This window comes from Nocardioides sp. Bht2, from assembly GCF_047308515.1.
Taxonomy (GTDB): Bacteria; Actinomycetota; Actinomycetes; order Propionibacteriales; family Nocardioidaceae; genus Nocardioides.
Genome location: NZ_JBLBWI010000001.1, coordinates 619,470 through 675,073, shown reverse-complemented (window position 1 = coordinate 675,073; position 55,604 = coordinate 619,470). Strand labels below are relative to the sequence as shown.

The window sequence follows — 55,604 nt, the reverse complement described above, 5'->3', positions numbered from 1 at the left end:
CTCGACCAGCCAGACCAGGGCGAAGGTCCAGACCAAGAACTGCGGCACCACCAACAGCACCGCGACCTGGTGGACCCGGCTCAGGTAGCTGTCACCCCGGTAGGGGTTGGCCGTCTCTGCGGCCGCAGCGGCGTTCCTCGGCGGGTCGATCACCACAGCGCCCACCAGTACCAGTGCGATCGCGGACGCGATCACCGGAACGGTCAGCGCCCAGGCGACACCCCAGTGCTGAGCGGTCACCGCCAAGGAGATCGCGGCCAGGCCGACGCCGAGTGGCTGCGAGGTCTGCCGGATCCCCATCGCCAGGCCACGTCGGTCCGGTGGGAACCAGCCGACGGCGACCCGACCACTGGCGGCCGATGTGCTGGCGGCGCAGGCGCCGGCAGCGAAGAGGGCGGCGGCCAGGGCGAGGGGTCGGTCGGGTGCGATGAATCGCGCGGCGACTGCAGCGCCGCCGGCCGCGGCGGTGGTGGCTAGGCCGGCGATCAGCACGAAGCGCTCGCCGCGGCGGTCGGTCAGCACGCCCCAGAGCATCAGCGCCACCATCACCCCGAGCGTCGGCGCGGCAGCTACTGAGGCTGCTGTCGTCAGGCTCATGCCTTCGTTGCGGAGTGCGGGGATCAGGAAGGGGGCGCCGTGGATCGTGAAGGCGGAGGTGGTCTGTGCGACGGTGCCCGCCATCAGGATCGACCAGCGGCGCGCGGGGGTGGGTCCACTGCCGGTCATGCTGACAGTGAATCACGAGTGTCATATTTCGAGACGGTTCGTCTCGTTATTTGGTCAGTCCTCGTGGAAGATCTCGTCCGCGCGCTCGATCTCCTTGGAGAGTGCGGCGACCGCCTCCGGCTTGCCGTGGAACCGTCGGAACGAGTAGACGATCAGCGCGATCGCGACGATTCCGGAGACGATCTGCGTGGTCCCGGTGGCGATTCCGCCGGGCAGCCACCAGGTCTCGGAGAACCACCACCAACTCGGCATGTCGGGCCGCACGATCCAGACCACGCCGCAGGCCATCAGGATCAGTGCGCCCGTGGTGGACATGATGATCCGGGGCCAGGTCTCCACGCCCTCGGCGGCGCCGCGTAGGGCGCGGAACTTGATCGGGTCGAGGCGCCGCTCGGCCCACTCGTACTGCTGCGACAGGATCGCCAGACCACCGAAGAGCATCAACAGACCCGGCCCCGGCAGGACCAGGGCGGCGATTCCGGCCAACACCAGAAGCCACCCGAGGATCTCCAGTGCAATGCGCTTGGTTGCGGCGATCATGCCCTTACTCTCGCAGACCGTTCCAGGCCGGCTACGGGTATCCGGGCAGGATGGAGGTATGAGCCCACGCAGCTTCCGTCAGGTCGATGTCTTCGCGCCCGCACCGCTGAGCGGAAACCCGGTCGCGGTCGTCCATGACGCCGACGGTCTCAGCGACGACCAGATGGCCGCCTTCGCGCGCTGGACGAACCTGTCCGAGACCACCTTCCTGTTGGCACCGACGGTGGCCGAGGCCGACTATCGCCTGCGGATCTTCACGCCCGGCGGCGAGCTTCCGTTCGCCGGACACCCGACGCTGGGCAGCGCCCATGCCTGGTTGGAGAACGGCGGTGTTCCGGCGACCGAGGGTGTTGTCGTCCAGGAGTGTGGGATCGGCCTGGTGGAGGTGCGCCACCAGGGCGAGGGGTTGGCGTTCGCCGCACCCGAACTACTGCGCTCCGGTCCGGTGGACGACGCCGTCCTGGCCGAGGTGTGCGCGGCGCTCGGCCTGGTCGCCGATCAGGTGGTCAGTGCCAACTGGGTCGACAACGGGCCGGGCTGGATCGGTCTCCGGCTGCGCAGCGCTGACGACGTGTTGGGGGTGCTCCCAGACGCCGCCGCGCTCGGCGACCACAAGGTCGGCATGATCGGGCCGCATCCCGCTGGTGGCCCGGCCGACTTCGAGGTGCGGGCGCTCTACCCGGACCTGGGTTCGTTCGAGGACCCGGTGACCGGAAGCCTCAATGCCGGCTTCGCTGTCTGGCTCACGCGCAGTGGCGAGCTCCCCGCGAGCTATCTCGTTCGCCAGGGCACCGTGCTGGGGCGCGATGGCCGGGTGCAGGTGAGTACCGATGCTGACGGCGTGATCTGGGTCGGCGGTGCGTGCCGAACCCTGATCGTCGGCGACGTCTCGCTCGACTAGTGACGCCGAGCCTCAGCTCTCCTTGCGGCTGTAGAAGTTCCGGCGCAACGCGGAACCGACCGCGGCGATGAAGACCAGGTTGAATGCCATGTGCGCCGAGACCACTGCGCGCGCTGCTTGGCCGGTCGGATGCACATCGCCGTATCCGGTTGTCGTTGTGGTGGTCAGGGTGAAGTAGAGCGCATCCAGTCGGGTCTCCAGACCGGTGAACTGCCCGGCCGAGTTGTTCGCCACCGCGAAGTAGATGAACGAGAACGCGATCAGCACGATCTCCAACAGGAGAACAAGGTTGAGGATGCTGAGCTTCGCTTCGGAGTCGCTGCGAGCAACCTCGCGAAAGAGGACCAGGGCGACGAGGGTGACCGCGACGATGGTCAGCACGAGGTTGGCGACCAGCCGGGGCAGGCTCTGGCCGGTGTGGACCGGCATTGCGAAGAAGACCACCAACGCAGCGATCAAGTTGAAACCGGCGGCAAGCCACGAGTGTCGGACGGTGATTCTGTCGTTCGCCATAGCGGATTCTGACACGCGTCGAACGAGCATGGAGAGGACTGCCGCAGGGCGTCCGGCGGGACGGCGTCGCCGCCGGTCAGCGCTCAGCCTCGTAGCCAGGCCAACACGGCGGAGACCCTGCGATCGCTGTCGTGCGCGAGGTCCAGCTTCGCGAAGATGTTGCCGACGTGCTTGCGGACCGCCGCCTCGCTGACCACCAGCGCCTCGGCGATCGAGGAGTTGGTGCGGCCTTCGGCCATCAGCGAGAGCACCTCGCGTTCCCGGTCGGTGAGGGAGCCGAGCGGGCCCGCGTCGCGACGCCGGGTGAGCAGTTGTCGCACCACGTCCGGGTCCACCACCAGGCCGCCGTCAGCGACCCGGTGCAGCGAGTCGAGGAACTCGCGGACATGGCCGACCCGTTCCTTCAGTAGGTAGCCCGTTCCGCCGGGACCGTCGGCTTCCAACAGGGCGTCCAGGTAGGCGTCCGCCACATACTGACTGAGGACCAGGATCGCGACCCCGGGATGCTCGGCGCGGATCGCTGCCGCCGCGCGTAGGCCTTCGTCGGAGTGGCCGGGTGGCATCCGGACGTCGGTGATCACCACATCGGGCAGGTCGTGGCGGACATAGGCGAGCAGCGCTTCGGCCGTGTCGACGGCGGCGAGCACGGTATGTCCGGCGCGCTCCACGATGCCGACCAGGCCTTCGCGTAGCAGCGCGAAGTCCTCGGCGACGACGATCCGCAACGGTCTGCTCAGGGCGTCGGCCACGGGCATCGCATCCTTACCGTCGTCGGCCCGCCGGTCGGGCTGTCGATCTCCAGGGTGCCACCGAGCGCGTCGAGCCGGTGCTGCAACCCGACCAATCCGCTGCCCTGGTTGGGATCTGCGCCGCCGACGCCGTCGTCCTGTACGACCAGGGTGAGCCACTCGCCCTCGGTGGCGCCGGTGATCTGCACCAGCTCGGCCTCGGCATGCCGGGCCACGTTGGTGAGGGCCTCGCTGACCACGAAGTAGGCGGCGGCCTCGGCACCGGCCGCGGCTCGTGGTGCCTCGATGTGAACGGTCGCCGGCTGTGGTGCCCGATCGGCGATCTCGCGGACAGCGGCCTCCAGTCCGAGATCGATCAGGACACGGGGATGGATGCCGCGGATGGTGGCCCGCAACTCGGCCAGCGCCTCGCGGACCTGGTCCTGGGCCCGCGCCAAGGCGTCCATACCGGGGCCATCGCCGATGTCGAGCTCGGCCTGCCCCAACGTCATGGAGAGCGCCACCAGGCGCTGTTGCACGCCGTCATGGAGATCGCGCTCGATCCGTTTGCGCTCCACCTCGAAGGCGTCGACCAGTTCGAGGCGCGAGGCGCGGAGTTCGCCGACCCGGCGGGCGAGCTCGGCATCGGGGGTGGTCAGCAACAGCCTGGTCAGCGAGGCCTGCGCGGCGGCCAACGCGGTCAGCAGATAGCCGCCGACGATCCAGATCACCGGGACCGCGATCGCCGCGAACGGCAACGCCTCCAGCGTGCTGTCGAGCTGCCACGGCCCTAGCACGACCACCGAGTCGAAGTGGGCGATCACCGGGGAGAGCGCCGAGGCGACGAGCAGGACCGCGAAGTTGGCCGCCAGGACCAGGTCCAGCAGCCAGCCGGCGCTGGCCAGCATCACCGTGAAACCGACCTCGCGGGCGGTGGGGCGGTAGCTCGCGCGGTTACGCCACCAGCTCATCGGGCCCCGGGGCAGGCCGCGCGGATCGGGCGGGACCGGCTGTCCCGGTTGCAGGAGCGGTAGACGTCGGCGCTCGCAATGCGCGACAGCAACGGCGATCAGGGGCAGGGCGAAGAGCAGTGGGATGCCGAGCAGCACCGGCGCTGTCAGCATGCCGACGATCACCAGGGTGAGGGAGCCGACCAGCGCCACCAGGCCGAGCAGACTGCTGCCCACGAGGTACCACCACGAGCGCAGCGCCCAGGTGCTGCGCGCCAGCTGCAGGGGGCCACGGCGTAGGGCGCGCCAGGCGTCGTCGGGTTCCACGCGGTCAAGAGTAGGCAGGAACTGACGGGTGCGGGGTAGCGCACGCGCTACCTTCGGCCGGGCGTCTGAGCCAGCGCGCGGGGCCGGGATCCGCGGTTGGCTCGAACCATGACGATCAACGATCAAGCACCGGTGGTGCTTCATGAGGTGGCGCGGCGCCACGGCAGCGGCGAGGGCAGGGTTGATGCCTTGCGCGGCGTGAGCCACACCTTCGGAGCCGGCACCTTCACGGCGGTGATGGGGCCTTCCGGTTCGGGCAAGTCGACGCTGTTGCAGTGTGCCGCCGGTCTGGAGGCGCCCGACGGAGGCCAGGTCTGGTTGGCCGGTCACCAGTTGGCGGCCCTGGACGAGAAACAGCGCACGATGCTCCGCCGCGACCAGGTCGGTTTCGTCTTCCAGGCCTACAACCTGCTGCCCGGGTTGAGCGTCGCCGACAACGTGGCGTTGCCCTTGCGGCTGGCCGGACGCCGTCCGCGCGGGTCGGAGGTACGGGGTGCGTTGGCACGGGTCGGGCTCGGCGACCACGCGCGTCGTCGTCCCGGCGAGCTCTCGGGTGGTCAGCAGCAGCGGGTGGCGTTGGCGCGCGCGATGCTGACCCGACCGCGGGTCCTCTTCGCCGACGAGCCCACCGGGGCGCTGGACCGCGGCACCGGACGGATGGTGCTGGATCTGCTGCGGCGTACCGTCGACGAGGACGGCGTCACGGTGGTGATGGTGACCCACGACCCGACCGCAGCCTCCTACGCCGACCAGGTGCTCTTCTTGGCCGACGGCCAGTTGGTCGGGATGCTGCCGCGTTCCGATGCGGACCGGATCTCCGCTGCGATGAACCAGCTGGAGCCGGCATGATCCGCGTTGCGGCGCAGACCGCGCGCCATGATCGCGGGCGGCACCTGGGCAGTGTGGCCGCGATCGGTCTGGGGGTCTGGCTGATCGGTCTGGTGGTGATGCTGATCGCTTCGACGGAGGTCTACCTGGCGAAGCTCGGCCCCGGCGACGAGGAGATCCGCACGGCATTGACCGACACCAACTCGTTGCTGGGAGTGATGGCGGGGTTCGCCGGCTTCATGGCGATCTTCGTGGTCTCCAGTACCAGCAGCTTCGTGGTCGCGGCGAGGGCACGTGAGCTCGGTCTGCTCCGTCTGGTCGGAGCGACCCCGCGGCAGGTCCGCCGGATGATCCGGCTGGAGACCCTGGTGGTGGCGACCGCAGCGTCCTTGCTGGGTTGCGGATTGGCGATCCTCAGCTTCCCGGCGGCGAGTTGGTTGATGGTGGAAAAGGGCTTGGCCCCGGGAGGTCTGCCGACGCCGTCCCTGGCCTGGCCGTTCCTTGTCGCCGCGCCGATCGGGATCGTCGTGGCCTTCCTGGGGGCACGGGGTGCGGCGCGTCGCGCGGCCCGGACGACGCCCGGCGCCGCCCTGCGCGAGGCCGACGAGATCGGTCGCGGTGTCGGCGTGGTGCGGATCGTGATGGGCGCGCTCTTCCTCGCGGGTGGAGTCGCGATGCTGGCCTTCATCCGGGCGGGGAACCCTGTCCTGGCACTGATGTTGGCGATCTTCGTGCCCGAGGTGATGGTGATCGGTCTGGTCTGCCTGGGCCCGGTCCTGCTGCCGCTGCTGGTCCGGGCGCTGACCATGCTGTTCCGGCATCGCCCGCTCGTTGCGGTGGCGCGGGAGAACGTGGCGGTACGGGCACGTCGGACCACGTCATTGGCTGCGCCGGTGCTGGCACTGTCGGCGATCGCGGGTTCGGTGGTGCTGGCCCTCTCCTTCGCTGCGGACTGGGAGGAGGGGGTGACCCGGCAGCGGCTCGCTGCGCCGCTGGTGGTGACCACCTCGAACGCGGACCAGGTGGCGCGTCTCGGCGAGGTCGACGGGTTGATCCGTGATCCGCGACAGTTGATCGGCGCCCGGGTGGGCGACCGCGATGAGGCCTACGAGACCGAGTTGGACGTGATCGACCTGCAGGTTTCGACGGCGCTGCGCGGGATCGAGGTGCGTCGTGGGGAGTTGGACCGCCTTTCCAGCAAGGAGATCGCGGTCAGCCGGTCGACGGCCTGGGACAACGGGCTCAAGGTGGGCAGCAAGGTGCCGGTGGAGTTCGGCGACGGCGACCGCGTCCGGATGCGGGTGGTCGCGATCTACGAGGACGCCGCCAATCTGATCGGCGAGTTCGCGGTCGGGCCGGCCGTGGGGCGGGCGCACGACGCCCAGTACACCGGGACCTGGTTCATCGACTCCATCGAACCGGTCGCGCAGATCCGGCAGAGCTGGTCGGACCGGGCCGGCGCGTTGCAGGTACGCGACGACTGGATCGCGGCACAGGACGACGCGATGCGTTCGCAGAATGCGGTCGGATTGTGGGCGGTGCTCGGTCCCACCGGGGTCTACTCGGCGCTGGCGATCGCGAACACGCTGCTGCTCGGCAGCGTGCAGCGGCGCCGCGAGTTCGCGGCATTGCGACTGGTCGGGGCGACGGCGGACCAGGTCCGCCGTCTCGTGGTGCTGGAGGCGTTGATCGTCTCCGGAGCGGCGCTGTTGTTGGGGGCGCTTATCACCGGGGTCACCGGTTGGCTCCTCCGGGCGCCGATGACCGAGGGCCTCGACGAGGTGGCGTTGACGGTGCCGTGGGGTGCCTTCGCGGGGATCGCCGGCGTCTGTGCAGGCGTGGCGGTGGTCGCCGCGGTGGCGGGATCAGGCCGTTTGGACGCCGTCCGCACGAAGTGACTTGCGTTGATTAAGGCACTAATGTTTACTAAACCACTATATAAGCAGAACCTATCGGTGGTTCAGGCGGCAGAAGGGCTCGGAAAGTGCGCAAGTTGCTGGTTCTCGGATTCGTGGGGCTGTTGGCCCAGCTGATCGACGGCTCCCTCGGCATGGCCTATGGCGTCACCTCCTCGACCCTGCTGCTGGCCGCCGGCATCGCGCCCGCCGCCGCATCGGCCGCCGTCCACTTCTCCGAGATCGGCACCTCGCTGGTCTCCGGCATCTCGCACGCCAAGTTCGGCAACGTCGACTGGCGGACCGTCGGCATCCTCGCCGTCCCCGGCTTCGTCGGCGCTTTCGCCGGAGCCACCTTCCTGGTCAACATCGACGGCGACTCCGCGAAGCCGTGGGTGGCGCTGATCCTGCTGGCCCTCGGCGGTTATGTGATCTGGCGGTTCTTGATCCTGGGTGGGCGGCGTCCGCAGTTCAAGGGCCGCCCGACCGCTCGGTTCCTGGCGCCGATGGGCCTCTTCGGTGGCGCGCTCGACGCGATCGGTGGCGGCGGCTGGGGCCCGGTCGGGACCACCACTCTGCTTTCGTCGGGGCGCCTTGAGCCGCGCAAGGTGATCGGCTCGATCGACACCTCGGAGTTCGTCGTGGCGGTCGGTGGTTCGCTCGGCTTCCTGCTGGCGCTGGGCTCGTCGGGGATCGACTGGGCGATCGTCGTCGCGCTGCTCGGTGGTGGTGTGATCGCCGCCCCGATCGCCGCCTACCTGGTTCGGATCCTGCCCGCTCGGGTGCTCGGCGTCGCGGCCGGTGGTCTGATCGTGGTGACCAACGCCCGTACCCTGCTGCTCGCCCTCGGCGCCTCGGAGGCGGCGACCTGGTGGAGCGTCGGTGGCCTCTTCCTCGCCTGGGTCGCCGGCATCTACTGGGCCGTCCGCCAGGAGATCACCTCCCGCCGCAACGAAGCCGCCGAGATCGTGGACGACGTGGACGACGTCGACGGCCAGCTCACCCCCGCCTGACCCGAACCGTCAGGCAACCGCGCCGAACCGTCAGGCAACCGCGCCGAACCGTCATCTCCTCGCCTGGAGTTGACGGTTCGGTGCATCTGCCTGACGGCTCGGCGCGTATTGGTGACGGTTCGGGGGTCTCGGATCTGAGACAGAAGCGGGGGCGGTGGCTCTGGTCGGGGCGTGATGCGCGGCGCAGGCTGGGGGTATGAGTGAGCATCTTTCTTCTGCGGGGGCTGAGACCGTCGTTGTCGGGACCGGGCCGGTCTCGTTGGCGGAGCTGGTCGCGGTGGCTCGCGACGGAGCAGCGGTCCGGCTGAGCGACGAGGCGTTGAGTGCGATCGCGCGCGCTCGCGCGGTGGTCGAGGAGCTGGCCCAGGGGGAGACGCCCGCCTACGGGATCTCGACCGGGTTCGGGGCCCTGGCGACCCGGCACATCGCGCCCGAGATGCGGACCAGATTGCAGCAGTCGCTGGTGCGGTCGCACGCCGCGGGCTCCGGCCCTGAGGTGGAGACCGAGGTGGTTCGCGGCCTGATGCTGCTACGGCTCTCGACGCTCGCCACCGGGCATACCGGCATCCGCGACCGGACGGCGCAGCTGATGGCGGCTCTGCTCAGCGCCCGGATCACCCCGATCGTGCACGAGTACGGGTCGCTGGGCTGCTCGGGTGACCTCGCCCCGCTGGCGCACTGCGCCCTGGCGCTGCTCGGCGAGGGCGAGGTCCGCGACGCCGACGGGCGGCGTCAACCCGCCGCGGAGGCTCTGGCTTCGGCAGGCCTGACGCCGGTCGAGCTGGCAGCCAAGGAGGGGCTGGCCCTGATCAACGGCACGGACGGCATGCTGGCGATGCTGGTCCTCGCGATCCACGACCTGCGCCGACTGCTCCAGGTCGCGGACATCACGGCCGCGATGTCGGTCGAGGCCCAGCTCGGCACCGACCGGGTCTTCGCCGCCGAGCTGCAAGCGCTGCGACCGCACCCGGGTCAGGCCGCGAGTGCCGCGAACCTGGTCCGGCTCCTCGCCGACTCGGGCGTCGTCGCCTCGCACCGCGGCCCGGACTGCAACCGGGTCCAGGACGCCTACTCCCTGCGCTGCTCGCCGCAGGTGCACGGCGCCGCCCGCGACACCGTCGCCCATGCCCTCGCCGTCGCCGAACGCGAGCTGGCCAGCGCCATCGACAACCCCGTCGTCCTTCCCGACGCCGGCCGGGTCGAGTCGAACGGCAACTTCCACGGAGCGCCGGTCGCCTACGTCCTGGACTTCCTCGCGATCGCGATCGCCGATGTCGCCTCGATCGCCGAGCGCCGCACCGACCGTTTCCTGGACGTCGCCCGCAACCACGGTCTGCCGCCTTTCCTGGCCGACGACCCCGGAGTCGACTCCGGCCTGATGATCGCGCAGTACACGCAGGCCTCGATCGTCAGCGAGCTCAAGCGGCTCGCCGTGCCCGCATCGGTCGACTCCATCCCGTCCAGTGCCATGCAGGAGGACCACGTCTCGATGGGGTGGTCCGCGGGCCGCAAGTTGCGTCGTGCCGTCGATGGGTTGAGCCGGGTGCTGAGCATCGAGCTGCTGGCCGCCGCGCGGGCGCTGCAGTTGCGAGCGCCCTTGATCCCGTCGCCTGCCTCAGCCGCGGTGGTGGATCTCCTCGGCACGGTGGACGCCGGCCGCCCCGGGCCGGACCGGCATCTCTCGCCGGAGATCGACCGGGTGCACCACCAGGTTCAGAGCGGCGCGGTCCTGCGCGCCGTCGTCGATGCGATCGGAGAGCTGCAATGACGAACCCCCGCCTACCCATCCATGCCGCGCACGGCACCGCGTTGACCGCGCGCTCCTGGCAGACCGAGGCGGCGCTGCGGATGCTGCGCAACAACCTCGACCCCCAGGTGGCCGAACGGCCCGAGGAGTTGGTCGTCTACGGCGGCACCGGGAAGGCGGCGCGGAACTGGGAGGCCTACGACGCACTGGTCGCGGAGCTCACCGAGTTGGCCGACGACGAGACGTTGTTGGTGCAGTCCGGCAAGCCGATCGGGGTGCTCCGCACCCATGAGTGGGCGCCGCGGGTGCTGATCGCGAACTCCAACCTGGTGGGGGATTGGGCGAACTGGGAGGAGTTCCGCCGCCTCGAGCAGGCCGGGCTCACCATGTACGGCCAGATGACTGCCGGCTCGTGGATCTACATCGGCACCCAGGGCATTCTGCAGGGCACGTTCGAGACCTTCGCTGCGGTGGCGGACAAGATCTCGACAAGCTCGATCACCGACGGGGGCGGCTCGAGTACCGACGGGCACGGCACGATCACCGGGGGCCGCGGATCGATCACCGACGGGCACGGCTCGATCACCGACGCGCACGGCACGTTGGCCGGGACCATCACGCTCACCGCCGGACTGGGTGGGATGGGCGGCGCGCAACCACTGGCGGTGACCATGAACGGCGGTGTGGTGATCTGTATCGAGGTCGACCAGAGCCGGATCGAACGCCGGATCGCGCACCGGTACCTCGACGTCCAGGCGACCTCGCTCGACCATGCGCTGGAGTTGGCGGTGGCGGCGCGTGACGAACGGCGTCCGCTCTCGATCGGGGTGCTCGGCAACGCTGCCGAGCTGCTGCCCCGGTTGCTCGCACAGGAGGCGCCGATCGACATCGTCACCGACCAGACCTCAGCCCACGACCCGCTCTCCTATCTGCCGGTCGGGATCGAGTTCGCGGATTGGCGGGCCAGCGCGGCGCGGGACCCGGAGTGGTTCACCGAGCAGGCGCGTGCCTCGATGGCGGCGCATGTCGAGGCGATGGTGGGCTTCGCCGACCGGGGTGCCGAGGTCTTCGACTACGGCAACTCGATCCGCGACGAGGCCCGCAAGGGCGGCTACCAGCGGGCCTTCGACTTCCCGGGCTTCGTGCCGGCCTACATCCGTCCGCTCTTCTGCGAGGGGAAGGGGCCGTTCCGTTGGGCCGCGCTCTCCGGCGACCCGGCCGACATCGCCGCGACCGATGCCGCGGTGCTGGAACTCTTCCCCGAGAACGAACGGCTCCGCACCTGGATCACGATGGCGCAGGAGCGGGTCGAGTTCCAGGGCCTGCCGGCCCGGATCTGCTGGCTCGGCCTCGGCGAACGGCACCTGGCCGGGCTGAAGTTCAACGAGATGGTCCGCGACGGCGTACTCAAGGCTCCGATCGTGATCGGGCGCGACCACCTGGACTGTGGTTCGGTGGCGTCCCCCTATCGGGAGACCGAGTCGATGGCCGATGGATCGGACGCGATCGCCGACTGGCCGCTGCTGAACGCTCTGGTGAACACGGCGTCCGGGGCGAGTTGGGTCTCCATCCACCACGGCGGCGGGGTCGGCATGGGTCGATCGATCCATGCCGGTCAGGTCTGTGTCGCCGACGGCACCGAGTTGGCGGCCCAGAAGCTGGAGCGGGTGCTCACCAACGACCCGGCGATGGGCGTGCTCCGGCACCGCGACGCGGGGTACCGGCGCGCGGTGGAGGTCGGCACCGCCTTCGGGCTCAGGCCTGAGGTGGAGCAGGGCTGAGCTCGGCCTCCAACTCCTCGCGGACCACGAAGCCGTCGCGCGGTGCCAACGCCAACGCGACGGCGGCCAGGAGCGCGGCACCGGCGCAGACCGCCCACACCGTGAGGTAGCCCGAGAGCGGTGCGGTGGCCTCGTCGCTGCCCTCGATGCCCGGGCCGGCCAGAGCGATCGCGAAGATCGCCGAGGCGATGGCGCCGCCGACCGTCTTGGTGGCGTTGGTCATTCCGGTGGCGAAGCCGGTCCGTTGCGGTGGCGCGGCGGCTGCCGCTGCGGCCGGTAGCGCGGCGACCAGAGCACCCGACCCGACGCCGGCGATCGCCATGTTGATCAGGGCCTGGGCGGTCGTCTCGTGGAACGGCAGCCAGAGTGCGTATCCGGCCGCGACCAGGAGGCAGGCGAGCATCAGGGCGTTCCGGACGCCGAGCCATCGGGTGGTCAGCGGCAGCGTGAAGGCGCCGATCGCCAGCGTGATCACGTAGACGCCGATCAGGGTGCTGACGAACGCCGCCTCGGCGCCCAGGCCGTAGCCCCGGGCGTCGGGGTCGGCCTGCGCGAACGTGGACAGCGGGATCTGGCCACCCAGGACCGGGACGCCGAAGAGGAAGGCGGTCACCTGGATCGGCCACTGGCCCGGGTTCGCCAGCAGCCGGACGTCGACCAGCGGCTCGCGCTGTCGCAGCGAGTACCGGGTGAACGGCCACAGGCTGAGCAGGCCGAGGACGACCAGGGCCCAGGCCATGACGCTGTCCATGCCCTGAACGCGGACCACGACCAGACCGGCCATCACCAGGACCAGAGCCGTGGTGATCAGGGCGAAACCGGTCCAGTCGATGCCCCCACTGGAGTCACCGGGCGCGGACTCGATCCCTGCCCAGATCAGGAAGAAGACCGCGGTCACCACGATCGCGGGCAGTGCCAGGACCAGGTTCATGTCCCAGCTGTCGACGATCAGTCCGCTGGTCAGCGCGCCGACGATCACCGCGAGTTCAAGCACCCCGACCAGGACCGCCGCGCCCCGTCGGGTCAGGAGTTGCTGGCGTCCGGTGTTCCGGGTCCGGCGATGGATGATCGCGATCTCCAACGGAAGCCAGACCACGTAGGCGCCTTGGATCGCCCACCCGATCAGGAAGGTGGTGAAGTTCGGGGAGAGGACCAGTACCCAGGAGCCGATGGCGGTGGCCGCGGTTGCCAACAGCAGCACGGGTTTGTGCCCGATCAGGTCGCCGAGCCGGGCCAGGATCGGCACACAGAGGGCGCTCACGATGAGTTGCGCGGCCTCGAACCAGTTGACGTCGCCCTCGTGGATCGAGAGGTGCTTGGCGATCTGCGGATAGATCGGCGTGTAGTAGCCCTGCAGGATGCCGCTCGCCACCTCGACCGCGGCGAGGAAGCCGACGATCGCGGCGAGGCTGCGCACCCCCTGCTGGGTTGCCGATCGGGGCGTGGTCGGCGCGCTCATGCCGGGAGGCCTTCGAGTAGACGCCGGTACCAGTCGATGCCGTCGAGGAAGGCGTCCACCCCGAGATGCTCGTCGTAGGAGTGGATCGACTCGCGCTGCTCCTTGGTCATCCGGAACGGAGCGAACCGGTAGACCCGGTCGCAGATCTCGGTGAAGAACCGGGAGTCGGTCGCGGCCATCATCACGTAGGGCGCAGGGACGGCGTCGGGGAAGAGTCGGCTGATCGTCGACTCGATCAACGCGAAGGCGTCGTCCCGCGGTGAGATCGGTGAGGGCTCGTTCCGTTCCAGGACGTCGATGCGGATCTCGTCGTCCGCGATCACCTTACGGATATGGGCGATCGCCTCGTCGACGGTGTCGCCGACCATCACCCGGATGTTGACGCCCGCCTTCGCTCTGGCCGCGATCACGTTGAGCGCCGGAGACCCGGAGAGCGTGGTGACCGCGAAGGTGGTGCGGACCAGCGCGGCGGCCTCGGGGCCTGCTGCGATCAGCGCCCGGGCGAAGAGTGGCCCCATTCGGGTGGCTTGGCTGATGAGCGGTCGGAGTGGAGCGGGAACCCCGGCCCCGATCCGGCGGAAGAGCTCCACGGTGGGTTCTGGGAGGTGGGGCGCCATAGGGGCTGCGTCCAGCCGGGTGATCGCCCGGGCGATCCGTGCCGTCGGACCGTTGCGGGCCGGCGTGCTGGCGTGGCCGCCGCGGCCCTCGGCGTGCAGTTCCAGCGAGGTCACGCCCTTCTCGCTGACGCCGACGACGCCGATCGGTGCGCTCACCCCGGGGAACGCCTGGTGCGCGATGGCGCCGCCTTCGTCGAGCACGAACCACGGGGAAACGCCGCGCTCGCGCAGCGCCGCGACAGCGAGTGGTGCGGAGTCGCCCGACACCTCCTCGTCGGCGCCGAAGGAGAGCCAGACGTCCTGGGCCGGAGTGACGCCGTCGGCCAGCATCCGTTCGACAGCCTCACAGATCGCGACCAGCGAGCCCTTGTCGTCCAGGGTGCCGCGGCCCCAGATCGCGCCGTCGGCGATCTCGGCGCTGAACGGCGGGTACTGCCACTCGCCCTCCACCGGCACCACATCGATGTGCGCCATCAGCACCACCGGGTGGGTGGCGGCGGCCCCGGGCCAGCGGTACAACACGGCGTGGTCGTGGATCTCGATGCGCTCCAGGTGCTGGTGCAGGAGCGGGAATGAGGCGGCCAGCTCGGCGTGGAAGTCGTCGAACGCGCGACGGTCGATCGCGCCCGGGTCACGGTAGGAGACCGTGGGAATCCGGACCAGTCGTTGCAGCTTGCTCACCGCATCGGTGTGGGAAGACCCTGACATGGATCGACCCTACTGCCGTGCGGTCAGAATTCGGGGCTGCTCCGGCGCTTCGACATGCCCAGACCGACCGCCACCCGGGCCAGGAGCACGGTGGCCGCCACCGCGGCTGAGATCAGGATCGTCTGTTCCAGACTCGAGGTCACCACGTCCCAGACGGTGACGGCGATCTCGTCGGAGTTGTCGGCGACCACCTGCCTGCCGACCGCGACCGCCGCCCAGAGCACGGTGAGGGCGAGCAGCGAACCGATCGCCAGACCGCCCAGGGTGGCCAGTCGCCGCCGGGCGGTGACCAGGGTGATGATCGCCAGCAGGCCCCAGGCCACCGGAAGCCAGAAACCGGCGACGCCCAGAGCCCGCCACGCGGTCTGGGCCTGTTCCAGCTCCTCGGTTCCGGCGACCTCGACGGTCAGGTCGCGATTACTGAGGTCGAGTCGCTGGTTGACCCCTTCGCGCAGCAGTGCTGCCGTGACCGAGTCGGCCAGCGGCGCGAGGTCGATCCGCATCCGGTCGCCGGCCACGATCCGGTCGCCGTCCATGATCCGCACCAGTTCCTGATGGGCGATCTTGTTGGCGCTCTTCCAGACCGGCGGGAACTGGCTGCTGCCGACGACCTCGGCCACGGCACGGCGGACGCCGGTACGGACCTCGGGACGCTGCGCCGCGGGTGATCCGATCGCCAGCAGGGTGGCTGCGGTCAACCGGGTCGCGGCGGCCGTCGTCACCGTCGGATCGTCGGCCAACGGCGCGACGGTCTCGACGTAACGGTCGGTGTCGGTGACCACCGCGCTGAACCAGGCGCTGGTCAACGCCACCGGCAGGAGGAGGCAGGTGAGCACGGAGAGCAGCCAGGTCGCGGGACGAGGAATCACAAGGAAAACCTAGGCGACGGGGTTTAGCCGGGCCAAGGCCCGGGGATGAGGACGGGGCATGCCTTGTTGGCCGGTGGCATCTCGGGCGTCACCGGCCAGGCACGGCATGATCAGGGCATGGAGTTTCGTGACGTTGTGCGCCGTCGTCGGATGGTCCGGGCCTATGACCCGCGGCCGGTGGAGCCCCCCGTGGTCGATCGGATGCTGGAGCACGCGGTGCGTTCACCCAGCGCCGGGTTCAGCCAGGGGTGGGCCTTCCTGCGTCTCGACACTCCCGAGGACGTCGCCCGGTTCTGGCGCTCCACCTCCCCGAACCCAGAGGCCAGCAACCCGTGGCTCGACGGCATGCGGACCGCGCCGGTGGTGATCGTGCCGCTCTCGCACAAGGACGCCTACCTCGACCGCTACGCAGAGCCGGACAAGGGTTGGACGGACCGTGATGAGGCGCGCTGGCCGGTCCCGTACTGGCACTGTGACACCGCGATGGCGTCGTTGCTGATCCTGCTGACGGCGGTCGACGAGGGCGTCGGCGCCTGCTTCTTCGGGGTTCCCCCGACCCGCCACGACGCGTTCCGCGAGGAGTTCGGGGTGCCGGCCGGCTACACCCCGGTCGGTGCGATCACGGTGGGCTATCTCCCGGAGCGCGACGGCGTGGTGGGGTCGTCGGTGCGGCGGTCGCGGCGCGGCGTGGACCAGGTCGTCCATCGTGGAAACTTCGGCGGCTGACCAGAGGCATCGCGTATAGATCGCGTTAAGTCTCGTATCTGAGACTTGAACGACGGGGCTCCCCGTTGACCGCGAGCCCGGCCCCAGAGTGGACTGTGCTGCATGGGGTGGGAACAGATGTGGCGAGACCTCGCACCGGTCGGCCTGGCCGCCGTCGGCGGTGGCTACCGCCGCGAGGGGTTCGGTACCGCCGAACGTGAGTTGCAGGCCTGGTTCCTGGAGGAGGCGCGCAACCGCGGCCTGGAGATCGAGCAGGACGCGATCGGTAACACCGTGGCGTGGTGGCGTCCCGACGGCGCCACCGGCCGCGGCGTACTGACCGGCTCACACCTCGACTCGGTCCCCGACGGCGGTGCCTTCGACGGACCACTCGGCGTCGTCTCCGCCTTTGCCGCCCTCGACCTGATCCGGGAGAACGGGACCCTCCCGGCGCGCCCACTGGGGATCGCGGTCTTCGTCGAGGAGGAGGGGTCCCGCTTCGGGCTCCCGTGCCTCGGCTCGAGATGGGCGGTCGGTGCGCTGGACGAGGGTGCCGCCACCGTGCTGCGGGACCGAGCCGGGACCGGACTCGTCGACGTCCTCGACCAGCACGGACTGGGTTTGGCGCCCTCCACCCTGCTCGACGACGTCGCCGTCTTCGTCGAGCTCCATGTCGAGCAGGGGCGGGAGCTGGCGCTCCTCGACGCGCCGGTCGGCGTCGCCAGCGGGATCTGGCCGCATGGCCGCTACCGCTTCGACTTCACCGGGCAGGCCAACCACGCCGGAACCACGGCGATGGACGAACGCCACGATCCGATGCTCACCTTCGCGATGACCGCCCTCGCCGCCAACAAGCAGGCCCGGCTCGGTGGCCAACGGGCGACCTTCGGCCGGGTCGAGCTCGAACCGGGCAGCACCAACGCCGTGCCGCGCCAGGTGCGGGCCTGGCTCGATGCCCGGGCCGCGACCGAGGAGGCTCTCGCCGACCTGGTCGACGCGGTGCTTCGTCAGGGCCGTGAGCGCGCCGCCCGCGACGGCACCGTGCTGGAGCTGACCACCGAGTCGCACAGCGGGCTGGTGCAGTTCGACCCCGACCTGGTCCAGCGGGTCGCCGCACGTCCCACCGGACGGCTCCCCGTGCTGGCCACCCAGGCCGGGCACGACGCGGGGGTGCTGGCGAGCGTGGGGATCGCGACCGCGATGCTCTTCGTGCGGAACCCGACCGGGATCTCGCACGCCCCCGAGGAATTCGCTGAGACCGCCGACGCGCTGGTCGGCGTCGAGACCTTGGCGCAGACGTTGCTGGCGATGGCGGGGACCCACCGATGAGACTGCTGCTGCAACACGCGGTGGTGGCTGGCGAGACCCTCGACGGCGTCCTGGTGGAGATCACCGACGGCCGGTTCACCGCGGTGACCGCGGGAGCTGAAGATCCGAACGTCGAGACCGTGCCGGGGCTGGCGTTGCCCGGCTTCGCGAACGCGCACAGCCACGCCTTCCATCGTGCACTGCGCGGACGGACCCAACGCACCGGCACCTTCTGGAGTTGGCGCAACGAGATGTACCGCCTTGCGGAGCGGCTCGACCCGGACCGGCTCCACGAACTCGCGGTGGCGACCTACACCGAGATGCTCTGCGCCGGGATCACCACGGTCGGCGAGTTCCACTACCTCCACCACGGCCCCGGCGGCGTCCGCTACGACGACCCGAACGCGATGGGACAAGCCTTGATCGAGGCCGCTGCCGTGGTCGGGATCAGGATCACCCTGCTCGACACCTGCTATCTCACCGCGGGCATCGGTCGGCCCGCCGAAGGAGTACAGCTCCGCTTCAGCGACGGCGACGCGGAGAGCTGGGCGCAGCGGCTGGGCCGACTGCGCAGCACCGACACCGCGCGGATCGGGGCCGCCCTGCACTCGGTGCGCGCCGTGCCGCGCGACCAGATGGGCACCGTGGTCCGGGCCGCGCGCGGGATGCCGCTCCATGTGCACCTGAGCGAACAGGTCGCCGAGAACGACGAGGCGTTGGTGGCTTGGGGATTGACGCCTACCGAGGTCCTGGCGTCGGCCGGTGCCCTCGGCCCGCAGAGCACCTTGGTGCACGGCACCCACCTGACCAGCGATGACGTCGGCATGCTGGGGCGCGCGGACACGTTCGTCTGTTTCTGTCCCACCACCGAGCGGGACCTCGGCGACGGGATCGGCCCGGGCCGGGAGTTGGCGGCCGCTGGCGTGCGGATGGCGCTCGGTACCGACAGCCACGCGGTGATCGATATGTTCGAGGAGATGCGTGGACTGGAGATGAACGAACGGCTCGCCACCCAGCGGCGCGGCCTCTGGCGGCCCGCCGAACTGCTGGCCGCCGCGACCGCCCACTCCCAAGCCAGTCTGGGGTTCGACGACGCCGGAGAGATCGCCGTCGGGGCGAGGGCGGACCTGGTCATCATCGACCCGGCCTCTCCGCGAACCGCTGGCTCCGGGAAGGATCTCGCCGGTGGGGTCTTCGCCGCCACCGGTGCTGATGTGGCTGCCGTGATGGTCGACGGTCGATGGCACGACATCCCTGCTGTACGCGACGGCCTGGGCGCTCGCCTGGACGGCGCGATCGAGAGGGCGTGGGCGTGAACTCCGTTATTTTCCAGGGGATCGGTGAACTCACCACCTGGGACCAGGACCTCCCACAGCGCAACGCCGCCGCCCTGTTGGTCGTCGACGGCCGGGTCGCCTGGCACGGACCGGCCCGCGAGGCCCCTGCCGCCGATGCCGCCGTCGACCTCGGCGGAGCCGCGGTGATCCCTGGTTTCTGCGACTCCCACTCCCACCTCGTCTTCGCCGGTGACCGATCCGCCGAGTTCGCGGCCCGGATGAGCGGAGAGCCTTACCAGGCAGGGGGGATCCGGTCCACGGTCGCGGCGACCCGGGCCGCGAGTGACGAGCAGCTGGCGGCGAACCTGGCGCGGCTGGTCGGCGAGATGCAGAGCCAGGGCACCACCACGCTGGAGGTGAAGAGTGGCTACGGGTTGAGCGTCGTGGACGAGGCCCGTTCGCTGGCGATCGCCCGTCAGATCACCGACGAGACCACCTTCCTCGGTGCGCACGTGGTGCCGGACGGGATCAGCGCCGACGACTACGTGGACCTGGTCACCGGCCCGATGCTGACCGCCGCGGCTCCGCATGCCCGGTGGATCGACGTCTTCTGCGAGCACGGCGCGTTCGACGTCGACCAGGCGCGCACGGTGCTGGCGGCGGGCCACCGGGCCGGGCTCGCGGGTCGGCTGCACGCCAACCAGCTCGGCCCCGGCCCCGGCGTCCGGTTGGCCTGTGAATTGGGCCTGGCCGCCGTCGACCACTGCACCTACCTGACGCCGCCCGACATCGACGCGCTCGCCGGTTCGGGCACGATCGCCACCCTGCTGCCCGGCGTAGAGTTCTCCACCCGGTCGCCGTGGCCTGAGGCCCGCGGCCTCCTCGACGCCGGCGTCCGGGTCGCGCTGGCGACCGACTGCAACCCTGGGTCCAGCTTCACCTCCTCGATGCCGTTCTGCGTGGCGCTCGCGGTCCGCGAGATGCGGATGACTCCGATCGAGGCACTGCGGGCCGCCACGGAGACCGGCGCGCAGGCCCTACGTCGCGACGACGTGGGCCACCTCAGAGTCGGCGCGCGAGCCGATTTCGCGGTCCTCGCGGCGCCGTCCGCGATCCACCTGGCCTACCGGCCCGGGGTGCCGTTGGTGGCCCAGACCTGGCGCCGCGGCCGGCCGGTATGAGCGCGGTCACCCTCATCTGAGGCACCTGAACGGCCTACCTAAGGCACTCTCCTCATGTGTGGCCCTACCTCAGGGAGGCACAGTCGTCTCATCGACTAGTTCAGACGAGTTCAGATGGGAGAGACACCATGAGTCACAACGATTACCTGGCCCGCGCAGAGGTTGCCTACCGCGCCGAGCGTGTCCGCAACACGTGGGGCATCTCGCGTCGCAAGCGGAACGAAGAGAACTACGCGCGGCCCGTCAGCCGCCCGCTGCCGCTCGAAGGCGAGAACTGAGCCTCGCCGCTGCGCGGCCTTCTGGGCCTCCTGGTGCGACTACCGGCATCATGGAGACCGTGGCAGCTGCTGGCTCTCAACAGACCCTGGTCGGACGTGATCGCGAGCTCGATGAACTGAGCTCGATGTTAGCGATCACTTCGCCGGGGTCTGCTGCGCGTCGGGACTTCCACATCACGCTGCTGGCCGGTGACGCCGGGGTGGGCAAGACCCGGCTGTTGACCGAGCTGCGTGACCGGGCCTTCGCCCAAGGGTGGCAGGTGGCGGCCGGCCACTGCCTCGACTTCGGCGACAGTGCCCTCCCGTACCTTCCTTTCTCCGAGATCCTCGGTCGGCTGGCCAGCTCCTCGCCCGAGGTGGTTGAGCGGATCGGCGCACTGCACCCCGGACTGGCCCGCCTGCAGCCCGGACGCCGGGTGCTCAGCGACGACGCCGACGAGCGGACCGCCGTCGACCGGGCCGAACTCTTCGAGGCGTTGCACGCGCTCTTCGCGGCAGCCGCCGCCGAGCGTCCGCTGCTGGTGGTGATCGAGGACGCGCACTGGGCCGACTCCTCCACCCTGGACCTGATCAGCTTCTTCTGCTCGCGCCCCTTCGACGAGCCGGTCGCGATGGTGGTCAGCTATCGCGGCGAGGATCTGCACCGCCGGCACCCGCTGCGGGCCAAGGTCGCGGCCTGGACCCGGATCGCGGGGGTCGGCCGGATGCAGCTCAACCCGCTCGACGACGCTGCCGTGCGGCAGATGGCGTTGGAGCTCCACCCCGAACCGATCACCGAACTCGATCTGGCCGGCATCGTGGACCGCGCCGAGGGCAACGCCTTCTTCGTGGAGGAGTTGGTCGGCGCCGCCAAGGCCGGGGCCGGGGCCGGTGTCCCCGACGACCTGGCCGACCTGCTGTTGGTCCGCTTGGACCGCCTCGACGACCAGGCCCGCCAGGTGGTTCGGGTGATGTCGGCGGCCGGACGCCGGGTCTCGCACGAGTTGCTGGCCGCAGCGAGTGGGCTCGACGACGTGGCGCTGGAGCAGGGTCTGCGCGCAGCCGTCGAGTCCCATGTCGTGGTTGCTGCCGGGCGGCACGGGTACGCGTTCCGTCATGCGCTCTTGGCCGAAGCTGTCTACGACGACCTGCTGCCCGGCGAACGGGTGCGGCTGCATGCCGCCTACGCCGAGGCGCTGAGCAGCGGCGCGGCGCCAGGTACCGCAGCCGAGCTGGCCCGTCACGCTCGGGCCGCACTCGACCTGGGCACCGCGTTGAAGGCGAGCATCCGGGCCGGTGACGAGGCGATGGCGGTGGGCGGCCCGGACGAGGCGGCGCACCACTTCGAACATGCGTTGGAGATCGCCGCCGACCCGAACCACCGCGGTGACGTCGACGTCTCGGGACTGGTTCTCAAGACTGCCGATGCCCTGGTCGACAGTGGGAACGCGACCCGCGCGCAACAACTGCTGGACCGGCACATCAAACAGCTCGACGGCGACGTCGACCCGGTGGTCGCCGCCCAGCTTCACCTCCAGCTCGCCTACTCCGCGTTGCTCAACGACAACGACACCGACTGGCAGGCGCACCTGCGCACCGGACAGGCGCTGATCCCCAACGACGGTTCGCGCGAACGCGCGAAGCTACTCGCTCTGACGGCGCGGATCCTCTCCTTCCGGATGCCGACCGAGGCGCGTGAAGTGGCCACCGAGGCGCTCGCCCTGGCCGAGACGAACAACCTGCCGAAGACGGTCTCCGACGCGACCACGACTCTGGTCGGGTTGGACCGCGAGGTGCCGATGGACCAGTTGGCCGCAGCGCTGGAGGCGAGCGCGTCGAGGGCATTCGCCTCCGGAGCGTTGGGGGCCGAGCTGCGGGCGCTCTTCCTGCTCGGTCGCGGTTACCAGGATCGGGGCCTCTTCGAGGAGGCCGAAGAGACGTTCGGTCGCGCCAGCCAACGCGCCGGCGTCCACGGCATCCCGTGGGCGCCCTACGCCTTCGACGCCCGGCTGCAGCACGCCCAGGTGGCCTACCTCGCCGGGCGGTGGGACCGCGTCCTCGAACTGACCGACATGGGCGGGCAGGCCCCGCCACTGGTGCCTGAGGCTCTGCTGGTGAGCTGGCAGGCGGCGGTCCTCTCGGCGCGCGGCGTCCCACAGCGCGCCCGGCTCAAGGGGCTGCACTGGCTGTGGCAGCAGGAGGGGATGATCGCGATCGCGGCAGCGCCGGTCGAGATCACCGAGGCCGGACTGGCCGGGAAGCCCGACGAGGCGCTGGCGCTGGAGCGGAAGGTGCTCGAGGTGCTCGCGCCCAACTGGGGCGAACTGTTCCAGGCCCGGGTGCGGCTCTGTGCGGTCACCATCGGCGCAGTGGCACACACGATGGGCGAGCAGAGCGCCGAGCAGCGGGAACGGCTGGTGGCCGAGGCGGATCGGTTGTCCGAGGTCGGTGCCAAGGTGGTGCAGCACCAGCGCGAGGCCGGCGGCTTCTGGGGCCCCGAGGGCCAGGCCTGGGCGAAGCGGGTCCGAGCCGAGACGCTGCGCGTGCACTGGCTGGCCGGGATCTCGGCGCCTGATCTACCCGCGTTGGTGAGCGCGTGGGAGGACAGCATCGACGCGTTCGCCATCTTGCGCCACCCCTACGAGACGGCGACCTCGCAGCTGCGCGCCGCCGAGGTGCTCCGCGCCGCCGGCGAATCCGCCGTGGCCCGGGAGCTCGCTCAGCAGGCGCGGACGACCGCAGAGAAGCTGGGTGCCACCGTGCTGTTGGATCAACTTCGCGCCTTCGGTGGGCAGAGCCAACGGCCCAGCGCTTCGCGCAACGTGCTGAAGCGTGGTGTGGAGCCGTTGACGCCGCGCGAACGCGAGATCCTCGACCTCGTCGCGCAGGGCCGGAGCAACGGTGAGATCGGCAAGCAGCTCTTCATCAGTACCAAGACGGTCAGCGTGCATGTGTCGAACATCCTGGCCAAGCTCGGTGCCGCGGGCCGTACCGAAGCGGCTGCGATCGCACGGCGTGAGGGACTGTTGCGCTGATTGCTGACTGAGCGGGTCAGTCGACGACGTCGATGCCCAGCTCGGCTGCCAGGAGCGGCGCCCAGAGTTGGAGTTGCTCGGAGTCGATGGTGATCCCGGCGAGGCTGCGGATCCCGGAGATCGACTCCAGTGCGCTGCCGCGCAGGTCCACGTCCGAGAGGTCGCCACCGTGCACGGTCAGCTGGCCGATCCGGCACCCGCTGAGCGCCACCCGACGTGCGGTTGCTTCCACCAGGTCGAGGTCGGTGATCTGGCAGTCGGTGAACCTGATGTCGAGCAGTGCGGCGTTGCGGAGGTTCAGGTAGCCGATCTTGCAGCCGACGAAGTGGACGCCACGCCAGTCGACGTCGTACGCCTCCAAGGAGCCGATCCGACCGCTGACCTCGACCTCGCGCCACTGCGACCGAGCGGCCTTGGTCGCCGGTGCGTCGAGGTCGACCCAGCTGACCTCCGTCAGCCGCGACCCGCCGAGGTCCAGCGCGTCCGCCTGGATCGACTCGAGGCGGCACATGTCGATCCTGGCCCCGGTCAGGGAGAGGCTGGGGGAGGAGAACTCGGTGAAGAGCTCGCCCTCGAGGTCGGCGCGCGCTCGCAGATCGTCCCGATCCCCTGCGGTGAGGTCGCCGAGCGCCAACGGAGAGACGGCTGGTTGGCGTGGTCGATCGGCGCGGGACAACGGGACCTCCGAGGTGACGTGGTGGACGGACGCTCAGGTTGTCATGGCGGTCCGACACCCAGGGGTGGGGTGCCTGCGCAGGTCGCGCACCTGGCCTGCTACTCGTCGTCGGGGAACCTCAGCAGGAGTTCATCGAAGAGGTCGGCGAAGTCCGGATAGTCGGTGTGCTCGACGGTGGCGGCGATGGTCCAGGCGACGCCGTCGACCAGCCAGGTCCGGGCCTCGGTCATCAGGTCGTAGCCGTCGTTGCGATGCCAGAGCCTCAGATAGGACATCTCCCGGGCCGGGCAGGGGTAGATCTCCGCCTCCTCCAGATCGGCCTCGCCGAGCGCGGCCAGGTAGGTGGAGATCAACTGGCTCTGAAACTCGGCCAACGACGCCGCGGTCGGATCGTGGGCCACCATCGCCCGTGGCCGGAAGCCACTGGCGGGAAGCCAGTCCGCCGCAAGCAGCAGGTCGACGCGTGGGGTGGTGGAGGGAGTGGAGACCCAGCGGGGCGGGATCTGCAAGGTGGGTTCACTGCTCATCGTTGCGCTCCGACAGTTTGCGCCCGATCCAGGAGCCGGCGCTGCCGCCGGTCTCGGCGCAGGCGGCGAGCAAGGACTTGGGGAGTCGGGCCCGGGTACAGAGGGCCAGCCCGGCGAGTGCGCCGCCGGCCTCCAGGCCGGGGAGCGTGGCGGCGCGGACGAGACGGTCGAGGATCGAGTCGCCGGGGAGATCGAGGAGGCCTGGGCCTGCCGTCTCCTCGGCCAGCGCAGCGAGCCGGGAGAGGTCGATCCGTGGTAGGTCGGGCAGATCCGGTAGGTCGGGCAGACCCGGGAGGTCGGGCAGATCCGGGAGGTCGGGAAGCGACGGCAGGTTCGGCGCGGGAAGATCCGGGAGGAGGTCGCCCAGAGTGCCGAGCACGGAGCCACGTTCGTGAGGCTCTTCAACCGCCGGGGGAGGGGCCAACGCGTGGAGCAGCGCGGTGACGGCCTCCGCGTAGTCCGCATGGGCCTCGGCTTCGATCTCCCGAGCCCGCGCCGCGACGGCGACGGCATGGTCCAGTGCGGTGGCCCGAGCCTCGTTCAGGGGCTGCGCCTCCTCGAACGTCGGCAACGCGGTGTCGGCGCTGATCCCGGCCTTGCGAGCTATCGCCCGGGCATGGAGCAGCTCCGCTCCCGCCTCGCGCAGCGCCGTCGCGAGCGCGCCGAGCCGTAGCGCGAGATCGCGGCAGGTGCCGCGGAGCCGGTCGCTGGTCGACAGGTGGCGGGTGCAGACGGTGCGAAGCCGATCTCCGGCGGGACTGGCCCAGTCCTCGGTGGAGCGGGTCCGGACCGTGGCCGCGACCTGGGCGCCATCGTCGAGTGCATCGGCCAAACTCCGCAGCGCCGCGGCCGCCTGATCGCAACCCTCCGGGTCGCCGTCCAGAACCAGGGAGATGCTCATGAGAGCGCCTCTTTCGCCTGAAGGTCCAGGAACAGCGCGATCCCGCCGTCCGTCTCGGGGTAGAGCCGGAGACAGAAGAGGACCGCGCCACAGAGGTCGTCGAAGCCGGCTCCCAGAGCCGCGCACTGGGTCGAGATCTCGGTGACCGCGGTGCGGGTCAGCGTGGTGGAGACGCCGACGTCAGGTGACGGCAGAGTGCTTGCCGCAGCAAGCCTCGTGGCAACGGAGTGCAGCGGCCGGGGGTAGTTGGCTACTGCGTCATGGTCGAAATCGATGTCGCTCATGCGGCGAAGCTAGGAGCGGTTCGCCGCGAACGACGGTGTGCCGCGAAGCGACTGTGGATGGCCGCGTGAACAAGTCGTGGCTTCACGCCACGACCCGCTCACGCGGCCATCGTGTGATCAGAAGGCGGCGCGGACCTCGGCGTCGCTCAGCCCGTAGTCGGCTAGCGAGTAGCGGTGCGCGGGCCGCTTGCCGCCCTGTCGCGACTCGGCGTCCATCTCCTCGACCGCCGCAGCGACCTGGCTGTTCCAGTCCAGATCGAACGTGTCGTAGATCCGGCGCGTGGTCGACACGGGGTCGGCGACGAACTCCTGGTAGTCGACGTCGATGAACTGCGCGGCCGGGTAGTTCGTCCGAGCCTTCGCGAACGCCGCATGCGAGCGCGACAACATGTCCAGTTGGGTGCGGCCGATCGTCTCGCCGACGAACGTCGTCGACCAGCCCTCGGTCGCCTCGGCGGAGAGCGAACAGGCCGACGCGATCGAGACCACCGGGTCGCGGTGGGTCTGCACGATCAACGCGTCCGGATAGACCGCCATCAGCGCGTCCAGTGCGGCCAGGTGCGAGGGGTTCTTGAGTACCCAGCGGCGGTCCGTGTCGTGCAGTCCGATCAGCTGCAGGTTCGCCTTGTGTCGCTGGTAGGCCGGCGTCCAGTCCTGCTCGGCCAGCCATGCCGCGTAGCGCGGCACGTGAGCCAGGCTCTCGAAGCCGATCGACATGCCTGCCTGGCGCAGGATCCGCCAGCACTCCTCGACGCTGGTCGCATCCATGTAGTGGATGCCCATGAACTCGGGGCTCTCCACGTGGTGTGCGGAGTAGGCGGCGTTGATCCCGGCGAAGATCGGGTTCGCCTCCCAGGTCTCCCGAGGCGGTCGCGGCTGCGGGAACTCGGTCAGCCAGACCTCCAGACCCTGGTGCCGCTGGTCGGCGGTCAGCAGTCGGTGCAACGCGGTGGTTCCGGTACGGGGGAGCCCGACCACGAAGATCGGGCGCTCGATCCCGACGTCGGCGTACCCGGGGTTGTCGGTGAACCCCTGCTGGCTCAGCAGGCGACCCACCAACGCGCTCTTCACCTGGGAGCGCTGCATGTAGTTGCCGACGCCGGTCAGCCCGGCGGTCTCTGCATTCAGGTCGTCCACGAGCAGGCGCAGGCCCTCCTCGTGCTCGGTCCCGCCGAAGTCGGTCAGTCCGGTGGTTCGGACCGCCGCTGCGGCAATGTCGTCGAAGCTGCCGACGTCGGCGCGTTCGCGGGGCATGGGTGTTCCTCTCTCAGTTGTCTCTATTGGTGCACGACAACTTGCGGGGCTCGGCTCGACCACCGCTCACCGGTGATCGAGCTTGTCGAGATCAGTTGTCGTGGAACTCGCCGCAGTCGACGTTCAGCATCGTTCCGGTGACGGCCGAGGACAGGTCGCTGGCGAAGAAGAGCGCGGCGCGGGCCACTTCGTCGGCGGTGGCAAGGCGCTTGAGGTCGGTCGGGGCGGCCTTCTCGGCGTAGACCTCCTCGTGGGTGCGGCCGGACTCGCTCGCGAGCCAGTCGAAGTAGGCCTTGTTGACGTCCTCGTAGATGTAGGACGGCGCGATCGAGTTGACCCGGATACCGCGCGGCCCGAGCTCGGTGGCCAGCGACGAGGCGAGGTGCTTGAGGGTGCCCTTGGAGAGCTTGTAGCCCGAGTAGATCGGGTCGGAGTGGTGGACGACGCAGGAGTTCAGCATCACGATCGACCCCTTGGTCTTCGCGAGCTCGTCGGCGAAGAGGGCGGAGAGGCGCAGCGGCGCGAAGACGTTGGTCTCCTGGGCGGCACGCAGGGTGTCGAGCTCGAGGGTGCTGATCGGCTCCATCGGGGGGATGCCGAAGGCGTTGTTGATCAGGCAGTCGACCTTGCCGAACTCGGCGACGGCCTTCTCGACGAGCGCAGCGCGCTGTTCCTCGTCGGTGATGTCGGTGGGCACGATCAGCGCCCGACGGCCGTACGACTCGACGACCTCCGCCATCTTCTTGAGGCGCTTCTCGGTACGCGAGACCAGCACCAGATCCGCGCCCATCTTCGCGGCCTCCTCGCCGAGCGACCGCCCGAGGCCGGGACCAACACCAGAGAGGACGACAACTTTGTCGGTAAGAAGAGTCATGCCGGTCACAGTAGAACCTGTTGCAGTTCCCCGTCGAGGGGTTGTCTCATTCGTGTCAAAACTCTGACACTTTTCTCCCGAGGGTGCACAAATGGCGCGCGAGAAAACACTCTCGCGCGCCATTTGTGTGCCCTGGGGGGCTATTTATGAGCCCTCGGGCTAGGAGATCATCCGGCGGGCGATGCCGACCTGGCGCTGCTCGATGCGCGCGGTCCAGTCGGAGTCGCTGATCTTGTTCTGCTCGAAGTACGGCAGGTGCTGGACGACCTCGTTGAAGGGGACCACCTGGACCCGGGGGCCGTCGTCGGCGGTGAGATCGCGCGCGACCCGCTGCCAGCGCAGCATGGTGACGCCGAGCGGGTGCTCGGTGGTGTCGAGCCAGTTCGCGATGCCGGGGTTCTTCGCGGCGATCACGTAACGGATCATGCCGTCCTCGTCGACCTGCGACTGGGCGCGGGTCATCGAGCTCTGCCGGTGCTCGTAGTCGGTCGACACGTACCACCGCGACCCGATCTGGATCGCCTGGTACGGCGCCGCGTCGCAGGCCGGCACGGTCACGATCATCGCCTGCTCGACGCCGTCGACCGGGCGCAGGTCGTAGTGCCCGATCGAGGAGAACTGGCTGGCCAGTCCGCCGGGGGTCGAGGCCGGCACGGTGAGCGTGTTGACCGGCTCCTTGTAGGTGAACCACTGCGGGAAGGCGTACCAGGTCGGGATCCGCCCGGTCAGCAGCTTCGCAGCGACGCCGTACCGCTTGGCGATCGGTGCCGGGGCGAACGGCGCCCGCGGGACGCCGGCGGTGTCCAGGCGCTGGATCCGGATGGTGCCGCGCTCCTCGGTCATCCAGTCGCTGTACACCTCCCGGATGATCAGGGTGGCGCCCTTCTTGAGCCCCAGCTCCGGACCGAAGGTCCAGCTGAACGAACCGTCCTCGGCGACGTCGAGGCTCCGGTCGTCGAAGGCGGCCACGCTGGTCGGCGCACCCTCGGCCGAGTAGCCGCCGTCCATGATCTGGAAGGAGAGGTCCGCGGTGGTGCCGCGGACCCCGCTCACCTCGTAGCTGGCGCCTTCGGTCAGGTAGGCGTTGAAGTAGATGGCATCCGGGTTGTCCAAGCCCTGACGCGCGTACTGGTGCGTCGGGTTGATCAGGACCGGGTGCTCGACGTCGTAGTCGAACGCCATCTGGATGGCCGAGCGGATGCTTCCGGCGAGGTACTCGTGACCCTCCGCCAGTTCCGCAGGGGTGACCTCGAACGGCGGGTTGTTGATCAGACGATCAGCTTCGCGGACGGCGTCCGCGAACGCCTGGGCGCCGTTCGAGAGGAGCTCGGCTGCGGCCAGGGTCTCGGGAGACTGCTGCACCTGCTCGGCCATCGTCTCAGTTGACCTTCGCGATGACGCCGTTGGCGAACCGCTCCAGGGCGGCCACCTTGACCTCGAGCGGCTCGGTGTCCTGACCCTTGATGTAGGGCACCCGGAAGCCGACGATGCAGTCGGTGACGCCCTTGTCCTCGAGGCGCTTGATGCCGTCGACGCTGTAGGCGTCGGTCGAGATCACGTGGATCTGGAAGTCGTCGCGGGTGTCGCCCTCCTCGGCCCGGATCTCGGCCAGACGGGTGAGCAGGCGGTCCAGTTCCTCGCCGTCGCCACCGGCGTGCATCCAGCCGTCGCCCTTGCGGACGGCGCGGCGCAGCGCTGCGTCGCTGTGGCCGCCGACGAGCAGCGGGATCGGCTCGGTCGGGGCGGGGGTCTGCTTCATCTCGGCGATGTCGTAGAAGTCGCCGTGGTACTCGAAGAACTCACCGGTGGTGAGGCCCCGGAAGATGTCGATGCACTCATCCATCCGCTTGCCGCGCTTCTCCCACGGCACGCCCATCGCCACGAAGTCCTCGGGCCACGGCGAGAGGCCGACGCCCATGGTCAGACGGTTGTTGGAGAGGAAGGAGACCGAGGCGGCCTGCTTGGCGATCAGCACCGGCGGACGGACCGGCAGCTTGAGCACGAACGGCGTCAGGCGCAGCGTCTTGGTGACGGCGAAGACGTGGGCGCAGAAGATCATCGTCTCGATGAACTCCTTGTCCTCGAGGAACTCCCGGTCGCCGGTGTCGGTGTAGGGGTACCGCGAATCCGACTCCTTGGGGTAGATCAGGGAGTCGGCAACGGTCATCGAGGTGTACCCGGCGGCCTCGGCTGCCTGGGCAAGCGGAGCGTAGAGCTCGGCACGGGTCATCGCTTCGGCGTAGGTGAATCGCATGACGGTCACAGTAGAACGTGTTCCAAATCTCTGAAAGGGTGAATCCCGACCGTTGACACACCCAAATCTGGAGAGCCCGATGGAACTGACCGAGGTTGCAGACCGGATCGAGATCACCGACGTGATCACCCGCTACACCCGCGCCGTCGACACCCGGAACTGGGAGGCGTTGCACCGCGACGTCTTCACCGCCGACGCCGTCCTCGACTACTCGGTGGTCGGTGGACCGGTCGGGCCGCCCAGTGAGGTGGTCGGCTGGATCGAGAAGGGGATGGCCGGCTTCGACCGGTACCAGCACCTGATCGGACAGGTTTCGATCACCTTCGAAGGCGCGGACCGGGCCGAGGTCACCGCCTACTTCACCAACCCGATGGTCTCGCGGGCTCCCGACGGCACGGAGAAGCTGTGGGAGGTCGGCGGCTACTACCACCACACGATGGTCCGTACCGAGCAAGGCTGGCGCTCGGCCCGGTTGGTCGACGACATGGTCTGGACCCGCGGCTTCTGAGCCCTGACGCCGAGGGCGGGCCGAGCCGTCGAAGTTGGTGAGGAAGCGGCCGGATGCGGACTCCTTTGCAAGAATGGTCCGCAGTCATGTCCACCCGCCCTCAGGGAGCGTCTCGAAGTGTCCGACCACGAGGAGAACCCGGTCACCAACGGCCTGGTAGCCCTGGCCACCGTGGCCATCGTCGTCGGCATCCTGGGCGGGCTCGGCGCCGTCGTCGCCACCAAGGTGGTCGGCCTCGGGGATGCCAGTGAGGCTGCCGCCGACTCGACCGGCCAGGGCGGCGCATCGCTGATCATGCCGGACCCGGTCCCGACCGAGGCCGAGTCCGGGCCGTTGGTCACCCTCGCGCCGTCGCAGAACGAGACCTTCACGACCTCCCCGGACGCCAGCGACGACGCCAGCGACGAGCCGAGCCAGAACGAGAAGCCGGCCAAGAACAAGAAGGAGATCACCCTCTCCCAGGGTGCCTTCGAGGTCGCCCCCGGCGAGAAGCTCTACCTCTCCGGGATCTACCCCGGTGGCGAGGGCAGCGTGCTCGACGTCGAGTACCGGATCGACGGCGGCGCCTGGACCGGCTTCCCGGTCGACGTCAGCGTCTCGAACGAGACCTTCTCGACCTACGTCGAGACCTACAAGACCGGCTCGATCGAGTGGCGCGTCGTCGACAAGGCGACCAAGAAGGTCTCCAACTCGGTCAAGGTGCGGCACGGCTGACGTCCCCGGTTGGAGCGCGCCCGGTAGCCTCGCGTCATGGCGAGCGACGAGAGCGCGTACCGACAGCCGACCATCGACGTAGCGGGTGTGACCGCCTTGCTGGACGGGAGATACGCCGACGTCCGGCGCCTGGTCCGGGAGAATCTGGCGCGGCACAGCAGCCTGCTGCTCGACGCCGAGACGATGGGCCGCGACGAGTTCCGCGACCGGGTCCGAGACGTGGTGGTGGAGATCGCGGCCACCGGTCAGACCGCGCTCGGTCTGCCCAAGGAGTTCGGCGGGGCCGGTGACGTCGGCGCTTCGGTCGCCGCCTTCGAGACGATGGCGTTCGGGGATCTCTCCGCCTTGGTCAAGATCGGGGTCCAGTTCGGGCTCTTCGGCGGCGCCATCCAGCAGCTCGGCACCGAGTCGCACCACCAGGCGTACCTGCCGGGTGCCGCCGACGGCAGTCTGATGGGCTGCTTCGCGATGACCGAGTCGGGGCACGGCTCGAACGTGCAGGCGCTCGGGACGACGGCCACCTACGACCCGGCCAGCGAAGAGTTCGTGATCCGGACCCCTGACGAGGCCTCCCGCAAGGACTACATCGGAAACGCCGCTCGGCACGCCCAGCTGGCGGTGGTCTTCGCGCAGCTGGTGGTCGGCGAGGAGTCGCACGGCGTGCACGCCTTCGTGGTGCCGATCCGTGACGGCGAGACCGTGCTGCCCGGCGTCCGGGTCGCGGACTGCGGTCTCAAGATGGGGCTCAACGGGGTCGACAACGGGCGGCTCTGGTTCGACGACGTCCGGGTGCCGCGCACCGCGCTGCTGAACCGGTTCGCCGACGTCGCGGCCGACGGCACCTACTCCTCGCCGATCGAGAGCGTCAACAAGCGCTTCTTCACGATGCTGGGCACCTTGGTCCTCGGTCGGGTCTCGGTCGGTGGTGCGGGCGTCAACGCCGCCAAGGTCGCGCTCACCATCGCTGTGAACTACGCGAACCGGCGGCGCCAGTTCGCGACCGGCGACGAGCGCGACGAGGAGCTGCTCCTGGACTACGGCCAGCACCAGCGCCGGTTGCTCCCGCTGTTGGCCCGCACCTACGCGCTGCACGCCGCCCAGGAGGTCCTGGTCGACCGGCTCAGCGACGTCTTCTCCGGTGTCGACGCCGACGAAGGCGCCCGCCGGGCCCTGGAGTCACGGGCGGCCGGCACCAAGGCGCTGGGCACCTGGCACGCCACGGCCACCATCCAGGAGTGCCGCGAGGCCTGCGGCGGGGCCGGCTACATCGCCAAGAACCGGTTCGCCGCGCTCAAGGCCGACACCGACGTCTTCACCACCTTCGAGGGCGACAACACGGTGCTGATCCAGCTCGTCGCCAAGGGGCTGCTGACCGGCTACTCCTCGGAGTTCTCCGACCTTGACCAGCTCGGCATGGTCAAGTTCGTCACCTCGATGGCGGTCGACACCGTGATCGAGCGGACCAACGTCCACAAGCTGCTGGAACGGGTCAAGGACCTGCTGCCCGGGGGCGACGAATGGTCGCAGGAGGCTGGCCTGCTGGACCCGAACTACCAGCAGGCGATGCTGCGGTTCCGCGAGGAGCATCTGGTCAGTGGCGTCGCGCGGCGGCTGAAGAGTGGCGTCGACGACGGGATGGACGCCGGCGAGGTCTTCTCCCGGGTCCAGGACCACGTGATCGCCACTGGCCGCGCCCACGTCGAACGGCTCGTCCTCGACGCCTTCATCGAGAAGGTAGCCGCGATGCCGGACGGCGACAACAAGGTGGCGCTCGGGCTGCTGGTCGACCTGCACGCGCTCTCGGTGATCGAGGCGGATCGAGCCTGGTTCATGGAGCACGGGCGGCTGACCGCCCAGCGTTCGAAGGCGATCACCGCCGAGATCAACGATCTCTGTCGCAAGGTGCGCCCGTTGGCCGGCGACCTGGTGGCGGCGTTCGCGGTGCCGAGCGAGGTGCTGCGCGCCGACGAGCTGCTGAACTGGTAGCTCGACGGCGCACCGCGCCTGGCGTGCTCAGTCGTCGCGGCCCCGGTCGCCCCGGTCGCCGCGGTCACGGTTCTTCTTGCCCTTGTTCTTCTTGCCGGGCGGGGGCTTCGGCGAACCGTCGGAGACGTAGAGCGTGATCGTGTCGCCGCTGGAGCTCTGCGAACCGCCGCCCGGGAAGCTGTAGGCCACGGTGCCGCGAGCGGCGTTGGAGTCGACCATGCCCGGCGAGACGGCGACGTTGAAGTTCGCGCCCTCCAACGTCCGGGTGGCGGCGTCGACGCTCATCCCGTTGACGCTCGGCACGGTCACCATCACGCCGGACACCTCGTCGGCGGACGGTGCCACGAAGCTCTCGTCGTCGAGCCACTGCTCGACGGCACGGAAGGTTTCGCCCCACATCGGCCCCGCGGTACCGGAACCGGAGGCGTCGTAGAGGGTGCGGCCACCGACGGTCTTGCCGATCAGCGACGACGGGCTGCCGTTCGCGTCGGCGCCGGCGATCATCGAGGCGCCCGCCAGGTTCGGGGTATAGCCCACGAACCACACCGAGTTGGCGCTGTTCGTGGTACCGGTCTTACCGGCCGAAGGCTGCGACGGCGCGATCCGCGAGGCGAAGCCGCCCGGCCCGGTGACGCCCTTGAGAACGGCGTTGACGGCGTCCGCGACGGCGCTGGGCAGGACCTGCTTGCAGCCCTTGGCGTACTTCTTGACCAGCGTGCCGTTGGCGTCGTCGATCCGGGTGACCGGACGCGAGTCGCAGTGCATGCCGCGGGCGGCGAAGGTGGCGTAGGCCTCGGCCATCTCCAAAGGGGTCGCGTCGGCAACACCGAGGCTGAAGTTCGGGGTGCGCTCGGCGCTGCCCTCGGGGCCGCCGTTCGGGTTGGTCAGGTGCACGCCGAGATCTTGGGCGAGCTTGAACGGCTTGCAGAGGCCGGTCTTCTGCGTGAGCCCGAGGAAGTAGGTGTTCACCGATTGCTGGGTGCCGGTGTACATGTTCTTCGGCCTGCCGTCACCGGTCGAGTTGGGCACCGAGAAGCTGCCGTAGCCGTACGGCTGATCGCCGCAGGTGAGGTAGTCGGACTCGCGGAACGTCATCGGGTCGGTGGCCGGCAGCATCTCGCTCATCGACTCGCCCTGCTTGATCGCCTGGGCGAGCACGAACGCCTTGAACGTAGAGCCTGCCTGGAAGCCGCGCGCACCGCCGACCTCCTTGGGGACGGTGTAGTTGATGAAGGTCTCGCCGGATGTCTTCCGGCTGCCCATCGGGCGCGATTGGGCCAGCGCCTTCACGTCACCGCTGCCCGGCTCGACCAGAGCCAGCGCACCGATCGCGTTCTCCCGGGGGAAGACGTGGCCTTCGACGGCCGTCGTCGCGGCCTTCTGGAAGCGCAGGTCGATCGTGGTGCGGATGGTCAGGCCGCCGGACTTCAGCAGCTGCTCGCGCTCGTCGGGGGTGGCGCCGAGCGCCGGGTCCTGCTTGAGGTAGTTCATCACGTAGTCACAGAAGAACGGTGCCGCCGAGACCAGGCAGCCGTTCCGGTTCGGCGTGATCTTGAGACCGAGGCTGCGAGCCTTGACCTTGTCCGCCTTGTCCTGGGTGATCACGTTCAGCTCGGCCATCCGGTCGAGCACGGTGTTGCGGCGCGAGACGGCGCGGTCGCCATGCCGGGTCGGGTCGTAGCCGACCGGGTTCTTCACCAGGCCCGCCAGCGTCGCCGCCTGCTGCAGGTTCAGCTTGCGCGCGTCGACGCTGAAGTAGTGCCGGGCCGCGGCCTGGACGCCGTAGACGCCGTCGCCGAAGTAGGCGATGTTGAGATACCGCTCCAGGATCCAGTCCTTGGAGTGGTTCTGCTCGTAGGCGATGGCGTAGCGGAGTTCGCGGATCTTGCGGGCCACGGTGTCGTCGATCGCGGCCTTGCGCTCCTCGTCGGTCTTCGCCTGCTGCACCAGTGTCAGCTTGACCATCTGCTGGGTGATCGAGGAGCCACCCTGGACGGTCTGGCCGGCGGCCTGGTTGGTGATCAGGGCGCGCAGCGTGCCCTTCAGGTCGAGGGCGCCGTGCTGGTAGAAGCGGTAGTCCTCGATCGAGAGGATCGCCTGACGCATCACCTTCGAGACCTGGTCCAGGCTGACGTTGACCCGGTTCTCGTCGTAGATGGTGGCGATCGGGCTGCCGTCGGCGGCCAGGATCCGGGTGCGCTGCGGCAGCGCCTGCTCCTCCATATCGGCAGGAAGGTCCTGCATGGAGTCAGCGGCGTTGCGGGCGGTGATGCCCGCGACCGCGGCGAACGGGATGGCGAGCCCTGCGACCAGGACTCCGAGGATTGCGGAGACCGCGAGCATGGAGCCCGCGATCGAGGCGAAACTCTCGCGTGGTTCTTGCGACGACATGACCTCAAGCGTACGGGACGCTGCCATCCCACGTTGTGGACCGACCGCTTGGACCTAGTCCAAATTGACTATTGAATGTAGTTGCTTTGTGTCTTCCAGATCACATCGGAAGACACATAGCTTGTTGACGGGATTGGCCGGTGGGGAGTTCCGCAGGGGGGACTCACCAATCCTGGATGTGGGGACATCGCATGTGGGTTGAAGATTGGGCACCGTCCGCGGCGTGTAGGCAGGGGCAACCCGACGACCTATTCGTGCGCGGAGCGGAGCAGAACAAGGCCAAGCAGGTGTGCGGGGGATGCCCCGTACGTACTGAATGCTTGGCGGAAGCACTAGACAACCAAATTGAGTGGGGCGTGTGGGGCGGCATGACCGAGCGTGAACGGCGGGCATTGCTGCGTCGCCGCAACGTGGAGTCGTGGCGCACCGTGCTGGAAGCCGCCAAGGCCAGCCAGCGCGTCGCCATCTGACACTCGTACGACAACCAGGGGCCATCTGCCAGGGGGCAGATGGCCCCTGGTTGTGCCCTCACGACCCCGCCCCCGAGGACATCTCAGCCCTGGTCGGCGATCAGTTCGCCGATGGTGCGCAGGCCGTCGAGGTCGTGGACGTCACTGGCCAGGGCCGGGACCACCGCCGTGGCGACGTTCGGGTGGCTGGTGGCGAAGCTGCGGCGCAGTCGCGCCTCCCGCTCCACGATCCGTACCCGGTCGGCGTGCAAGCGCAGGAGCCCCGCGGTGACCCCGGGTTCGCCGTCGGTGGCAAGCCGCTCCGCGGCGGCCACCGCAGCATCCGCGCTCAGCGCGCTGACCGGTGCGCTGCTGGCCCGGTTCACCACCAGGCCGGCCAACGGCATGCCCTCACCGCTGAGCCGCTCCACGAAGTAGGCGGCCTCCCGCAGTGCGTCCGGCTCCGGGGCCGCGACCACCAGGAAGGCGGTGCCGTCGGCCTGCAACAGCTGGAACGTCTTCTGGGCCCGCTGGCGGAAGCCGCCGAAGAGCGTGTCGAAGGCGGCGACGAAGGTCTGCAGGTCCTGGAGCACCGAGGCGCCGACGATCTTCGACAACGCGTTCGTCATCATCCCGAACCCGGCGCTCATCAACCGGGCCGGGCCTCGGGCCGGAGTGAGCAGAAGCTTGATGAACCGGCCGTCGAGGAAGCTGCTCAGCCGCTCGGGTGCGTCCAGGAAGTCGAGTGCGGAGCGGGACGGCGGGGTGTCGACCACGATCAGGTCCCACTCGCCCGACTCCTGCGCGGAGCCGTGCAGCTGACCGAGCTTCTCCATCGCCATGTACTCCTGGGTGCCCGCGAACGACGTCGACAACGCGACGTAGAAGGGGTTCTCCAGGATCTGTTTGGCCTTCTCCGGGTTGGCCTGACTGAGCACCACTTCGTCGAAGGTGCTCTTCATGTCCAGCATCATCGCGTCGAGGCTGCCGCCGTCGCTGCCCGCGCCGGGAACCGGTCGGGGCGTGTTGTCGAGGGCTTCGATCCCCATCGACTGAGCGAGTCGGCGGGCCGGGTCGATGGTCAGTACGACGACCTTGCGGCCCCGCTCGGCCGCCCGCAGCGCCAATGCTGCCGACGTCGTGGTCTTGCCGACGCCGCCCGAGCCGCAGCAGACGATGATCTCGGTCGCGGGGTTGTCGAGGAGGGCGTCGACGTCGAGCGGGAGGTCGGCGGTCCGGATGGCCGCCAACGGACCGACCCGGCTGTACGGCTTGTTCATCGGACCCCCTGCTCCCGCAGCATGCCGGCCAGTTCGTAGAGCCCGCCGAGGTCGACCCCGGTCGCGAGCCGAGGCAGCTCGAGCGTGGGCACGTCGAGCTGCTCCACCACCCGCCGTTGGGAGTCCTCCAGCGCACGGCGCTCGGCGTGGTCGGCCGCCTCGGCGAGGAGACCGTCCACCAACGCGTCGTCGACGGCGACCCCGGCGGTGCGGAGCTCGGTGCTGATCTCGTCGCGGTCCAGGCGGCCCTCACGGATCGCGGTCAGCTGGTCGTCGGTGAGCTCTTGCGGGCGGACCAGGTTGACGATCACCGCACCGACCGGGAGCTTCGCGGCCTGCAGTTCGGCGATTCCGTCCGCGGTCTCCTGGACCGGCATCTCCTCCAGCACCGTGACCAGATGTACCCGGGTCCGTTCCGAGCGGAAGAGCGTCATCACGGTGTCGGCCTGGCCCTTGATCGGGCCGACCTTGGCCAGCCCGGCGAGTTCGGAGTTCACCCCGAGGAACTGGGTGATCCGGCCGGTCGGCGGGGCGTCCAGGACGATCGCGTCGTAGTGCGCCCCCTGCTTGGAGGAGGTGCCCTTCTTACGGCCCTCCTTGGCTGCCTCGAAGACCTTGCCGGTGAGCAGCACATCGCGCACGCCGGGAGCGATCGTGGTGGCGAAGTCGATCACCCCGAACCTATCGAGGGCGCGACCCGCGCGGCCCAACTTGTAGTACATCGCCAGGTACTCCAGCAGCGCCGACTCGGCGTCGATGTGCAGCGCGAAGACGCTGCCCGGCGTCGCCTGCCCCGAGGTCGGCAGCCCGGTCGCGATCTTCCGCTCCTCGTACGGCAACGGTGCGACGTCGAACATCTGGGCGATGCCCTGGCGCCCCTCCACCTCGCACAGCAGGACGTTGCGTCCCTGGCTGGCGAGGCTCAGCGCGAGTGCCGCCGCCACCGTCGATTTTCCGGTGCCGCCCTTGCCGGTGACGATGTGGAGCTGAGCCTGACTCCAGGCCGCCACCGCCTTGTTGGTGCTCACGATCCGGAAGCCTAGCGCCGTGCTGGGGAGGCGGGGCGGTTATTCCTGAGCCAACCCGGCGATCGGGGTGATTCGGGTGGCCCGTCTGGCCGGTAGGACGCAGGAGGCGAGTCCGGCGAGTGCTGAGATCGCGACCACGGTGAGGAGTTGGCCGACCGGCCAGGTCATCGTCACGCCCGGCACCGCGGGTTCGACGACGGCCCGCACCGCGACCCAGGCGAAGGCCAGCCCGAGCGCGACCCCGATCACCGTGGCGGTCACCGAGAGCAGCGCGGCCTCGACGGCGAGCAGCAACCGGAGCCCCTTGCGGGTCAGGCCGATCGCCCGCAGCATCGCGTGCTCGCGGGTCCGTTCCAGCACCGACAGGCCCAGAGTCCCGGCGATCCCGACCAACGCGATCACCACTGAGATCCCCAACAGGCCGACTATCGCTCCGGTGACCACGTCGAGCTGCAGGTCGACGTAGCCGCGCTTGGAGAGGGCGCTGGTCACCGCGGCGTCCTCACTCGCGGCGACTGCGGTGAGGTCGCCGGTGAGGTCCTCGGCGTCGGCCCCGTCCTGGGCGCGGACCCAGACTGCTCGGGTCGAGGGTTCGCTGCTCAACCGGGCCAGCGCCGCGGCGGAGATCAGTGCGGTCGGACCCCATCCATCGCCGATCTCGGTGCGCAGCCGGACCGATCCTTCCGTGGTCCGGAGGGTGACCTTCGCGGGTAGCCCGTCGTCAGGGACCAGATCGACCGGAACCAGGAGGGTCGTGTCGTCGGGAGTGACGACGTCCGCTGCACGCGGGGTCCGTGGCCCAGCCACGGCGACGTCGATCCGGCCGAGCTGCGGCGAGCGCACCTGGACGCCACGGAGCGCGTCGACGGCGAGTACGTCGGACTGGCGCCCGATCGCCGCGACCAGTTCCGTGCTCAGCGGCTCGGCCGTCGAGGCGGTGATCGCGACGTCGACCGGGTCGCTACGGTCCATCTCCTCGCCGACGGCGCCCCGGGCGGTGGCCAGGCCGGTGAGTACGGCCGAGGTGAGGGTCAACCCGATCAGCAGGGCCGCGGTGGTGGAGGCACTGCGCCGGGGGTTGCGGACGGCGTTGCTGGTGGCCAGCCTGACCGGGGCGCCGCCGAGCCGGGCCAGGGCGCCGCCGAGCACCCGGATCAGGGCGGGCGCCAGGACCGGGCCGAGCGCGATGACGCCGGCGAAGACGGCGATCCCGCCGGCGAGCATCAGCTCGAACTGTTGGTCGCGGACCGCCCATCCCAGCGCCACCGATCCGGTTCCCGCCAGCAGCAGGCCGCAGCCCACCCGGATGAGTCCGGCGCGGTCTGCCACCGGTTGGGCCGCCTCGGGGCGGAGCGCCTGGAGCGGCCGGACCCGGACCACGCGTCGTGTCGGTAGCCAGGCGGCGACCACGGTGGTCAGCGTGCCGAGCAGTGCGGCAGAACCGATCCAGACCGGGTTCCAGCTGACCGCGCCCATCGTGAAGGAGTCGCTGACGCCGTTGATCGCGGCGACCAGCCCGTAGCCACCGGCGACGCCGAGCGCCACCCCGAGCGCGGAGGCGGTGAGCCCGATCGCCAGCGCCTCGATCCGCACCGAGCGGAGCAGCTGGCCGCGGGTGGCGCCGACGCAGCGTAGTAGGGCCAGATCACGGGCCCGCTGAGCGAAGATGATGGCGAAGGTGTTGGCGATCACCAGCACCGCGACGCAGACCGCGATCGCGACGAAGAGCAGACCGATCAGCGCGAGCACGTCGACGCCTTGGTCGATCTCCACCTTCAGCGCTTCGACATGCTGGTCCCGCGGCTGTACCTCGGCGTCGGGGAACCACCGCGCCAACTGGTCGATCTGGGCGGACGTGGAGGTGCCCTGCGCCCAGAGCAGGCTGTCGACGTAGAGCTGGTCCGCCCACGGTCGGAGGTCGTCCCACAACAGGTAGACGGCGGCCGCGACGAAGATCGAGGGGGTGTCCACGATCCCGACGACCCGCACCTCACGGGTGGTGGCGCCGGTGCCGATGCTCAGTTCGTCGCCGAGTTCGAGCCGGTGGGTCTTCGCCTGGTTGACGTCGATCACCGCCTCGCCCGTGCGTTGCGGGAAGCGGCCGGTGCGCAGTTCCTGCCAGCGGAAACGGTCGCTGGCCGAGACCACGCCGAGGTCGACGTCGGAGCCGAGTAGGCGGTCTCCGGCCCGCACCGGCTGCGGGGTCCAGCCGAGCACGCTGGCCTCTGCGCCTGCGCGTTCGGCGCGCGCCATCGCCGTCGTGGCGTCGGCACCGCTGAGCTGCGCGGCCACCACCTCGGCGTCCTGGAAGGGGACGGCGACGTCGGCGGTCAGCCCCTCCTTCGCCGACGAGGTCAGCGCGTCCACGGCGACCAGGAAGCCGACCGCGACCATCACCGCGATGCCGGCCGTCAGGTATCGCCGTCCGTAGCGGCGCAGCGAACCGAGCAGAACGGCCCGCATCAGCGAGCACCCCCGCGCACCGCTGTGGCGAGCGCCTCGGCGCTCGGCTGGCGCAGGTGGGTGCTGACCTGGCCGTCGTGCAGCACCACCACGTCGTCGGCGTAGGCAGCGGCGTCGAGTTCGTGGGTCACCATCACCACGGTCTGGGAGAACTCGCGGACCGAGCGGCGCAGGAAGTCGAGTACCTCCGCGGAGGCTTCGCTGTCGAGGTTGCCGGTGGGCTCGTCGGCGAAGAGCAGCGCCGGGGAGGTGACCAGGGCGCGGGCGATCGCGACCCGTTGCTGCTGGCCTCCGGAGAGCTCGCTCGGTAGGTGGCGGAGCCGGCCGGCGATGCCGAGCACCTCCACGATCTCGGCGAGGCGGGTGCGGTCGGCGGCGCTGAGCCGTTGGCCGGCTAGGTCGAAGGGGAGCAGGATGTTCTGTTCGGCGGTGAGCATCGGCAGCAGGTTGAACGACTGGAAGACGAAGCCGATCTGTTCGCGCCGGAACCGGGTGAGGGCATCGTCGTTCAGCCCGGAGAGGTCGGTGCCGGCGATCTCGACCGTGCCCGACGTGGCCTGGTCCAGCCCGGCCAGACAGTGCATCAAGGTCGACTTCCCGGAACCCGACGGTCCCATGATCGCGGTGAACCGGCCGCGGGGCAGCTCCAGGTCGACGCCGCGCAGCGCGTGCACAGCTGCCTCACCGCGGCCGTGGATCCGGGTCAGGTCCCGGGCGCGGGCGGCGGGTGGGACCACGACCGGGTCACCGGGAAGGGCGGGGGAGAGGGTCTGACTCATACCCCCGAGATTTCCAGTGGGCGCGGGTCTGAGCGTCGGTCTGGAGGATCGACCTCGGTTCATCCCCGAGTCGCAGATCCGGCTCCGACGTCAGACCGTGGTCGTACGTGCTCGCCTGGCCGCAACCTCGGTGGTGCCGCTAGCTCGCGGTGACCAGCGCGGTCTCGTAGGCGAGGATGACCAACTGCACCCGGTCGCGGCACTGGGTCTTGGCCAGCAGCCGTCCCACGTGGGTCTTCACCGTCGCCTCGGCGACCACCAACTCCTCGGCGATCTCGGAATTGGACCGACCACGGCCGATCAGCACCAGTACCTCGAGTTCGCGTTCGGTCAACCAGCGCAGGCGTTCGTCCTCCGCGGCGGGCGGCCGTGGTTCGGCCGGCAGCGCCGCGGTGAAGTGGTCGAGCAGGCGCCGGGTGGTGCTCGGTGCGACGACGGCGTCCCCGGCATGGACCGAGCGGATCGCGCGCAGCAGGTCCTCGGGCGGCGCATCCTTGAGCAGGAAGGCCGAGGCTCCGGCACGGAGGGCGGCGAAGGCGTATTCGTCGAGGTCGAAGGTGGTCAGCACGATCACCCGGGGCGCCTCCTCGTCGGCGGCGATCCGCCCGGTGGCCTCGACGCCGTCCATCACCGGCATCCGGACGTCCATCAGGACGACGTCGGCGCCGGTCGCCGCGAGAACCCGAAGCGCCTCCTCGCCGTTGCCCGCCTCGCCGACGACCTCCAGGTCGGGCTGGCTGCCCAGCAACATCCGGAACCCGGCCCGGACCATCTGCTGGTCGTCGACCAGCAGGACGCGGATCGGTGCGGCGTCGGGAGTCGAATCGCGTGCGCTCACAGGGGGATCCTCGCAGAGACGGCGAAACCGCCGCCGGGTCGTGGGCCCGCCTCGAGCGTGCCGCCGTGGGCGGTCGCGCGCTCGCGCATCCCGAGCAGGCCGAGGCCGCGACCGTCGTCGGCGGCACTGGCGCCGTTGCCGTCGTCGAGCACCGCCAGGCTGATCGTCCGGTCCTGCACCTCCAGGTGGACGGCGACCCGGGCCGCGGCGCCGGCGTGCTTGCGGACGTTGGTCAACGCCTCCTGGACGATCCGGTACACGCTGAGTCCGACGCCGTCCGCCACCGCAGGTATGGGATCGGGTAGCTCGGCCTCGATCAGGGTCCCGCCGGCGCGGGCCTCGGCGATCAGGTGGGGGACGTCGGCGAGTACCGGCTGCGGACGCATCCCGGACTCCTCGGAGCGCAACAGCCCGAGCATCCGGCGCATCTCGGTCAACGACTCACGTCCGGTCGCCGCGATCGTGGTCAGGGTCCGGGTGGCGACAGGATCGCTGACGGCGTAGCGGGCGCCGTCAGCCTGGACGACGATCACCGAGAGACCGTGGGCCACGACGTCGTGCATCTCCCGGGCGATCCGGGCGCGTTCGTCGGCCGCAGCCAGGGCGGCCTGCTGGTGGGCCTCGCGTTCGAGCCGTTGGCCGCGGTCCAACAGCGCTGCGACGTACTCGTGCCGGGTGCGGGCCAGGTTGCCGAAGAGCCAGGAGACCCAGCCGATCAGGCTCAGCGGGACGAAGTAGGCGATGAAGGTCTGCAACGTGAGGCTGTCGAAGCCGAGCAGCCAGTCCAATGCTGCCAGCACCGCGCCGAGTTGGGCGATGCCCAGGCCGACCCCGCTCCAGAACGCGGTGCTGTGGCGGGCGATCGCGTAGACCGCGAACGGGAAGGCGACCTGGCCGTAGATCGGATAGTCGACGACCTGGAGCTGAAAGAAGTGGGCCAGGCTGACCGCCGCCATCACTGCGACCGGATGGCTGCGCCGCCAGTAGAGCGGCACCGTCATCGCCAAGGAGAGCAGGGCGACCGGCCACGACATCGCCTCGAACGGCAGCGTCAGCAGTGCAGGCAGGGTGAGCGCACTCGCCAGGGCGACGTCGAAGAGCTGTTGGCCGCGGGGGCTGAGACGTCGGGGTGCGCGTGCCATGCCAGCGAGGGTAGAGCGCCGGCGTGTCGAGCACGTCAGCCCACGGGAGGAGATCGGCCCGGCGAGCAGCCGAGTAAGGTGCCGATATGACCAAGTGGGAATACCTGACTGCACCGATCCTGACGCACGCCGCGAAGCAGATCCTGGACAACTTCGGGTCCGACGGCTGGGAGCTCGTGCAGATCGCGCCCGGGATGAACCCGGAGAACCTCGTCGGTTACTTCAAGCGGCCGATCGAGGGCTGATGAGCGTCGTCGAGGAGCGCCTGGCCGCGCTCGGTCTCCAGGTCCCCGAGGTTGCCAAGCCCGTCGCCGTCTACGTGCCTGCGGTGCGTAGCGGCAACCACGTCTTCACCTCCGGCCAGCTGCCGATGAAGTCCGGCGAACTCATGCTGACCGGCAAGGTCGGCGGCGAGGTGACCGAGGAGGAGGCCTACGCCTGTGCCCGGCAGTGTGGCCTCAACGCCATCGCTGCGGTGAAGGCCGAGATCGGCGACCTGGATCTGGTGAAGCGGATCGTCAAGGTCGTCGTCTTCGTCTCCTCGACACCCGACTTCACCGGACAGCCCAAGGTCGCCAACGGCGTCTCGGAGCTGCTCGGCGAGGCGTTCGGCGAGGCCGGCATCCACGCCCGGTCCGCCGTCGGCGTGCCGGTCCTGCCGCTCGACTCGCCGGTCGAGGTCGAGCTCATGGTCGAGGTCTGATGGACCCGACTCTCGTCCTGCCTGCCCATCTGATCGAGCAGGCGGCTGAGTTCGCCCAGGGCCTGCGCGAGCCCGCAGCTCCGCGCTCCGCCTCGACCGTCGTGCTCCTGCGCGACGGCGACGGCTCGCCGGGTGGGCTGGAGGTCTACCTGCTGCGTCGTCATGTGGGGATGGAGTTCGCCGCGGGAATGAGCGTCTTCCCCGGTGGCGGCGTGGACGCCCGTGACTCGGAGCTGGAGCCGTCCCTGTGGGCCGGACCGTCGCCCGAGGAGTGGGCGCAGCGGATGGACTGCACGCCCGACGAGGCGAAGGCCCTGGTCTGTGCCGCGGTGCGGGAGACCTTCGAGGAGTCCGGCGTGCTGCTGGCCGGCACCGCGGACGCCGTGGTGGCCGACACCACCGGCGACGACTGGGAGGCCGACCGGGTGGCGCTGGAGGGCCGCGAGCTCTCGTTGACCGACTTCCTCACCCGCCGCGGCCTGGTGCTGCGGACCGACCTGCTCTCGGTGCTCGGCGGTTGGTTGACCCCGAACTTCGAGCCGAAGCGGTACCTGACCTGGTTCTTCGTGGCGACGCTCCCCGAGGGGCAGATCACCCGGGACGTCTCCACCGAGTCCGACAAGGTGGAGTGGCTCGCGGTGCGTGAGGCGCTGAAGCTGGCCGACGCCGGCAAGATGCTGCTCCTCCCGCCGACCTACGCGACGTTGTGCGAGATCTACGACGCCACCTCCTCCCAAGAAGCGCTCGAGCACTCGGCTGCTTTGCCGTTCGAGATGATCGAGCCGACCTTCGACGTCGCTTCGGGCCGGTTGGAGTCGCGGCCGCGGATCGTCGAGTTGGGGATCCGCGTCGGCAAGCTGGTACACGGCGTGGGGAACGAGCAGCGCGCGTGACCTGGGCCGGTGGGGCGTTCGGCGAGCGCGCGCAGTGCGTGCTCGCCCCGAACCCGAACATCATGACGCTCGACGGCACCAACACCTGGGTGCTGCGGGAGCCGGGCGGTTCGCGCTCGATCGTGATCGACCCGGGCCCGTCGATCGTCAGCCACCTGGACGCCGTCGAGGAGTTCTCCGGTCCGGTGGCCGCGGTGCTGCTGACGCACCACCATCACGACCACTCCGAGGCCGCGGTGGAGTTCGCGGAGCGGATGGGCTGCGGCGTGCGGGCGCTCGACCCGGCCTACCGGCTCGGTACCGAGGGGCTGCATGACGGCGACGTGATCGCGGTCGACGGTCTCGAGGTCCAGGTGATCGGGACCCCCGGCCACACTGCCGACTCGCTCTGCTTCTGGGTTCCGGCCGACGGTGCCGTGCTGACCGGTGACACGGTCCTGGGCCGCGGCACCACGGTGGTGGCGCACCCGGACGGCCAACTCGGTGCCTACCTGGATTCGCTCGATCGCCTGCACCGGTTGGCAGACGCCCACGAGTTGACCGCGATCTGGCCCGGCCACGGTCCGGTGATCGACAACGCGTTGGCGGTCCTCGACCACTACATCAGCCACCGGCGCGACCGGTTGGCGCAGGTCGAGGCAGCGGTAGCCACGCTCGTCCCCGACGCCGACCCTGCGGCGCTGCGGGCCGACGACCTGCCGCGCCGGGTCGTCGAGACGGTCTACGCCGACGTCGACGAGGTGTTGTGGGGAGCGGCCGAGCTCAGCGTGCGTGCTCAGTTGGCCTACCTGGTGGGCACTGCGTAAAGTTGTTCCCGGTGTGCCGGGAAGTCTGGTCGGCTCGTCGCGGTGGCGGCGGTTCTGTCGATCAACTCCCGAAGGGACCTCTATGCCCAGGCTCACCCGACTCCGCTTCCTGCCCGATCCGAAGCGCCGTGACGCTGTCTACCTCAGCGACCTGCTGCGGCGCGAGACCGTCGGCGGCATCCTGGCGCTGACCGCGGCCCTGATCGCCGTGGTCTGGGCCAACTCCAGCCTCGGCGACGCCTACCACCACCTGCGCGAGTTCGAGATCGGTCCGCTGACGGTGGAGAAGTGGGCCGCCGACGGCGCGTTGACCCTCTTCTTCTTCGTCACCGGTCTCGAGTTGAAGCGGGAGTTCGTGGTCGGGTCGCTCTCCCGGATCTCCGATGCGATCGTGCCGATCGTCGCGGCGATCTGTGGGGTCGCGGTCCCGGCGCTGATCTTCGTCACCATCAACGTGCTCTCCGACGACGGGCGTCCGGGTGGTTGGGCGATCCCGTCGGCCACCGATATCGCCTTCGCGGTCGCGGTGCTGGCCGTCGTCGGCTCCTCCCTGCCTGGGCAGTTGCGCACCTTCCTGCTCACCCTGGCCGTGGTCGACGACCTGATCGTGATCGTGATCATCGCAGCGTTCTACTCGACCGGCTTCGACCTCACGTCGCTGCTGATCGCACTCGCCTGCGCCGCCGGGTACTGGGTGCTGCAGCGGATGCGGGTCAGCACGTGGGCGCTCTACCTGCCGTTCTTCGTCGGTACCTGGTGGTTCACCCACGAGAGCGGCGTCCACGCCACCATCGCCGGTGTCGTGCTCGGTCTGCTGACCCGGGTCCGGCTCGACGAGGGCGAGGAGACCAGCCCGGCCGAGCGGGTGGCGCACACCCTGAACCCGTGGTCGGCAGGGCTCGCGGTGCCGGTCTTCGCGCTGATGTCGGCCGGCGTGGTGATCGCCGGCGGCGCCGACCTGGTCACCGATCCGGTGGTGATCGGCGTGGTGCTGGGTCTGGTGATCGGCAAGCCGGTGGGGGTCTTCGGTGGTTCGTGGCTGCTGACCAAACTGACCCGCGCCGAGTTCGACCCGGACATCAGCTGGATCGACGTGCTGGGCATCGCGATGCTGGCCGGTGTCGGCTTCACCGTGTCGCTGCTGGTCTCCGACCTCTCCTTCACCGGAGCCGAGCGGGAGGCGGCCAAGACCGCGGTGCTGGTCGGCTCTGCGGTCGCGGCGCTGGCGGCAGCGGCCTTGTTGACGGTCCGTAACCGCGTGCATCAGCGGCGGACGCCGCTCACCGGGCCGTACGCCGACTGAACCTCACGAGGGGCGTCGAACGGCGGACTCTGCCGTGTAGAGTCCGCTGCGGACCATCAGGACCAGCACAGGAGTGAGACGCATGGCGCAGCAGTTCAACGACGACGAGCCGACCATCGGCCGCCTCATCGGCGATGCTCACCGTGACATCTCGAAGCTGATCTCCAGTGAGATCAAGCTCGCCAAGTCCGAGCTCAAGCTCAGCGTCAAGGCCGGCGGCACCGGGATCGGTCTCTTCGCGGCAGCCGGCTTCCTGCTGGTGCTCGCAGTGATCATCTTCTCGATCTTCCTCGCCTACCTGATCCACTGGAACGGCGATGGCCTCGACCTGCACTGGGCCTACCTGATCGTCTTCGCCTTCTACGTCCTGCTCGCCGGTCTCTTCGGCTTCCTCGGTGTCCGCTCGGTCAAGAAGGTCCGCGCCCCCGAGCGCGCGATCGCCCAGGCCGAGGCGACCAAGAGCGCCCTCACCGCCCGCTGACCCGAACCGTCAGGCATACGCGCCGAACCGTCACCTAGGCGCGCCGAACCGTCAGGCATACGCGCCGAACCGTCCGGCATATGCGCCGAACCGTCCGGCATACGCGCCGAACCGTCAGAGGTGAGCGTCCGTTGATCGTTCCGCAGTCTCGTCAGGAGACTCTGATCGTCGGTACGGGCGATACCGGTGCCTTTCACGCCGTCTGCCGTCCGCGAGGCGCGGTCCTACGCGACCTGACGGACCCTGACTCCGTTCGCTGGGTCCAGTGGTTTACAGCGATCCCCGGAGTCCTGGGCATCGTGGGTCTCGTCCTGCATTGGACCGTCTATCGAGGCGCCTGGGAACTGTTGATCCGGCCCGTCGGAACCCCAGACGTACCGTGGCGGTACCGACTCCACGGGTCGCGCAATCACTGCGAGGAGCGGCTCCGGAACTTCGCCGTCTGGATGGAGTCCGGTAGCGACGCCGACGCTTTCTTCCACAAGCACTGACGGTTCGGCGCGTCTAGCTGACGGCTCGGCGCGTATGCCTGACGGCTCGGGGTCAGCCGGTGCAGGCGCCCGTCGAGACCTGACTGCTGGCCGAGCGGCCCTTGGCGGCGGCTGACTGGACGGCCTTCGCGGTCACCGCATAACCGGTCTCGGAGTCGGTGACCGACGCTGCGAAGACCACGCCGACGACGTCGCCGTCCGTGCTGAGCACCGGCCCACCCGAGTTGCCGGGCCGGATCAGCGCCCGCAGCGAGAGCACCTCGCGGATCACCGAGCCCTCGTTGTAGATGTTCGGCGAACGGAGCTTCTGCTCGGTCCGCACCCGACCCGGCTGGACGTCGTAAGGCCCGTCCTCGGGGTAGCCGAGGATCGCCACGTTCTCGCCCTTCGCGGACGCCGTCGAGAACTCCAACGGGTCGACCTCGGCACCCGAGACGGCCAGTACCGCGATGTCGAGATCCGCGTCGTAGTAGACGACGTCGGCGTCGAACGTGTCCTCGCCGAGGTAGACCGTGGGGTCCTTCACGCCAGCCACCACGTGCGCGTTGGTCATCACGCGGCCGGGAGCGTAGAAGAAACCGGTGCCCTCGACGCCGCGGCCACAGTTGTTGTCGCCGCGAACCTTGATCACTGCCTGTGCCGCGCCGCGGACGTCCGGGTCGCGCATGATCCGGCGCACGTCAGGCGGCTTGACCTCGACGATTCGCTCCGGAGCGAACGGCTCCAGGTAGCGCGGGAAGAATCCGGTGCCGACCACGGAGTTGAAGCTGTTGAGGGCGGTGTAGGCCTGGTGCGGCAGGACCGAGTCGACCTTGGCGAGGACGGTGGACTCCCGCACGACCGGCGTCACGCTGCCGATCTTGGAGCCGGAGACGGCCACCCCCAGGGCCCACGCCACCAGGAGCACCGCGAAGGCGCTGAGCAGGGCGCCGCCGACGGCGTCCAGGGCGCGGGCCGGCTGCCAGGTGATCAACGAACGTGCCTTGGAGCCGGCCAGTTGCAGCGTCGCCTGGCCCAGGGTGGCGGAGAGGATCACGATGAACAACGCGCCCAGGGAGACCCAGGTGGAAGGGGCGGCGTCACCGAGTGCGATCGGTGCCAACCAGATCCCGAAGAGGCCGCCGAGCAGCAGGCCTGCGGTCGCGAATGCGCCCGTGATGAAGCCCTGCCAGTAGCCGGAGAGTGCATAGGCCAGGACCAGCAGGATCAGGATCACGTCGAGCACGTTCATCGACCGGGCCGCTCCTTGAAGTTGGTGTTCGGCTGCGGGCGCGGGCCCGGAGGGGAGCCGACCAGCATGTAGTCGGGAAGTTCGCGCACCACCGTGGTGTCCCACTCCTGGGTCCAGCCGATGTGGTCGAAGAGTCGGGTGATCACGCCCGCCGTGAAGCCCCACAGGATCACGTCGCGGTTCTCGCCGATCAGGAACCCGGGGCCCATCCAGCCGCTGGGAGCGCGCACCGAGATGCGGTGGGTGGGCTCGACCAGATCCTTGATGGTGACCCGGTGGATCGCGTGCACCTCTTCGACCGAGTGCGTGGTCACCGGAGACTCCTCGGCCCACCACCCCATCACCGGGACGACCGCGTAATTGCTGGGCGGCAGCCAGAGTTCGGGGAGGTCGCCGAAGATCTCGACGCCGTCGGGGTTGAGCCCGGTCTCCTCCCAACCTTCGCGCAGCGCTGCGGCGCGCGGGTCCTCGCCGGGGTCGATCCCACCGCCGGGGAAGGAGACCTGGCCGGGGTGGCTACGCATCGTGCGCGACCGCTCGGTGAGCAGCAGGTCGGGGCCGTCGGGGCCTTCCCCGAAGAGCATCAGCACCGCGCCGCGGCGTCCGGAGTGGTCGTGCGGCGGCACGAACCGACTCAGGTCGTCGGCGCTGATCGTGGCTGCGCCTTCGCGTACTGGCTCCAGCCAGCTGGGGAAGGGGCGACGGGTCATAACTCGATACCCAACCGTTCTTCGACCAGATCTTCCAACTCCGCCACGCTTTTGATCTCCCGGAAGATCAGCTGCGGGACGCCGTCGACGACGAAACGTCCGTCGGCGTCGACGAAGATGATGGCGGGCAGCGCGGGGATGGCCGGGATCGGCTTCTTGCCCGCCAGATCGGAGTTCGGGTCGGCCAGCTGGGGATAGGTGACGCCGGAGTTCTTTGCCAGCTCCAACGCCGCGGCCGGGCGGTTGTCCTGGAGGTCGACGCCGAGCACCGCCACCTTCTCGCCGTGCTTGGCGTAGAACTTCTGGTAGATCGGCAGCTCCCGCTCGCAGGGCCCGCACCACGAGGCCCACAGGTTGATCACCATCGGCCCGCGTAGGGCGCCGATGTCGACCGACTCGCCGCCGCCCAGGCAGGGCAGGGAGAGCGACGGGAGACCGTCCTCGACGGGGGCAGCCGTGCCCGGGGTGCACTCCTCGATCTTGGTGCTTGCCTTGAGGTCACGTAGCTCCGGCGTGTCGACCTTCACGTTGGACCGGCCCGGGCCCTTGATGTCGGGCGGGGAGATCGACGAGCATCCGGCCAGCAGCAGCGCACCCACCGCGAGGGCGACGGCGCCGCGGCGGCGGATCATGCCGGCCCCTGGGTCTTGACCAACGCGGCGGCAGCCTCGGGGTCGACCGGGCCCTCGCCGAAGGAAGGGCACCAGTGGGCCACCGGGCAGGCGCCGCAGGCAGGCTTCTTGGCGTGGCAGATCCGGCGGCCGTGCCAGATCACGTAGTGGCTGAGCATCGTCCAGTCGCGTTTCGGGAAGAGATCGCCGACCGCGAACTCGACCTTGACCGGGTCGGTCTCGGTGGTCCAGCCGAAGCGGCGGACCAGTCGACCGAAGTGGGTGTCGACGGTGATCCCGGGAATGCCGAACGCGTTGCCCAGCACGACATTGGCGGTCTTGCGGCCGACGCCGGGGAGCTTGACCAGGTCGTCGAGGCGGCCCGGAACCTCGCCGTCGTGGTCGGTCACCAACGCCTGGGAGAGCTTGAGCAGCGACTCCGTCTTGGCCCGGAAGAAACCGAGCGGCCCGACCAGTTCCTCCAGGTGGGCGCGGTCTGCGGCGGCCATCGCGGCGGCGTCGGGGTAGGCGGCGAAGAGAGCGGGGCGGGCCTTGTTGACCCGACGGTCGGTGGTCTGCGCGCTCAGGACCGTGACGACGAGGAGTTCGAACGGGTTGTCGAAATCGAGTTCGCAATGCGCTTCGGGATAGGTCTCACCAAGCACACGATTGATCTTGCGGGCACGGCGGACGAGGGCCGTGCGGGAGTCGTTCGCGGGCACGAGTGACACCCTACGTGGCCCCGCCTACCGACTTTGTTGAGGCACTCAGTGGGTCAGAGTTGAAGATGTGAGAGGTGACACGGCTAGGATCGTGAGGCGTACGGCCAAATTCGGATGGAGGAACCTGTGGACAACGACGTACTGCGTCAAGCGCCGCTCTTCAGTGCTCTCGACGACGAGGCGGCAACCGCGCTGCGTTCGTCGATGTCTGAGAGTCGCCTGCGTCGCGGTGAAGTGCTCTTCCACGAGGGTGACTCCGGCGACAAGCTCTATGTGGTGCTCGACGGCAAAGTGAAGCTCGGGCGCACCTCGGGCGACGGTCGCGAGAACCTGCTCGCGATTCTCGGCCCTGGTCAGATGTTCGGTGAGCTCTCGCTCTTCGACCCGGGACCGCGTTCGGCGACCGTCACCTGCGTCACCGACGCCTCGTTCGCGTCGCTCTCGCACGACGACCTGCTCAAGTGGCTCGAAGGCCGCCCGATGGTGTCGCACGGTCTGTTGACCCAGCTCGCCAGCCGGCTGCGCAAGGCCAACGATGTGGTCGCCGACCTGGTCTTCTCGGACGTGCCCGGCCGCGTGGCCAAGGCGCTGCTCGACCTCGCCGACCGTTTCGGTCGGACCGCGGACGACGGCGTCCACGTGCACCACGACCTCACCCAGGAGGAGCTCGCCCAGTTGGTCGGCGCCTCGCGGGAGACGGTCAACAAGGCGCTCGCCGACTTCGCCTCGCGCGGCTGGCTGCGTCTGGAGCCCCGCTCCGTGGTGATCATGGACATCGAGCGCCTCTCGCGTCGCGCCCGCTGACTCACCCTCAGCTTCATCGAACGCCCCGACCTCCGGTCGGGGCGTTCGTGCATTTCCCGACCTTCGGTCGGCCTTGGCATGTCGTGTCACTCTCCCGATAGTCCCTGACAAAAAGTGCGACAAATCGCCCAGAAAAGGGGCCAAACGTCAGGGACTATCTCCGAAATGGCGCTAAGAGGCGATCGTGAGCAGGAGTTCGGCGAGGGCCTTCGGGGCGGTCACCATGGCGTCGTGGCCACTGGCCAGCTCGTGACAGGTGGCGCCGGCGGCCTCGGCGAAGGCGGTGAAGGGCATCTTCGAGGGCTTGCACAGGATCGCGTGCAGCTCGACCGAGCCGGGGGTGAACGCCGTCGGCGCGGAGTCGGTGAAGGTGGCGAACGGGTGGGGCACCAGCTGTGGGGCGAGCCAGGTGGCCTCGGGGCTCTCCTCGGCGACTCCTACCGTGCGCAGTGACGGCACCGGCAACATTGCGGGATCTCCCGTGGCGGCGGCGCGGCACCAGTCGGCGAACCAGTCCGGGGCGACGTCGAGCATCGAGCTGCCGGCCGGGGTGAGCCATGCGTCGAGCAGGACCAACTGCCGCGCCGGCGCGTGCGCAACGGCGAGCGAGGCCGGGATGCCGGTGTAGCTGTGCGCCACCACGGTCGCGGGTTCCGGCGTCGCGGCGATCGCTTCTCGCAGCGCCGTGATGTGGTCGGCGAGGCCGATCCCCGGGCTGAGGTCCAGCGACGGTGTGAGCACCTGATGCCCTGCGTCGGTGAGCAGGGGGCGGACGAGGTCCCAGGCGGAGCCCTGATGCCAGGCTCCGTGGACAAGAAGGAAGGTAGCCATCAGCGATGACGCTAGCCGGTCGCCGGCAGACGCAGCGACGGGGCAGGCGCACAACCCGCCCCGTCGCCACAGCGTCAGTCGTCGTTGGAGCTCAGGCCGCTCTGGATCAGGCTCATCACCGAGGAGTCGGCCAGTGTGGTGACGTCGCCGATCTCCCGGTTCTCCGCGACGTCGCGCAGCAGGCGTCGCATGATCTTGCCGGAACGGGTCTTCGGCAGCTCCGGGACCACCATCACCTGGCGCGGCTTGGCGATCGCGCCGATCTCCTTGGCCACGTGGTTGCGGAGCTCGTTGACGATGTCGGCACCGGGCTCGCTGGCCGCGCTGTCCCGCAGGATCACGAAGGCGCAGACCGCCTGCCCGGTGGTGTCGTCGGCTGCGCCGACCACGGCGGCCTCGGCCACCTTGGGGTGGGAGACCAGGGCGGACTCGATCTCGGTGGTGGAGAGCCGGTGGCCGGACACGTTCATCACGTCGTCGACACGGCCCAGCACCCAGATGTCTCCGTCCTCGTCCCGCTTCGCGCCGTCGCCGGCGAAGTAGACGCCGGGCCACCGCGACCAGTAGGTGTCCTGGTAGCGCTGGTCGTCGCCCCAGACGGTGCGCAGCATCGCCGGCCAGGGCTCGCGGATGATCAGGTAGCCGCCGTGGCCGTCGGGTACCGAGTTGCCGTCGTCGTCGACGACGTCGGCCGCGATCCCGGGTAGCGGCACCTGCGCTGAGCCGGGCTTGGCGTCGGTGACGCCGGGTAGCGGCGAGATCAGGATCTGACCGGTCTCGGTCTGCCACCAGGTGTCGACCACGGGGCAGCGCTCGCCGCCGATCACCGAGCGGTACCAGACGTAGGCCTCCGGGTTGATCGGTTCGCCGACCGAACCGAGCACCCGCAGCGAGGAGAGGTCGTACTTGGCGGGGACGTCGTCGCCCCACTTCATGAAGGTCCGGATCGCGGTGGGCGCGGTGTAGAAGATGGTGACGCCGTACTTCTCGATGATCTCCCACCAACGACCCTTGTGCGGGCTGTCGGGGGTGCCTTCGTAGAGGACCTGGGTGGCGCCGTTGGCGAGTGGCCCATAGACCAGGTAGGAGTGGCCGGTCACCCAGCCGATGTCGGCGGTACACCAGTAGACGTCGGTGTCGGCCTTGAGGTCGAAGACCGCCCAGTGGGTGTACGAGGTGCCGACCAGGTAGCCGCCGGTGGTGTGCAGGATGCCCTTCGGCTTGCCGGTGGTGCCCGAGGTGTACATGACGTAGAGCGGGTGCTCGGCGTCGTGCATCTGCGCGGTGTGCTCGACCGACTGACGCTCGACGATGTCGTGCCACCAGACGTCGACGGCGTCGTCGAAGGCGACCTCTTGGCCGGTCCGGCGGACAACCAGGACGTGCTCGACGAGACCGTCGACCTTGGCCACGGCCTCGTCGACAGCGGGCTTGAGTGCGGACGGCGCGTTGCGGCGGTAGCCGCCGTCTGCGGTGACGATGACCTTGGCGCCGCAGTCGAGAACCCGGCTGGCCAGGGCGTCGGCCGAGAAGCCGCCGAAGACCACCGTGTGCGGCGCGCCCAGGCGGGCGCAGGCCAGCATCGTGATCGCGGCTTCGGGGATCATCGGCAGGTAGATCGCGACCCGGTCGCCCTTGACGACGCCCAGTTCGGTGAGCGCGTTGGCGGCCTGGTTGACCTCGTCCTGCAACTGCGCGTAGGTGATGTCGCGGGTGTCGTCGGCCGGTTCGCCGACCCAGTGGATCGCGACCTTGTCTCCACGCCCGGCGGTGACGTGCCGATCGACGCAGTTGACGGCTGCGTTGATGGTGCCGCCGGTGAACCACTTGGCGAAGGGCGGGTTGTCCCAGTCGAGGACCCGGTCCCACTTCTGGCCCCACTCCAGCCGTTCGGCCTGCTCGGCCCAGAACGCCGCGCGATCCGAAGCGGCGCGTTCGTAGGTCTCAGCTTTCACGTTGGCCGATGCGGCGAGTGCTGCCGGCGGCGGGAAGCGCCGCTCTTCGTGCATCAGGTTGGACAGTGCGTCGTTCACGCGATTCTCCTGTGGTCGTCGTCACACGGTTGCGCCCGCGGCCAGCCTAGACCCATCTGACCAGGGTCAGCTGGCCGGGACGTTCTGCGTTGCGCTGGTCGCAACCTTGAGAGGTCATACGTTGCGAAGAGGTAGCAAGGCCGGGACGTCATACGTTGCGAGCAGGGGTCTACTCGGTCCGTATGACGCCCCGGGGAGGGCTAGTGGGAGAGGGCTCCCTCGGCGCCGGCACCGGTCAGGGCCCGGACCTCCAGTTCGGTGTACCGCTCCTC

General features: G+C 69.6%; 54 protein-coding genes (2 of these 54 cut by a window edge). 24 read left to right on the top strand and 30 right to left on the bottom strand.

What is annotated here, in order from left to right:
* Together ACLM5J_RS03230 and ACLM5J_RS03225 are read right to left on the bottom strand one after the other, a co-directional pair.
* Positions 1-726 carry the 5' portion of an MFS transporter gene (locus ACLM5J_RS03230; RefSeq protein ID WP_413654578.1) on the bottom strand. The gene continues 468 nt to the left of window position 1, outside the view, so 726 of the gene's 1,194 nt are visible here — the first part of the coding sequence; it begins with the start codon at positions 724-726; its stop codon lies off the left edge, out of view.
* A 54-nt stretch (positions 727-780) separates the two neighbouring features.
* Positions 781-1,266 (bottom strand): PGPGW domain-containing protein, encoded by a 486-nt coding sequence (locus tag ACLM5J_RS03225; protein WP_413654577.1) that lies wholly within the window; start codon positions 1,264-1,266, stop codon positions 781-783.
* 58 nt (positions 1,267-1,324) lie between these two features.
* On the opposite strand from ACLM5J_RS03225, the gene ACLM5J_RS03220 reads away from it, so the two are divergent.
* Complete coding sequence (locus tag ACLM5J_RS03220) at positions 1,325-2,167, top strand: PhzF family phenazine biosynthesis protein (RefSeq protein ID WP_413654575.1); 843 nt, start codon at positions 1,325-1,327, stop codon at positions 2,165-2,167.
* A 12-nt stretch (positions 2,168-2,179) separates the two neighbouring features.
* Here ACLM5J_RS03220 and ACLM5J_RS03215 read toward each other — a convergent pair whose 3' ends face one another.
* From ACLM5J_RS03215 to ACLM5J_RS03205, 3 genes are all read right to left on the bottom strand, one after another.
* The gene (locus tag ACLM5J_RS03215) at positions 2,180-2,680 is read right to left on the bottom strand and encodes an ion channel (RefSeq protein WP_413654574.1); all 501 of its coding nucleotides are present in this window, start codon (positions 2,678-2,680) and stop codon (positions 2,180-2,182) included.
* Between the two features lie 83 nt (positions 2,681-2,763).
* The gene (locus tag ACLM5J_RS03210; protein WP_413654572.1) at positions 2,764-3,435 is read right to left on the bottom strand and encodes a LuxR C-terminal-related transcriptional regulator; all 672 of its coding nucleotides are present in this window, start codon (positions 3,433-3,435) and stop codon (positions 2,764-2,766) included.
* Positions 3,414-4,685, bottom strand: a complete 1,272-nt coding sequence (locus ACLM5J_RS03205; protein WP_413654571.1) for a sensor histidine kinase — start codon at positions 4,683-4,685, stop codon at positions 3,414-3,416. Before ACLM5J_RS03205 ends, ACLM5J_RS03210 begins: the two co-directional genes overlap by 22 nt.
* A gap of 108 nt (positions 4,686-4,793) precedes the next feature.
* On the opposite strand from ACLM5J_RS03205, the gene ACLM5J_RS03200 reads away from it, so the two are divergent.
* The 5 genes from ACLM5J_RS03200 (at position 4,794) to ACLM5J_RS03180 (ending at position 11,949) form a co-directional block, all read left to right on the top strand.
* Entirely contained in the window at positions 4,794-5,534 is a 741-nt protein-coding gene (locus ACLM5J_RS03200; RefSeq protein WP_413654569.1) for an ABC transporter ATP-binding protein, read from the top strand.
* Positions 5,531-7,411 (top strand): FtsX-like permease family protein, encoded by a 1,881-nt coding sequence (locus tag ACLM5J_RS03195; RefSeq protein WP_413654567.1) that lies wholly within the window; start codon positions 5,531-5,533, stop codon positions 7,409-7,411. Before ACLM5J_RS03200 ends, ACLM5J_RS03195 begins: the two co-directional genes overlap by 4 nt.
* Before the next feature lie 86 nt (positions 7,412-7,497).
* Entirely contained in the window at positions 7,498-8,421 is a 924-nt protein-coding gene (locus ACLM5J_RS03190) for a sulfite exporter TauE/SafE family protein (RefSeq protein ID WP_413654565.1), read from the top strand.
* A 196-nt stretch (positions 8,422-8,617) separates the two neighbouring features.
* Positions 8,618-10,189, top strand: coding sequence for a histidine ammonia-lyase (hutH, locus tag ACLM5J_RS03185; RefSeq protein WP_413654564.1), 1,572 nt, complete (start codon positions 8,618-8,620; stop codon positions 10,187-10,189).
* Entirely contained in the window at positions 10,186-11,949 is a 1,764-nt protein-coding gene (locus ACLM5J_RS03180) for a urocanate hydratase (RefSeq protein ID WP_413654562.1), read from the top strand. Before hutH ends, ACLM5J_RS03180 begins: the two co-directional genes overlap by 4 nt.
* Here the strand turns inward: ACLM5J_RS03180 and ACLM5J_RS03175 are convergent.
* The 3 genes from ACLM5J_RS03175 to ACLM5J_RS03165 are packed head-to-tail and all read right to left on the bottom strand — an operon-like array spanning position 11,924 to position 15,602.
* The gene (locus ACLM5J_RS03175; RefSeq protein ID WP_413654561.1) at positions 11,924-13,408 is read right to left on the bottom strand and encodes an MFS transporter; all 1,485 of its coding nucleotides are present in this window, start codon (positions 13,406-13,408) and stop codon (positions 11,924-11,926) included. The genes ACLM5J_RS03180 and ACLM5J_RS03175 overlap by 26 nt on opposite strands.
* Positions 13,405-14,733, bottom strand: coding sequence for a M20/M25/M40 family metallo-hydrolase (locus ACLM5J_RS03170; protein ID WP_413654560.1), 1,329 nt, complete (start codon positions 14,731-14,733; stop codon positions 13,405-13,407). The genes ACLM5J_RS03175 and ACLM5J_RS03170 overlap by 4 nt, the downstream gene beginning before the upstream one ends.
* A gap of 23 nt (positions 14,734-14,756) precedes the next feature.
* Positions 14,757-15,602 carry a hypothetical protein gene (locus ACLM5J_RS03165; protein WP_413654559.1) on the bottom strand — a complete coding sequence of 282 codons (846 nt, stop codon included), beginning with the start codon at positions 15,600-15,602 and terminating at the stop codon, positions 14,757-14,759.
* A 117-nt stretch (positions 15,603-15,719) separates the two neighbouring features.
* Here ACLM5J_RS03165 and ACLM5J_RS03160 point away from each other — a divergent pair, with 117 nt between their 5' ends.
* The 6 genes from ACLM5J_RS03160 to ACLM5J_RS03135 all read left to right on the top strand — a co-directional run bounded on the left by ACLM5J_RS03160 (position 15,720) and on the right by ACLM5J_RS03135 (position 23,365).
* The gene (locus ACLM5J_RS03160) at positions 15,720-16,328 is read left to right on the top strand and encodes a nitroreductase family protein (RefSeq protein ID WP_413654558.1); all 609 of its coding nucleotides are present in this window, start codon (positions 15,720-15,722) and stop codon (positions 16,326-16,328) included.
* 102 nt (positions 16,329-16,430) lie between these two features.
* Positions 16,431-17,636, top strand: coding sequence for an allantoate amidohydrolase (locus tag ACLM5J_RS03155; RefSeq protein WP_413654557.1), 1,206 nt, complete (start codon positions 16,431-16,433; stop codon positions 17,634-17,636).
* On the top strand, positions 17,633-18,931 hold the full coding sequence (locus tag ACLM5J_RS03150; RefSeq protein ID WP_413654556.1) for a formimidoylglutamate deiminase: 1,299 nt from the start codon (positions 17,633-17,635) through the stop codon (positions 18,929-18,931). The genes ACLM5J_RS03155 and ACLM5J_RS03150 overlap by 4 nt, the downstream gene beginning before the upstream one ends.
* Positions 18,928-20,073, top strand: a complete 1,146-nt coding sequence (gene hutI, locus ACLM5J_RS03145) for an imidazolonepropionase (protein ID WP_413654555.1) — start codon at positions 18,928-18,930, stop codon at positions 20,071-20,073. The genes ACLM5J_RS03150 and hutI overlap by 4 nt, the downstream gene beginning before the upstream one ends.
* 128 nt (positions 20,074-20,201) lie before the next feature.
* Complete coding sequence (locus ACLM5J_RS03140; protein WP_413654553.1) at positions 20,202-20,351, top strand: hypothetical protein; 150 nt, start codon at positions 20,202-20,204, stop codon at positions 20,349-20,351.
* Between the two features lie 50 nt (positions 20,352-20,401).
* On the top strand, positions 20,402-23,365 hold the full coding sequence (locus ACLM5J_RS03135) for a helix-turn-helix transcriptional regulator (protein WP_413654552.1): 2,964 nt from the start codon (positions 20,402-20,404) through the stop codon (positions 23,363-23,365).
* Between the two features lie 16 nt (positions 23,366-23,381).
* Here the strand turns inward: ACLM5J_RS03135 and ACLM5J_RS03130 are convergent, their stop codons facing one another.
* The 8 genes from ACLM5J_RS03130 to ACLM5J_RS03095 form a co-directional block, all read right to left on the bottom strand.
* On the bottom strand, positions 23,382-24,041 hold the full coding sequence (locus ACLM5J_RS03130; protein WP_413654551.1) for a hypothetical protein: 660 nt from the start codon (positions 24,039-24,041) through the stop codon (positions 23,382-23,384).
* Between the two features lie 98 nt (positions 24,042-24,139).
* A complete protein-coding gene (locus ACLM5J_RS03125; protein WP_413654550.1) occupies positions 24,140-24,568 on the bottom strand; it encodes a hypothetical protein in 429 nt (142 codons plus the stop codon).
* Positions 24,558-25,469: a hypothetical protein gene (locus tag ACLM5J_RS03120; RefSeq protein ID WP_413654549.1), complete on the bottom strand. Its 912-nt coding sequence runs from the start codon at positions 25,467-25,469 to the stop codon at positions 24,558-24,560. The genes ACLM5J_RS03125 and ACLM5J_RS03120 overlap by 11 nt, the downstream gene beginning before the upstream one ends.
* Entirely contained in the window at positions 25,466-25,753 is a 288-nt protein-coding gene (locus tag ACLM5J_RS03115) for a hypothetical protein (protein ID WP_413654547.1), read from the bottom strand. The genes ACLM5J_RS03120 and ACLM5J_RS03115 overlap by 4 nt, the downstream gene beginning before the upstream one ends.
* 117 nt (positions 25,754-25,870) lie before the next feature.
* Positions 25,871-27,007, bottom strand: coding sequence for a sulfotransferase family protein (locus tag ACLM5J_RS03110; protein WP_413654545.1), 1,137 nt, complete (start codon positions 27,005-27,007; stop codon positions 25,871-25,873).
* A gap of 91 nt (positions 27,008-27,098) precedes the next feature.
* Positions 27,099-27,881, bottom strand: a complete 783-nt coding sequence (locus tag ACLM5J_RS03105) for an SDR family oxidoreductase (RefSeq protein ID WP_413654544.1) — start codon at positions 27,879-27,881, stop codon at positions 27,099-27,101.
* A gap of 159 nt (positions 27,882-28,040) precedes the next feature.
* A complete protein-coding gene (locus ACLM5J_RS03100; RefSeq protein WP_413654543.1) occupies positions 28,041-29,255 on the bottom strand; it encodes a hypothetical protein in 1,215 nt (404 codons plus the stop codon).
* A gap of 4 nt (positions 29,256-29,259) precedes the next feature.
* Entirely contained in the window at positions 29,260-30,135 is an 876-nt protein-coding gene (locus ACLM5J_RS03095) for a TIGR03619 family F420-dependent LLM class oxidoreductase (RefSeq protein ID WP_413654541.1), read from the bottom strand.
* A 79-nt stretch (positions 30,136-30,214) separates the two neighbouring features.
* Here ACLM5J_RS03095 and ACLM5J_RS03090 point away from each other — a divergent pair, with 79 nt between their 5' ends.
* From ACLM5J_RS03090 to ACLM5J_RS03080, 3 genes are all read left to right on the top strand, one after another.
* Positions 30,215-30,643 (top strand): nuclear transport factor 2 family protein, encoded by a 429-nt coding sequence (locus ACLM5J_RS03090; protein WP_413654540.1) that lies wholly within the window; start codon positions 30,215-30,217, stop codon positions 30,641-30,643.
* Between the two features lie 117 nt (positions 30,644-30,760).
* Complete coding sequence (locus ACLM5J_RS03085; RefSeq protein WP_413654538.1) at positions 30,761-31,357, top strand: hypothetical protein; 597 nt, start codon at positions 30,761-30,763, stop codon at positions 31,355-31,357.
* A 36-nt stretch (positions 31,358-31,393) separates the two neighbouring features.
* Positions 31,394-33,343: an acyl-CoA dehydrogenase gene (locus tag ACLM5J_RS03080; RefSeq protein WP_413654536.1), complete on the top strand. Its 1,950-nt coding sequence runs from the start codon at positions 31,394-31,396 to the stop codon at positions 33,341-33,343.
* 27 nt (positions 33,344-33,370) lie between these two features.
* On the opposite strand, the gene ACLM5J_RS03075 is transcribed toward ACLM5J_RS03080, so the two are convergent.
* Complete coding sequence (locus ACLM5J_RS03075) at positions 33,371-35,734, bottom strand: transglycosylase domain-containing protein (protein WP_413654534.1); 2,364 nt, start codon at positions 35,732-35,734, stop codon at positions 33,371-33,373.
* A 191-nt stretch (positions 35,735-35,925) separates the two neighbouring features.
* Here ACLM5J_RS03075 and ACLM5J_RS03070 point away from each other — a divergent pair, with 191 nt between their 5' ends.
* The gene (locus ACLM5J_RS03070; protein WP_413654533.1) at positions 35,926-36,204 is read left to right on the top strand and encodes a WhiB family transcriptional regulator; all 279 of its coding nucleotides are present in this window, start codon (positions 35,926-35,928) and stop codon (positions 36,202-36,204) included.
* An 83-nt stretch (positions 36,205-36,287) separates the two neighbouring features.
* Here the strand turns inward: ACLM5J_RS03070 and ACLM5J_RS03065 are convergent, their stop codons facing one another.
* The 6 genes from ACLM5J_RS03065 to ACLM5J_RS03040 all read right to left on the bottom strand — a co-directional run bounded on the left by ACLM5J_RS03065 (position 36,288) and on the right by ACLM5J_RS03040 (position 43,713).
* The gene (locus ACLM5J_RS03065) at positions 36,288-37,463 is read right to left on the bottom strand and encodes an ArsA family ATPase (RefSeq protein WP_413654532.1); all 1,176 of its coding nucleotides are present in this window, start codon (positions 37,461-37,463) and stop codon (positions 36,288-36,290) included.
* Positions 37,460-38,491 (bottom strand): ArsA-related P-loop ATPase, encoded by a 1,032-nt coding sequence (locus ACLM5J_RS03060; RefSeq protein ID WP_413654531.1) that lies wholly within the window; start codon positions 38,489-38,491, stop codon positions 37,460-37,462. Before ACLM5J_RS03060 ends, ACLM5J_RS03065 begins: the two co-directional genes overlap by 4 nt.
* 39 nt (positions 38,492-38,530) lie before the next feature.
* Positions 38,531-40,954 (bottom strand): ABC transporter permease, encoded by a 2,424-nt coding sequence (locus ACLM5J_RS03055; protein WP_413654529.1) that lies wholly within the window; start codon positions 40,952-40,954, stop codon positions 38,531-38,533.
* A complete protein-coding gene (locus ACLM5J_RS03050; RefSeq protein ID WP_413654528.1) occupies positions 40,954-41,733 on the bottom strand; it encodes an ABC transporter ATP-binding protein in 780 nt (259 codons plus the stop codon). The genes ACLM5J_RS03055 and ACLM5J_RS03050 overlap by 1 nt, the downstream gene beginning before the upstream one ends.
* Positions 41,734-41,872: 139 nt before the next feature.
* On the bottom strand, positions 41,873-42,571 hold the full coding sequence (locus tag ACLM5J_RS03045; RefSeq protein ID WP_413654526.1) for a response regulator: 699 nt from the start codon (positions 42,569-42,571) through the stop codon (positions 41,873-41,875).
* Positions 42,568-43,713, bottom strand: coding sequence for a sensor histidine kinase (locus ACLM5J_RS03040; RefSeq protein WP_413654525.1), 1,146 nt, complete (start codon positions 43,711-43,713; stop codon positions 42,568-42,570). Before ACLM5J_RS03040 ends, ACLM5J_RS03045 begins: the two co-directional genes overlap by 4 nt.
* Before the next feature lie 86 nt (positions 43,714-43,799).
* Here ACLM5J_RS03040 and ACLM5J_RS03035 point away from each other — a divergent pair, with 86 nt between their 5' ends.
* The 7 genes from ACLM5J_RS03035 (at position 43,800) to ACLM5J_RS03005 (ending at position 48,390) form a co-directional block, all read left to right on the top strand.
* Complete coding sequence (locus tag ACLM5J_RS03035; RefSeq protein WP_181645291.1) at positions 43,800-43,958, top strand: DUF4177 domain-containing protein; 159 nt, start codon at positions 43,800-43,802, stop codon at positions 43,956-43,958.
* Positions 43,958-44,416 carry a RidA family protein gene (locus tag ACLM5J_RS03030; RefSeq protein ID WP_413654524.1) on the top strand — a complete coding sequence of 153 codons (459 nt, stop codon included), beginning with the start codon at positions 43,958-43,960 and terminating at the stop codon, positions 44,414-44,416. Before ACLM5J_RS03035 ends, ACLM5J_RS03030 begins: the two co-directional genes overlap by 1 nt.
* Positions 44,416-45,309 (top strand): NUDIX hydrolase, encoded by an 894-nt coding sequence (locus tag ACLM5J_RS03025; RefSeq protein ID WP_413654522.1) that lies wholly within the window; start codon positions 44,416-44,418, stop codon positions 45,307-45,309. The genes ACLM5J_RS03030 and ACLM5J_RS03025 overlap by 1 nt, the downstream gene beginning before the upstream one ends.
* A complete protein-coding gene (locus ACLM5J_RS03020; protein ID WP_413654521.1) occupies positions 45,306-46,115 on the top strand; it encodes an MBL fold metallo-hydrolase in 810 nt (269 codons plus the stop codon). Before ACLM5J_RS03025 ends, ACLM5J_RS03020 begins: the two co-directional genes overlap by 4 nt.
* Positions 46,116-46,197: 82 nt before the next feature.
* Positions 46,198-47,418, top strand: coding sequence for a Na+/H+ antiporter NhaA (gene nhaA, locus ACLM5J_RS03015; protein WP_413654520.1), 1,221 nt, complete (start codon positions 46,198-46,200; stop codon positions 47,416-47,418).
* A gap of 82 nt (positions 47,419-47,500) precedes the next feature.
* Entirely contained in the window at positions 47,501-47,899 is a 399-nt protein-coding gene (locus ACLM5J_RS03010) for a phage holin family protein (RefSeq protein ID WP_413654519.1), read from the top strand.
* 131 nt (positions 47,900-48,030) lie between these two features.
* Entirely contained in the window at positions 48,031-48,390 is a 360-nt protein-coding gene (locus ACLM5J_RS03005; protein WP_413654518.1) for a hypothetical protein, read from the top strand.
* Between the two features lie 52 nt (positions 48,391-48,442).
* Here ACLM5J_RS03005 and ACLM5J_RS03000 read toward each other — a convergent pair whose 3' ends face one another.
* Genes ACLM5J_RS03000 through nth form a run of 4 tightly spaced genes read right to left on the bottom strand, consistent with a single transcriptional unit; the run spans position 48,443 to position 51,664 of the window.
* Positions 48,443-49,621: a MarP family serine protease gene (locus ACLM5J_RS03000; RefSeq protein ID WP_413654517.1), complete on the bottom strand. Its 1,179-nt coding sequence runs from the start codon at positions 49,619-49,621 to the stop codon at positions 48,443-48,445.
* Positions 49,618-50,331: an NUDIX hydrolase gene (locus tag ACLM5J_RS02995; RefSeq protein WP_413654516.1), complete on the bottom strand. Its 714-nt coding sequence runs from the start codon at positions 50,329-50,331 to the stop codon at positions 49,618-49,620. Before ACLM5J_RS02995 ends, ACLM5J_RS03000 begins: the two co-directional genes overlap by 4 nt.
* A complete protein-coding gene (locus ACLM5J_RS02990) occupies positions 50,328-50,963 on the bottom strand; it encodes a TlpA family protein disulfide reductase (protein ID WP_413654515.1) in 636 nt (211 codons plus the stop codon). Before ACLM5J_RS02990 ends, ACLM5J_RS02995 begins: the two co-directional genes overlap by 4 nt.
* Positions 50,960-51,664 (bottom strand): endonuclease III, encoded by a 705-nt coding sequence (gene nth / locus ACLM5J_RS02985; RefSeq protein ID WP_413654514.1) that lies wholly within the window; start codon positions 51,662-51,664, stop codon positions 50,960-50,962. Before nth ends, ACLM5J_RS02990 begins: the two co-directional genes overlap by 4 nt.
* Before the next feature lie 126 nt (positions 51,665-51,790).
* On the opposite strand from nth, the gene ACLM5J_RS02980 reads away from it, so the two are divergent.
* A complete protein-coding gene (locus tag ACLM5J_RS02980) occupies positions 51,791-52,468 on the top strand; it encodes a Crp/Fnr family transcriptional regulator (RefSeq protein WP_343996046.1) in 678 nt (225 codons plus the stop codon).
* Between the two features lie 171 nt (positions 52,469-52,639).
* Here the strand turns inward: ACLM5J_RS02980 and ACLM5J_RS02975 are convergent, their stop codons facing one another.
* The 3 genes from ACLM5J_RS02975 to ACLM5J_RS02965 form a co-directional block, all read right to left on the bottom strand.
* Positions 52,640-53,299 carry an alpha/beta fold hydrolase gene (locus tag ACLM5J_RS02975; RefSeq protein WP_413654513.1) on the bottom strand — a complete coding sequence of 220 codons (660 nt, stop codon included), beginning with the start codon at positions 53,297-53,299 and terminating at the stop codon, positions 52,640-52,642.
* 74 nt (positions 53,300-53,373) lie between these two features.
* Positions 53,374-55,308 carry an acetate--CoA ligase gene (acs, locus tag ACLM5J_RS02970; protein ID WP_413655004.1) on the bottom strand — a complete coding sequence of 645 codons (1,935 nt, stop codon included), beginning with the start codon at positions 55,306-55,308 and terminating at the stop codon, positions 53,374-53,376.
* Positions 55,309-55,532: 224 nt separating this feature from the next.
* Positions 55,533-55,604: the end of a cation acetate symporter gene (locus ACLM5J_RS02965; protein WP_413654512.1), read on the bottom strand. It continues 1,554 nt past the right edge of the window; 72 of the gene's 1,626 nt are visible here — the last part of the coding sequence; its start codon lies off the right edge, out of view — the gene reads right to left on this strand; its stop codon occupies positions 55,533-55,535.

Coding starts and splice junctions, on each gene's coding strand:
- ACLM5J_RS03225 (WP_413654577.1), bottom strand. CDS start 1,266: ATGATCGCCGCAACCAAGCGCATTGCACTGGAGATCCTCGGGTGGCTT.
- ACLM5J_RS03220 (WP_413654575.1), top strand. CDS start 1,325: ATGAGCCCACGCAGCTTCCGTCAGGTCGATGTCTTCGCGCCCGCACCG.
- ACLM5J_RS03215 (WP_413654574.1), bottom strand. CDS start 2,680: ATGGCGAACGACAGAATCACCGTCCGACACTCGTGGCTTGCCGCCGGT.
- ACLM5J_RS03210 (WP_413654572.1), bottom strand. CDS start 3,435: ATGCCCGTGGCCGACGCCCTGAGCAGACCGTTGCGGATCGTCGTCGCC.
- ACLM5J_RS03200 (WP_413654569.1), top strand. CDS start 4,794: ATGACGATCAACGATCAAGCACCGGTGGTGCTTCATGAGGTGGCGCGG.
- ACLM5J_RS03195 (WP_413654567.1), top strand. CDS start 5,531: ATGATCCGCGTTGCGGCGCAGACCGCGCGCCATGATCGCGGGCGGCAC.
- hutH (WP_413654564.1), top strand. CDS start 8,618: ATGAGTGAGCATCTTTCTTCTGCGGGGGCTGAGACCGTCGTTGTCGGG.
- ACLM5J_RS03180 (WP_413654562.1), top strand. CDS start 10,186: ATGACGAACCCCCGCCTACCCATCCATGCCGCGCACGGCACCGCGTTG.
- ACLM5J_RS03175 (WP_413654561.1), bottom strand. CDS start 13,408: ATGAGCGCGCCGACCACGCCCCGATCGGCAACCCAGCAGGGGGTGCGC.
- ACLM5J_RS03170 (WP_413654560.1), bottom strand. CDS start 14,733: ATGTCAGGGTCTTCCCACACCGATGCGGTGAGCAAGCTGCAACGACTG.
- ACLM5J_RS03160 (WP_413654558.1), top strand. CDS start 15,720: ATGGAGTTTCGTGACGTTGTGCGCCGTCGTCGGATGGTCCGGGCCTAT.
- ACLM5J_RS03155 (WP_413654557.1), top strand. CDS start 16,431: ATGGGGTGGGAACAGATGTGGCGAGACCTCGCACCGGTCGGCCTGGCC.
- ACLM5J_RS03150 (WP_413654556.1), top strand. CDS start 17,633: ATGAGACTGCTGCTGCAACACGCGGTGGTGGCTGGCGAGACCCTCGAC.
- ACLM5J_RS03140 (WP_413654553.1), top strand. CDS start 20,202: ATGAGTCACAACGATTACCTGGCCCGCGCAGAGGTTGCCTACCGCGCC.
- ACLM5J_RS03135 (WP_413654552.1), top strand. CDS start 20,402: ATGGAGACCGTGGCAGCTGCTGGCTCTCAACAGACCCTGGTCGGACGT.
- ACLM5J_RS03125 (WP_413654550.1), bottom strand. CDS start 24,568: ATGAGCAGTGAACCCACCTTGCAGATCCCGCCCCGCTGGGTCTCCACT.
- ACLM5J_RS03120 (WP_413654549.1), bottom strand. CDS start 25,469: ATGAGCATCTCCCTGGTTCTGGACGGCGACCCGGAGGGTTGCGATCAG.
- ACLM5J_RS03115 (WP_413654547.1), bottom strand. CDS start 25,753: ATGAGCGACATCGATTTCGACCATGACGCAGTAGCCAACTACCCCCGG.
- ACLM5J_RS03110 (WP_413654545.1), bottom strand. CDS start 27,007: ATGCCCCGCGAACGCGCCGACGTCGGCAGCTTCGACGACATTGCCGCA.
- ACLM5J_RS03105 (WP_413654544.1), bottom strand. CDS start 27,881: ATGACTCTTCTTACCGACAAAGTTGTCGTCCTCTCTGGTGTTGGTCCC.
- ACLM5J_RS03100 (WP_413654543.1), bottom strand. CDS start 29,255: ATGGCCGAGCAGGTGCAGCAGTCTCCCGAGACCCTGGCCGCAGCCGAG.
- ACLM5J_RS03095 (WP_413654541.1), bottom strand. CDS start 30,135: ATGCGATTCACCTACGCCGAAGCGATGACCCGTGCCGAGCTCTACGCT.
- ACLM5J_RS03090 (WP_413654540.1), top strand. CDS start 30,215: ATGGAACTGACCGAGGTTGCAGACCGGATCGAGATCACCGACGTGATC.
- ACLM5J_RS03080 (WP_413654536.1), top strand. CDS start 31,394: ATGGCGAGCGACGAGAGCGCGTACCGACAGCCGACCATCGACGTAGCG.
- ACLM5J_RS03075 (WP_413654534.1), bottom strand. CDS start 35,734: ATGTCGTCGCAAGAACCACGCGAGAGTTTCGCCTCGATCGCGGGCTCC.
- ACLM5J_RS03070 (WP_413654533.1), top strand. CDS start 35,926: ATGTGGGTTGAAGATTGGGCACCGTCCGCGGCGTGTAGGCAGGGGCAA.
- ACLM5J_RS03065 (WP_413654532.1), bottom strand. CDS start 37,463: ATGAACAAGCCGTACAGCCGGGTCGGTCCGTTGGCGGCCATCCGGACC.
- ACLM5J_RS03055 (WP_413654529.1), bottom strand. CDS start 40,954: ATGCGGGCCGTTCTGCTCGGTTCGCTGCGCCGCTACGGACGGCGATAC.
- ACLM5J_RS03050 (WP_413654528.1), bottom strand. CDS start 41,733: ATGAGTCAGACCCTCTCCCCCGCCCTTCCCGGTGACCCGGTCGTGGTC.
- ACLM5J_RS03040 (WP_413654525.1), bottom strand. CDS start 43,713: ATGGCACGCGCACCCCGACGTCTCAGCCCCCGCGGCCAACAGCTCTTC.
- ACLM5J_RS03035 (WP_181645291.1), top strand. CDS start 43,800: ATGACCAAGTGGGAATACCTGACTGCACCGATCCTGACGCACGCCGCG.
- ACLM5J_RS03030 (WP_413654524.1), top strand. CDS start 43,958: ATGAGCGTCGTCGAGGAGCGCCTGGCCGCGCTCGGTCTCCAGGTCCCC.
- ACLM5J_RS03025 (WP_413654522.1), top strand. CDS start 44,416: ATGGACCCGACTCTCGTCCTGCCTGCCCATCTGATCGAGCAGGCGGCT.
- nhaA (WP_413654520.1), top strand. CDS start 46,198: ATGCCCAGGCTCACCCGACTCCGCTTCCTGCCCGATCCGAAGCGCCGT.
- ACLM5J_RS03010 (WP_413654519.1), top strand. CDS start 47,501: ATGGCGCAGCAGTTCAACGACGACGAGCCGACCATCGGCCGCCTCATC.
- ACLM5J_RS03000 (WP_413654517.1), bottom strand. CDS start 49,621: ATGAACGTGCTCGACGTGATCCTGATCCTGCTGGTCCTGGCCTATGCA.
- ACLM5J_RS02995 (WP_413654516.1), bottom strand. CDS start 50,331: ATGACCCGTCGCCCCTTCCCCAGCTGGCTGGAGCCAGTACGCGAAGGC.
- ACLM5J_RS02990 (WP_413654515.1), bottom strand. CDS start 50,963: ATGATCCGCCGCCGCGGCGCCGTCGCCCTCGCGGTGGGTGCGCTGCTG.
- ACLM5J_RS02975 (WP_413654513.1), bottom strand. CDS start 53,299: ATGGCTACCTTCCTTCTTGTCCACGGAGCCTGGCATCAGGGCTCCGCC.
- acs (WP_413655004.1), bottom strand. CDS start 55,308: ATGCACGAAGAGCGGCGCTTCCCGCCGCCGGCAGCACTCGCCGCATCG.